Origin of the sequence: Bradyrhizobium sp. BR 10261, from assembly GCF_019455395.1 — a bacterium.
GTDB lineage: Bacteria > Pseudomonadota > Alphaproteobacteria > Rhizobiales > Xanthobacteraceae > Bradyrhizobium > Bradyrhizobium manausense.
In genome coordinates, this window is the sequence record NZ_JACOFQ010000048.1 from 1 (window position 1) to 44,091 (window position 44,091).

The window sequence follows — 44,091 nt, forward strand, 5'->3', positions numbered from 1 at the left end:
GACCGCCTCCCAAGCCAGCCGCGCGACGCGCGCCTTCAAATAGCGCCGTAGCTAGTGCGGCTGGCTTGGGAGGCCTCCGTGCCCGTTACCCCATCTACGAAGCAGAGCCGATCCACCTCGCCAGCTCCTGCCACGGCTCCAGCGTCCAATGCCCCGAGGCAGCACCAGACGGCGATGGCAGCACAAAAATCTCCGGCCAGCTCGCATCGCGCGGCTGCCGCCCCAGCGCAATCGCAGCTGACGGCCGGCCGTAAAACAGGCTCGCCGCCCTCTTGCTCGTGAATGCAATCGTCCGCGGCCGATATTTTTCCATCTTCGCCCTGAAGCCCGGCACGTCGATCATCTCCGCCGCGATCTGGTGATCCATCCCCGCGCCCGACTTGGAGAGATCGGTGAAGCCGATCCCGAGCTCGATCAGCGATGCAAACTCGCCCGGCTGATAGCGCCGCGGCGTGATGCCGGCCTCATGGATCGCACGCCAAAACCGGTTGCCGGGATGGGCGTAGTAGTGCCCGAGCTCGGCCGAGCGCGTCGAGGCGGCGGTGCCGACGAAGACGAGGCGGAGGTTTTCGCGGAGCTGGTCGGGGAGACGGTGGGTTTCAATCAAGTCAATTGTCCGTCGCGTCGTAGCCGGCATGAAGCGAAGCGCAATGCGGGAGCTGGATCGGCGGATAAGGTGGCCCCGGATTGCGCTTCGCTCCCTCCGGGCTACGGATCATCCGATCCTGCGCGCCGCAGGCCGCGGCAGCTCCTTCGCCGATCCCCAGGGTGACGCCGATCCCGAATTCGCAGGCGGTCTCGTAGGGTGGGTCAGCCGCCCGCGAATGCGCTCTCTCCGAGAAAGCTGGCGCAAGGCGTAACCCACCTCGTCTGTAGCTGCGCGAACAGAAGCGGTGGGTTACGCCTTCCGGACTGCGCTTCGCGCATCCGCAAGGCTAACCCACCCTACGAGCTGAATGCTGCTTGATGGAGCGGAGAGCCCCTCACAGCACCCGATTACTCTCCTTCACCTTTTCCGCATCCAGATAAACGCTGCTGCCCATCTCCTTGAACTTCGCGCTCATCCTGGCCATGCCGTCTTCGGCCGTGCCCTGCATCGACATGCCCACGCTGTTCGGATCGTTCAGCGTCGCCGCATAGTCCCGCACGTCCTGGGTGATCTTCATCGAGCAGAATTTTGGGCCGCACATCGAGCAGAAATGGGCGACCTTGTGGGCTTCCTTCGGCAGGGTCTCGTCGTGGAAGCTCTTCGCCGTATCCGGATCGAGGCCGAGGTTGAACTGGTCGGTCCAGCGGAATTCGAACCGCGCACGGGAGAGGGCGTCGTCGCGCAGTTGCGCTGCGGGGTGGCCCTTGGCGAGGTCGGCGGCGTGGGCGGCGATCTTGTAGGTGATGACGCCGGTCTTGACGTCGTTCCGATCCGGCAGGCCGAGATGCTCCTTCGGCGTGACGTAGCAGAGCATGGCGCAGCCGAACCAGCCGATCATGGCCGCGCCAATGCCCGAGGTGATGTGGTCATAGCCCGGCGCGATGTCGGTGGTCAGCGGTCCAAGCGTGTAGAACGGCGCTTCGCCGCACTCCTTGAGCTGCTTGTCCATGTTGATCTTGATCTTGTGCATCGGCACGTGGCCGGGGCCTTCGATCATGACCTGGCAGCCCTTGTCCCACGCGATCTTGGTCAGCTCGCCGAGCGTTTCGAGCTCGGCGAATTGCGCGCGGTCGTTGGCATCGGCGATCGAGCCGGGGCGCAGGCCGTCGCCGAGCGAGAACGAGACGTCATATTTGCGCATGAGATCGCAGATCTCGTCGAAATGGGTGTAGAGGAAGCTTTCCTTGTGATGCGCGAGGCACCACTTCGCCATGATCGAGCCGCCGCGGCTGACAATGCCGGTAACGCGGTTGGCGGTGAGGTGGATGTATTGCAGGCGCACGCCGGCGTGGATGGTGAAATAGTCGACGCCCTGCTCGCATTGCTCGATCAGCGTGTCCTTGTAGAGCTCCCAGGTCAGCTTCACCGGATCGCCGTTGCACTTCTCCAGCGCCTGATAGATGGGAACGGTGCCGATCGGCACCGGCGCGTTGCGCAGGATCCACTCACGCGTGGTGTGGATGTTGCGGCCGGTGGAGAGGTCCATCACGGTGTCGGCACCCCAGCGGATCGCCCACACCATCTTCTCGACCTCCTCCTCAACCGATGAGGTCACCGCCGAGTTGCCGATATTGGCGTTGATCTTGGTGAGGAAGTTGCGGCCGATGATCATCGGCTCGAGCTCGGAGTGGTTGATGTTGGAGGGAATGATGGCGCGGCCGCGCGCGATTTCGCTGCGCACGAACTCCGGGGTGATGAAGGCGGGGACGGAGGCGCCGAAGCTTTCGCCATCGGCGAGGGCGGCTTCGGCGCGCTCGAGCTGTGCCTTTCGGCCGAGATTTTCGCGCGCCGCGACGTAGATCATCTCCTTGGTGATGATGCCGGCGCGGGCAAACTCGAGCTGGGTAATCTTGTGGCCGTCGAGGCCGCGCAAGGGTTTGTGATAGGCCGAGAAGGCGCGCGCGGCCTTGTCGGTGGAGACGCTGCCATTGTCCTCGGGCTTGATCTGCCGGCCCTCATATTCCTCGACGCCGCCTCGCTCCAGCACCCATTGCTTGCGGTTGCGGGGAAGGCCGGCGTTGACGTCGATGGTCACGGACGGATCGGTGTAGGGGCCCGAGGTGTCGTACACCGGCAGGTTCGGCTCGCCGGCGCCTTCGGACAGGATGATCTCGCGCAAGGGCACGCGCAGATCGGGTGCGGCGTCTGGCGAGGCGAAGATCTTTCGCGAGGAGGGCAGCGGGCCGGTGGTGACGGCGGGGACGGTTTTTTCAGGGTTGGAGCGAATGTTCATGGGGTCCTCCGGTTAATTCGTTGATGTCGCTGCGCGAGAGGCAATTACCGCTGTCATCCCCGCGAAAGCGGGGATCCAGTACTCCGCGGCGGTTCGGCTGGAACCGAGAGGCCGCGGAGTACTGGATCGCCCGGTCAAGCCGGGCGATGACAGTGGTGTGTGGGGTAAGAGCGGGACATGCATCATGCCGCCTCCTTCGACTGGCCCAGCCATTGACGCACGCGCGCGTCCGGGTCGGCGTTCTGGGTGACGTCGCTGACGACGGCAATGGAATCCGCACCCGCGGCAAAGATCTCCGCGGCGTGCTCGAACTTGATGCCGCCGATCGCGACCAGCGGGATGGTGCCGATGCGCTTTTTCCATTCCGTGATTTTCGGAATGCCCTGCGGTTCGAAGCGCATCGATTTGAGTGTGGTGAAGAAAATCGGGCCGAGCGCGACGTAGTCGGGTTTTGCCTCGAGCGCGGTCGCGAGCTCGTCGTCGTCATGGGTGGAGATACCGAGCGAGAGGCCCGCTTCGCGGATCGCCTTGAGGTCGGCCTCCGCCAGATCCTCCTGGCCGAGATGCAGATATTTGGCGCCGGCGACGATCGCCGCGCGCCAATAGTCGTTCACGACCAGCTTGGCTTGCGTGCCTTTCGTGATCGCGAGCGCGTCGGTGACGATCTGCAAGGCCTGCGCGTCGTCGAGATTTTTCGCGCGCAGCTGAATGGTGCCGACGCCGAGCCTGGTCAGGCGTTCGACCCAGTCGAGGCTGTCGACGACGGGATAGAAACGATCAGGATACGCGTTGCGATCAGGATACGGCATGCCAGAACGGGGTCCCAACGACAGGGGTGGAAGGAGAGGCGAAGTCGCGGGCGTTCATCAGCCCGGCCTCATAAGCAGTGCGGCCGGCCTCGATGCCGAGGCGGAAGGCGCCCGCCATCGCGATGGGATCGGCGGCCTTGGCGATCGCGGTGTTGAGCAGCACGGCGTCATAGCCGAGCTCGAGCGCTTCAGCCGCATGGCTCGGCGCGCCGATGCCGGCGTCGACCACCAGCGTGATGTCGGGCAGCCGCTCGCGCAGCAGCTTGAGCGCGTCGCGGTTGATGATGCCCTTCGCGCTGCCGATCGGCGCGGCCCAGGGCATCACCACCTTGCACCCCGCTTCGACCAGGCGATTGGCGACCGAGAGATCCTCGGTGCAATAGGGGAACACCTCAAAGCCGTCCTTGATCAGGATGGTGGCGGCTTCGACCAGGCCAACGACGTCGGGCTGCAGCGTGTCGTTGTCGGCGATGACTTCCAGCTTGATCCAGCTGGTGTCGAACAATTCGCGGGCGAGCTTTGCGGTGGTCACGGCCTCGCGCACGGTGCGGCAGCCCGCGGTGTTCGGCAGCACTGATACGTCGAGCTCGCGGATCAGCTTCCAGAATGCATCGCCAGTCTTGCCGCCCGCGGATTCGCGCCGCAGCGACACCGTGACGATGTTGGAGCCGGAGGCGCGGATGGCATCCTGCATGATGGCAGGTGAGGGATAGAGCGCGCTGCCGATGAGGAGGCGGGAGGCGAAGGTCTTGCCGTAGAAGGTCACCATGTCGGTGTCTCCTCAATTGACGCTGTCGGCCCAGATGTAGCTGTCATCCCCGCGAAGGCGGGGATCCAGTATTCCAGAGGCCGTGCCGTGATGCGGAGAAGCCGCGGCGTACTTGATCGCCCGATCAAGTCGGGCGATGACAGCGGAATGTGTGGCGGGCACTTCATCTCCCTCATCCTCCCTGCCGCGGCGTGATGATCTCGATCTCGTCGCCGGCTTTGAGCGCGGTCTCGGCCCAGCGGCTCTTCGGCACCACGTCGTAGTTCAGCGCGATGGCGAAATGGGTGCCCTCATAGTCGAGCTCGGACAGCAGCGCATCGACGCTGGCTGAATTGATCTCGCGCTGTTCGCCGTTGACGATCACGCGCATTGCATCACCTCATTGTCGATTTGGCCGCGCTCGACGAAAGCCAGCGTCAGCTCGGCGAGGGCGGGGGCGATCAGGAAGCCGTGGCGGTAGAGCCCGTTGACGCTGATCTTGCCGCCGTGCACGCCGATGCGCGGTAAATTGTCGGGAAAGGCGGGGCGAAGGCCGGAGCCGAATTCGACGATGCGGGCCTCGCCGAACGCCGGATGCACGGCATAGGCGGCGCCCAAGAGCTCCAGCGCCGAGCGGACGCTGACGCCGGTGTCTTCGGCCTCGATCGAGGTCGCGCCCAGCATGAACAGATTGGCCTCGCGCGGGATGACGTAGAGCGGCCAGCGCGGATGGATCAGCCGCACCGGGCGCGACAGCTGCACCTCGCGGGTCTCGATCAGGATCATCTCGCCCTTGACGCCGCGCAAGCCGGGATGTTCCTCGCGCGCGGCAAGGCCGCGGCAGTCGATCACGAGGCCTTCGGGATCAAGATTTGCGAGCTCGGCGGCCGTGACGTCGCTGCCGAACTTGATGGTGCCGCCGGCGGCGACGATGCGCTCGTGCAGCTTCGGCAGCACGCGGCGTGGCTCGACATGGCCCTCGGTCGGGAAGAACAGCGCCTCGCGAAAACGGCCTTCCAGCGACGGTTCGAGCGCGGCGAGGCCCGCGGCATCGAGCCGGCGATGGCCCTCGGTCATCCGGGCAAAGCGCTCGAAATCGTTGCGCTCGCGCGGATGGGCGACGACCAGCGAGCCGTTGAAGGGGGTGTCGGGCAGCTCGCGGCGCCAGATATCGAGCGAGCGAAGCCCCAGGCGGCTGATGATGGGCTCGGCGACCTCCGCCTCGCAATAGGGCGCAAGCATGCCGCCGGCCCAATGGCTGGTGGCATCGGTCATGTCAGCGTCACTGCGCTCGTGCAGGGTCACGGCGTGGCCGGCTTGCGCGAACAGCAGCGCCTGCCAAGCTCCGGCTATGCCTGCGCCGATGATGGATACCGGGGAATCCGGTCGCTTGGTCGTTTGCAACATCCCTGTCCCTTCGCCGGCATGACCCGGATCAGGTTCAAAGGGTCACCGCGGTCCTGGGCGTGCTTGCCGAAGTGCAGGCTTGCCCATTTAGCGGTATCTCAGCTCCTCCTCGGAGCACCCCTCGGAACGGCTCTAATGTAGGCCAGTGGGGCAGGGTGGTCAACGCTCGCGCTCGTCATGCCCGGGCTCGTCCCGGGCATCCACGTTCTTGGGCGTCGATGCGAAGACGTGGGTGGCCGGGTCAAGCCCGGCCATGACGGCGACTACCGGGCGGGAACCTGCGCCCGCGCGTTGCGGACCTGCTGGGCCAGCTTGCGATGCGGCGCGGGGCCGAACATCGGCTGCGGATTGCCGTTCGGCTCCAGCTGAGGCTCGAAGCTTGCCTCTCGCACCATCTCCTGACGCTGCCGCTTTGCAGCATAGTAATAGCCGCCCGCGAAATAACGCACGGCCCGGTCGTGATCGCCATTGGCGGCGTGATAGGCACCGGCGAGATATTTGACGGCATAGGTGAGATTGGTGTTGGGGTCGCGCAGGCCGCTCGCATCGCCGGTGTAGCCGAGGCCGCGGGCGGTCGCGAGCTTGATCTGCATCAGCCCGATGGTGCCGCCATGGCCGACCAGGCCCGGCTGATAGCGGCTCTCGCGCGTGATGACGCGATGCACCAGCGCCTCCGGCACGCCGTTGGCGCGCGCATGCATCGCGACCATCTCTGCATAGTCGGCCTGGCCTGCGATTGCGGCCTGCGGCAATATCAGCCCGACTGCCGCGAGAACGGCGATGCGCAAAATTTTCATTGAAATGTTCCCCGGCAGAACTGACCTGGACCGTGCGCGTTAGGCCTGCCGAACACGGCGATGATGTGGCGAAACGCCGCCACCGGCGATTTTCGCCGAGCCGTCGTTTTTACGACTCAAACATGGGTTAGGTTCAGAGCCGGCGGAGTGCCTTACGCGACAGCAGGTCTGTCCATTGGTGCATACGCCCAATAACCGCACCACCAGCATTCGGGAGGACGTCCGTGACCCGAGCAGACATCGGCGACATCCCCACGCAGAATCCGTGTGCACAATGCGGGACACCGATCCCGTTCCCGGACTGGATCGAGCCGGGCGAGGGACGCATTTCCTATCTCTGGAAATGCCAGGCTTGTGGCTATCACTTCGAGGCGATCGCGATCTTCGATGAGCCCGTGACCGTCCCGCTCGCGGCCTGAGGCGAAGGCCTTAGGCGGCCAGCCGCGGCTGCCGCCATATCGGCAATTGCATTCGGACGATCAGCCCGTGCGGCTGGCAGTGACAGCTCGCCGCCATGGGCGAGCGCGATCCACAGGCGACGATGTCGTCCTCCGGCATACGTCGATGGCGAGCTTGCTGTCGCCGAACTGGTCGGCGATGAGCTGCTGCGTGCCGGCGATATCGACCTGCATCACCGCTTCTATCCTGCGGTCATTGCGCGGCAGCGACAGCGCGCTCTGCAGCATCGAACGCATCTGCTCGAGGTCGATCAGCGCACGCGAACATGCTTCATCCCAAGGCGCATGATTGTCGGCGAGGAACTGTGCCCCCCGCGCGTTCCAGGAACTTTTCCTCGCGCCGCAGTGCCGCAAAGGCGCGACGAAATTGCCGCACCTTGGGAACTGCAGGTGACCGTCGCTGTTTTCCCCGCACGAGTTTTCTGCTGAAGGAGAGGACAAACCATGTTGATGAAATCGATCGCTGCCGGCCTGGCCGGCACTGCCTTGCTTGCGACCGTTGCGTTTGCGCAGAACCCGGCCGCCACCACCGCCGACAAATCGCCCACCGCTTCGACCGCGACGACGACAACCACGAGCGCGTCGGGCGAATGGCGCGCCTCGAAGATGGCAGGCGTGAAGGTTTATAACGAAGCGAACGAGAACATCGGCTCGATCAACGATCTGCTGATGGACAAGAGCGGCGCCGTGAAAATCGCTGTGATTGGCGTCGGCGGCTTCCTCGGCATGGGCGAGCATCTCGTTGCCGTGCCGTATGAGAAGTTGAAGTTCGTCAATGAGGCCGTGGCCTACACCGGCGCCGGGACGAACCCGGGCGCCAAGCCCGCTGCGACCACGACGACGGGTGCTGCGACCGGCACCGACAGGCCTGCTGCGACCACCACCACCACCACGACGTCGTCGAGCTCGAAGTGGTATCCTGACCACGCCGTGTTCAATGCGACCAAGGACGAACTGAAGAACATGCCCGAGTTCAAGTACTCGGAGTAATGGGCTTTTAAAGGTCTAAACGCGGCGCGCCCGGTTTTCGCCGGGCGCGCCGCCGTGTTTTTTCACGGGGAGAAGATCCTCAATTCCCCTTCACCAGCGGGCAGCCGCCCTTGTCGAGCGGACGGAAGGCTTCGTCGCCGGGTACGGTGGCGATCAGCTTGTAGAGGTCCCATTCGCCTTTGGAATCCTCGGGCTTCTTCACCTCGAACAGATACATGTCGTGGACCATGCGGCCGTCGATGCGGATCTTGCCGTTCTTGGCGAAGAAGTCGTTGATTGGCGTCTTGCGCATCTGCTCCATCACCTTCGGCGCTTCGTCGCTCTTGATGGCCTCGATTGCCTTCAGATAATGCATGGTCGCGGAATAGAGGCCGGCCTGGATCATGGTCGGCATGTGCCCGACCTTGTCGTTGAAGCGCTTGGAGAAGGCGCGCGTCTCGTCGTTCATGTCCCAGTAGAACGCGTCCGTGACGATCAGGCCTTGTGTCGCCTTGATGCCGAGTGAATGCGTGTCGGTGATTTCCTGCAGCAGCGCGATCATCTTCTGGCCGCCCTGGACCAGGCCGAACTCGGCGGCCTGCTTCAGCGCATTGGTGGTGTCGCCGCCGGCATTCGCCAGCGCGACCACCTTGGCCTTCGAGGCCTGGGCCTGGAGCAGGAAGGACGAGAAGTCCGACGAGTTGAGCGGATGGCGGACGTCGCCGACCACCTTGCCGCCGCTCTCCTTGACGACGTTGGCGGCGTCGCGCTCGAGCGCCATGCCGAAGGCGTAGTCGGCGGTGACGAAGAACCAGGTGTCCTCGCCGCGCTTCACCATCGCCTTGCCCGCGACGTTCGACAGCGCGTAGGTGTCGTAGGTCCAGTGCACCGTGTTGGGCGAGCAGGCGGTGCCGGTGATGTCGGACGAGCCGCCGCCGGAATTGATGTTGATCTTGTTCTTCTCGCGCGTCAGCGCCGAGATCGGCAGCGCGACCGAGGAGGTCGGCACGTCCATCACGGCGTCCACCTTCTCGTTGTCGTACCAGTTGCGAGCGATGTTGACGCCGACGTCGGGCTTGTTCTGGTGGTCGGCGGACACGACCTGGATCGGCACGCCCGCGACCTTGCCGCCGTAGTCGGCGACGGCCATCTCGACCGCGGCGAGCGAGCCCTTGCCGGTCGCGTCGGCGTAGAGGCTCGACATGTCCGTGAGCACGCCGAGCTTGACGACGTTGTCGGAAATCTGCGCCTGGGCCGCGCCCGATGTGGCGGCGACAGCGAGGCCGGCTGCGACCGCGGCGATGAGTTTATGCATCTTTTTCTCCCTTAGCGTTGTTGTTTGGGCGTTGTTGCGGGGACTGTTCTAGCGGCTATCGGCGATCGCAGCTAAGCGCTCAGCGCCATAGCAGAATGCAAAATCGGAGGGGACGGGCTCGGTTCCTTCGCCTCTCCCCGCTTGCGGGAAGAGGCCGGAATGCATCGAAGATGCACTATATGCGATTGCCCTGCCGCAAAGGGGGAGCGGGGGAAGATAGACCGCCTCTCAGCCGCCGCCCTTGAGCCGCTCGTTGCGCCGGCGCAGGCCCTCCAGCGTCGCGAGCAGGATCACCGACACCGTCGTCAGGATCACCGCGGCTGCCGTGATAGTCGGGCTGATATTCTCGCGGATGCCGCTGAACATTTCGCGCGGCAAAGTGCGCTGCTCGGGCCCTGCCATGAACAGCACGATCACCACCTCGTCAAAGCTGGTCGCGAAGGCGAACAGTGCACCCGATGCGAGTCCCGGCAGGATCAGCGGCAGGATCACCCGGCGGAACGCCAGAAGCGGCGAGGCGCCGAGCGAGGCGGCGGCGCGGGCAAGGTTGGTGTCGAAGCTTTGCAGCGTCGCGCCGACCGTGATCACCACGAACGGCGTTGCCAGCGCGGTGTGAGCCAGGATCAGGCCGAGATAGCTGCCGGTGAGGCCAATCGGCGCGAAGAAGAAATAGAGACCGACCGCGGTGATGACGCCGGGCACAACCACCGGCGACAGCACGAAGGCCAGCACCAGCGGCTTGAACCGGCTCTTCCACTGCGCCAGTCCAAGGGCTGCCAGCGTGCCAAGAACCATCGACAACAGCGTCGAGGCCACGCCGATGATCATGCTGTTCTTCAGCGAGTTCATCCAGCGCGGTGAGCTGATGAAGTCGTCGTACCAGCGCAAGGAGAGGCCCGGCAGCGGATAAGTGAGATACGAACCCGAGCTGAAGGACAGCGGCATGATCGCCAGGATCGGCGCGATCAGGAAGATGAAGACCAGCGTCGAGATGACGATGGTTGCGGTCCAGGCGATGCGCTGGCTGGGTGTGCGCAAGGAGGAAGCGTCGCTCAATTCTTCATCCCTCCCGTCACCTGCTGGCCCTGCACCAGCTTGCCATACACGAGCGCGAGCAAAACCGTGGCGAGCAGCAGCACCGCGCCCAGCGCCGAGGCCAGGCCCCAATTGGCGGTTTCGGTGGTGTAGAGCGCGATGAAGTAGCTGATCATCTGGTCGGCGGCGCCGCCGACGAGGGCCGGCGTGATGTAGTAGCCGAGCGCCAGGATGAAGACGAGCAGGCTGCCCGCGCCGATGCCGGGCAGGGTTTGCGGCATATAGATCCGCAGGAAAGCGGTGATGGGCGATGCACCGAGCGAGGCGGCGGCACGCATATAGGCCGGCGAGATCGCCTTCATGCTGCTGTACAGCGGCAGGATCATGAACGGCAGCAGCACGTGGGTCATGGCCACGCAGACGCCGAAGCGGTTGTAGATCAGGCGCAGCGGCTCATCGATGATGCCGAGCCAGTGCAGGCTGTCATTGACGACGCCCTTGCTTTGCAACAGCACGATCCAGGCGCAGGTTCGAACGAGAAGCGAGGTCCAGAACGGCAGCAGCACGAAGATCATCAGGAGGTTCGAGCGGCCCGGCGGCAGCGTCGCCAGCAAATAGGCGACCGGAAAGCCGAGGACCAGGCAGAGCACCGTGACACCGAGGCTGATCAGGAAAGTGCGGCCGAAGACATCGCGGTAGATGGCCTGATCCGGCGGAGCCGCGACGATGGCGCCGTCCGCGTTCCTGACAAGGTCGAGCGCTCCCAGCAGGTAGAAGCTGGTGACCGGACCACTGGCGCCCTTGATCGTCGTCCAGGTGGCGCGGTCGCGCCAGGCCGGGTTGATCTTGCCCAGCGTCTCCTTGGCTGTGCCCGGCTCCGGCATCGCTTTCAGATTGCGTGCAGTGCTGGTGAGGATCGTGCGGAAACCGTTTTGGGCATAGTTGAGCCGCTTGGCGGCGATCGCGACGGTGCCAGCGGCGCGCGCCGCCTGAATGTCGCTTGCCAGGGCGGCATAGGCCTTTTCGTCCGGCAGATCCTTGCCGTCCCAACTGGCGAGAGCCGCGACCGTCTGCGGCAGAACCTGGCGCACCTCGTGGTCATCGACCGCGTGCCACAGCATGCCGGCGATGGGCCCGGCGAAGGTGAACAGCAGAAACAGCAGCAACGGCAGAACCAGCGCCAGCGCCTTGATCTGGCGCGCGCGCTCCGCCCGCTTCAGGCGGCGCTTGAGCGACACGCTGGTCTTCACATCGGCGTCGGTGAGGGAGGCGGCTGTCATCGGTTGAGCCTCTTTTTGGAGAGGTCTGAGCAAGCGCCTCGTGCTTCGAGACGACCGCGGAGCCTGTCATCGGCCCGCGCTTTGCGCGGACCCGGTGGCGGTCTCCTCAGGATGAGGCTCCTCGGCATCGGCGCTTGTAAAGTCGCTACCACAAACTCTGACCTCATCCTGAGGGCCCGCCGCAGGCGGGCGTCTCGAAGGATGCGCCGCGGGCAAGCTATCCGACTCGCCCACGGCGCATGCCGGTGCGGCCGCGCTACTTCGCGGCCCATTTGTTGAAGCGCTCGGTCAGCTTGTCGATGTTCTCGAGCCAGAAGGCGACGTTGATCTCGACCGCGTTCTTGATGTTGTCAGGCGCCGTCGGCAGATCCTTCAGGACGGCCGGCGGGATCAGGGCGGCGGCATCCTTGTTCGAGGTGCCGTAGGCAATGTTCTGCGACAGCTTGGACTGGTTCTCCGCCTTGCCGACGAAGTCCAGGAATTTGTAGGCCGCGTCCTTGTTCGGGCTGCCCTTCAGGATGACCCAGCTGTCGAGCGTGAACAGCGCGCCGTCCCACACCATGCCAAAGTTCTTCTTCTCGTTCTTGTTCGCGGTGTCGATGCGGCCGTTGTAGACCGAGGTCATCGCCACCTCGCCGGAGGCGAGCAATTGCGGCGGCTGGGCGCCGGCCTTCCACCAGACGAGGTCGCCCTTGATGGTGTCGAGCTTCTTGAACGCGCGATCGACGCCTTCGTCGGTCGCCAGCACCTTGTAGACGTCCTTCGGCGGGACGCCGTCGGCCATGAGGGCGATCTCGAGCGTGGTCTTCGGGCCCTGGCGCAAGGCGCGCTTGCCGGGGATCTTCTTGGTGTCGAAGAAGTCGGCCCAGCCATTGGGCGCTTCCTTCAGCTTGTCCTTGTCGTAGCCGAGCACGAAATCATAGAGGATGGCGCCGACGCCGCAGGGATTGACCGACGGCTGGATATAGGCGGCCTCGCCGCCGATCTTGGAATAGTCCAGCTTCTCGTAGAGGCCTTCCTCGCAGCCGACCGCGAGCTCGTCGCTCTCGACCTGCACCACATCCCAGGTGGCGGCGCCACCCTGCACCTTGGCGCGCAACACGCCGACGCCGCCGTCCCAGGATTCGTCGTTCATGGCAATGCCTGACGCCTTCTTGAACGGCTCGAAATAGACCTTCTTCTGCGCGTCCTGATAGGCGCCGCCCCACGACACCACCGTGAGGTCACGCGCCTGCGCAACCGTCGCCAGCGCCGCGCTGGCGGTGAACGCCGCGATGAAACCCAGTGCAATCTTGCCACTCATCTTGCTGGTCTTGCGCTTCAGCATGGTCCTTGTCCTTCTTCAGGTCAGTTGGGTTGAGGTTGATCGGTCAATCAAACTGGGTCGAGCGCGAGGCAGTCCTCGGGGCGAAAGCTGATGAAGACGCTTTCACCTGATCTCAGCCTGTCATGCGCGCCCGGCTGGAGCTTGACCATGAACTCTGCATTGCCGGCGACATCGAGCACGGCCAGCGCGTGGTCGCCGAGATAGATGGTGTTCTGCACCTTGGCCGGCAGCCGGTTCGCACCGTCGCTGGAGGCCCCGTCGGCAACAATGGCGACCCGCTCCGGCCGCACCGACAGCGAGGTCGCAGCTCCCGCGCCCGAGATGTTGACCGCACGGGCCATGACGGTGCCGCCGGCGGCAAGCGAGACGCGGCAATAATCCTTGTCTGTTGTCTCGACGGTGCCTGACAGCACGTTGTTCTCGCCGACGAAATTGGCGACGAAGCTGTTCACCGGCCGCTCGTACAGCGCATCGGGCCTGTCGATCTGCTGCACGATGCCGTCGTTGAACACGGCGATGCGGTCCGACATGGTGAGCGCTTCGCTCTGGTCGTGGGTGACGTAGACGACGGTGATGCCCATGGTCTCGTGCAGCTGCTTGATCTCCAGCTGCATCTGCTCGCGCAGGCGCTTGTCGAGCGCGCCCAGCGGCTCGTCCATCAGCACCAGCTGCGGGTTGAACACCAGCGCGCGCGCCAGCGCCACGCGCTGCTGCTGGCCGCCGGAAAGCTGCCCGGGCCGCCGCTGCGCCAGCGTTTCCATCTTGATCATGCGCAGCGCAGCCTTGACGCGCTCCTGCGTTTCCGCCTTGCTCGTCTTGCGCACGGAGAGCGGGAAGGCGACGTTCTCCTCGATCGTCAGGTGCGGAAACAGCGCATAGTTCTGGAACACCATGCCGATGTCGCGCTTGTGCGGCGGCATGTTCTTGATCGGGCGGTCGGCGAGGTAGATCTCGCCCTGGGTCGGCACCTCGAAGCCGGCCAGCATCATCAGCGTGGTGGTCTTGCCCGAGCCCGAGGGGCCGAGCAGCGTGATGAACTCGCCCTTTTTGATGTCGAGATCGAGGTGCTTCACCACGAGGTGCTCGCCATCATAGGTCTTCTGAATGCCGGAAAAGCGCACCAGCGCGGGCATGGCCATGCCGCCTTGAATGGCGTCCTCTCGTGCTGCCGGCATATCCTGAGCGGTCGCCATCATCGATCAGAACTTCCGGAAGGTGCGCGCGTGTCGGCCTTGGTTATCGAAAAGTCGTGGCCGCTCGTCATGACTATCAATGTCTCCGGATACGGTTGTCGAGACGGGAGCGTCGTCCAATTCTGTCTGAGGCAAAGGAGCCTGGACTGGCCGGGAATGCCACTGCCTTGTTTCCGTTCATGGTCACGCAATGGTGGATGTGGGCATGAATTGCACGAGCCAAACGCCTCGACCAAGAGCAACGTAGCCATCGCCCGCCTCGGATTTCAAGCCCGAACTGCAAGACATGCGTATTTCAGTTCAGTAAATTCGAGAATCCCATGGTGCGATCCTTCGCGGGAGTTGCCGCTCTCTTTCACTCCGCCGAAGGGAGCGAGCTCGGTTGAAATCAGGCCCGTGTTGATCCCGACGATTCCGAAGTCGAGTCTCTCGAGGACGCGAAAGATGCGGCTGACGTCGCGGGAGTAGAGGTAGGCGGCGAGCCCCGATGTCGTGCTGTTTGCCGCCGCGACGACCTCGTCCTCGCCCCTGAAGCGAAAGATGGGGGCAATCGGACCGAACGTTTCTTCCTGGCTCAGAAGCATCTCGTCGGTCGCGCCTTGAAGTACGGTCGGCTCAAAAAAAGTGCCACCAAGGGGGTGGCGCTGACCGCCAATGACGATGGAGGCGCCCTTGGACACGGCATCGTCAAGATGCGCCTCGACCTTGGCCAATGCCCGTTCGTTGATGAGAGGCCCCTGCTCGACATTGTCATCGAGTCCATCGCCCACGCGCAGCGTGGCGACCTTGGCAGCCAGTTTCTTCACGTAAGCGTCGTGAACACCATCTTGAACGTAGATCCGGTTGGTGCAGACGCATGTTTGTCCCATGTTTCTGTATTTTGAAACGAGTGTACCTTCGACGGCACCATCAAGATCGGCGTCGTCGAAAACAATGAACGGCGCATTGCCACCGAGTTCAAGAGCAACTCTTTTCACGGTCGCCGCCGCCTGAGCCATCAACACCTTCCCAACAGCCGTGGAGCCCGTAAAACCCACGAGGCGCACCGCCGGATGCGTCGTAAGAACCGAGCCGATCTCCTTGGCATCTCCGGTGATCACATTCAGCGTTCCGGCAGGAAACCCGGCGCGGTGGGCGAGTTCGGCGAGAGCGAGCGCCGTGAGCGGCGTTTCCGGCGCGGGCTTCACCACGGCGGTACAGCCGGCCGCGAGCGCCGGAGCGATCTTGCGAGTGATCATGGCAGCTGGAAAATTCCAGGGCGTGATGGCCGCCACGACTCCAATCGGACGCCGCTGCACTAAAATGCGCGCGTCTGCACGATGCGAGGAAAGGAGCTCCCCAGCAACCCGCTTTGCTTCTTCTGCGTAGAATTCGATGTAGGCCGCCGCGTAGTCGATCTCTCCTCTTGCCTCGGCGAGTGGCTTCCCCTGCTCACTGGTGAGAATGATCGCGAGATCCTCGCGCGCGGCAACTACGAGATCGAACCAGCGGCGAAGGATTGCGCTCCGCTCCTTGCAGGTTCGTGCCGCCCAGGGCCCAAAGGCAGCGGCAGCAGCCTCGACTGCAGTCGTCGTTTCCTGAGCGCCGACACCGGACACAGCTGCAATCACTTGTCCATTCGCAGGATTCTTGACGGTAGTGTTTGCGACACCGACAAATTGACCGTTGATGTAAGCCTGCAACCTCAGAAGCGAACGGTCGGCAAGCCGTTCGACAAGCGGCATCGATTTCAGCATGGGCTTGTACTCAGCGCGCGTTGGCGAGGGCGTTTTGAAGCTTGGCAAGCCCCTCGATCAGGAGGGTGTCCGATATCGTGAGTGGCATCAGCAATCGGATGGTATTGGCATGTGCGCCACAGGCCAGGAGAATCAGCCCCTGCTTCAAGGCCTCCTGAAGCACCCGTTTTGTCCCGTCGGGATCGGGCTCCGCGCCCCCGCCCGACTTCAATACATCAAATGCGACCATCGCTCCTGGGCCGCGAACGAACCCAATTGGAATCGTATCGTTGCGCCGAGCGATGTGCTGAAGCTCGTCCCGCACCAGGGCGCCAAGCCTGTTGGCTCGGTCGAGCAGTTTTTCCTCGGCAATGACATCGAGAACCGCAAGCGCTGCTGCGCACGCTATCGGGTTACCGGCATACGTGCCGCCCAGACCACCGGGCTCTGGCGCCTCCATGATGGCCGATCTCCCGATGACGCCGGAAAGCGGAAATCCGCCGGCGAGGGATTTCGCAATCGTGACGAGATCGGGTTCGATGCCGGAATGCTCGATGCCAAACATCTTTCCGGTGCGCCCGAATCCGGTCTGCACCTCATCGGCGATCAGGACGATACCTTCGGCGTCGCAGATGCGTCGTAACGCGGCAAGCAGTTCGGCCGGAGCCGGGTGAAACCCACCCTCGCCCTGAACCGGCTCGATGATGACCGCCGCAACGTTCGCCGGTTCGACGTCCGCACGAAACAGATGGTCGATCGCGTTCAAAGTGTCGGCGACCGACGTTCCATACTGCGGCACCGGGAAGGGGACGTGCCAGACTCCGGCCGGCATCGGACCGAACTTTTTCTTGTAGGGCGCAATCTTTCCCGTCAGCGCACTCGTCATGAGAGTACGGCCATGAAAACCGCCGGAAAACGCGATCACGTCCGTGCGGCGCGTGTGGGCGCGCGCGATCTTCACGGCGTTCTCGACCGCCTCCGCGCCGGTCGAGAACAAGATGCTCTTGGCATCGCCCTTGAAGGGCGCAAGTTTACTGAGTCGTTCGCACAGGGCCACATAGGGCTCGTATGGGATGACCTGGAACGCGGTATGAGTGTAGGCGGCCAATTGAGCCTGAACCGCCTTCAGAACCGCGGGATGTCTGTGCCCGGTGTTCAGGACTGCTATTCCGCCGGCGAAATCGATAAAGCGATTGCCGTCCGCGTCCCATAGCTGGGAATTGTCCGCGCGAGTGGCAAAAACGGGAAACGCGGAAGCGAGCCCACGTGGAATTGCAGCGGCACGACGGGACTGGAGCAGAGCGTTATCGGACACGAGCTACTTTCCTCCTGAATTCGGAAAAGGCTACCTTCCTTCACGGCGTGGCCGGTATCGTTTTGATTGCGACGCAGTGGTTCATGAGACGCACCACCATTGATTCCGGAGGCGGTGGTGCATTACAGTTTCCACTGAAGAGCAGGGGCGAGACGATGAAGTCACTTACGAGGCCTATGCCGAAAGCCAACGGTGCAGAGGATCTCCCTCTCGAATCGCCCAGAATGCCACCACTGATCATGGTCCGGGCATTCGAGGCGGCGGCGAGAGCCGGAAGCATGCGGAAGGCTGCCGACGATATTGGCGTAAGCCACACCGTCATCAGTCGTCACGTTCGAAACCTAGAGGTTTGGTCTGGTCGAAAGCTGCTCGATACCGGGCCACGGGGTACCCTGCTGACACAGGAAGGCGCGATTTTTTACCGAGCCGTATCCGAGGCATTTCAAATCATCGCCGCTGCGGCGGTCGAGTTGCGCCCCCGCACGCGCAGGGGCATGTTGCGCATCTGGGCAATGCCGGGCCTTGCAACGCGCTGGCTCGCTCCACGCTTGTCTGAGATCGAACGAACGCTGGCTGGTGCAGATATTGTCCTCAGGGCGATCGATCGGTTGCCGGACTTCTCGAAGTCGGAAGCAGACGTGATGATCGGTTTCGGTTCAAAAGCCGACCTGCCCGCGGGCGCAACGTGGCTGATCAGTCCGAGAGCGTTCCCGGTTGCGAGCAAGGTCTGGATCGAGAAAAACGGGCAGCCGGAGAACTTGGCAGAGCTCTCGAGACTCCCGTTGATCCACGAGGAGAGCCGCCAACAGTGGACGAATTGGTTCAAAGGCGCCGGCTACAAGCTAAGAACCGCTCTGAAAGGGCCCCTGCTCTGGGACGCCAACATGGCAATAGACGCCGCCTTGGCGGGCCAAGGCATCGTCTTGGCTTCCCGCCTTACCGTTGCTCGAGAGATCGATGGCGGAAACCTCGTCGAGCTTCTAGGCACCAACGTTAGGCTCAATGGATATTATCTTCACATTAGGCCGGAGCGCTCTCACGCCCCTCTTATAGAGGGGTTTCGTTTATGGCTCGAGGACGGCCTGCGAAAGGAAGAGCAAAGCAGGCAAGATCTCAAGCATGTGTCGGTGCACCACGCACGTTCCTGATCAGTTCGGCGCTGACATCTGCATTCGCAATCCGCGAAGTTCGGGGGGAGGGCTCCGCCTTACGTCATGGCCGATGACGGCCGTCGGGACGCGTGCGGACCCGCCGAGACGCGCGCTACGGCAGCTTCGTCAGCGAGACGTTCAGCGTCCCGCCAGCTTCCGCAACCACGCGCAGCGTCCTGGAATCGAAGGCGATGTCGGTCAGCGTGAGGCTGTCGATCTTGGCGTCGATCCTGAGGCCGTCCTCGCTCTTCTGGTAGTCGGCGATGGCGGCAGCGATCCTCTCGCGCGCATTGGCGGCGATCGGCTTCAGGTCGAGCGTCGCTTTCTGCACCAGCGCCTGCTGCATCTGCGGCACCACCGCGCGAGCGGCGGCGCCGAGCAGGCCGAAGGCGGCCTCGGATTCCACCGCAAGCTGGATGTCGGCAAGCCGCAGCGTCTGCTGCGCCTGGTCGAGCATCGGCCGGCCCCAGATGTGCACGGTCGCCTCGGCACCCAGGCCGAGCCAGCTCTTCTTCTCCTTGGCGCGCACCAGCAGCGAGATCAAAAGGCGATCGCCCGAGGGGATCACGTTGACGCTCTTCACGGTGACCTCGACCGGACCGGAGCCGTCCTCGGGATAGGTGTGGCCGACCATTTGCGCCGCGATCAGCTTGTTGATCTCGGTGAAGGGCACGTCGATGGGAACGCCGATGTTCACGCCGGTGCCGGTCGGCGGCACGATCGAGATCTTGTCGGGGAACGGGCAGTCCGGCTTGGTCTGCGTCGAGGTCACGCGCGTCTCGGCCTCGAGGCCGAGCAGCAGGGTCACGGCCTGCGCGTCGACGCGCGGCTGCGCCGCAATGGCGCGGGTCGGCTTCATCTCGAGCCAGAGCGGCGGCAGTGCCGCCGAGGAGCCGGTGCCCTGCAGCGGGATCGAGCGGCAGGCCTTGGCCCATTGCACCCTGGCATTGTCGCGCAAGGCAGGATCGTTGCGGATGCGCTCGGCGACGACGTTGAGCTGCTCGCCGACGGTCTTGTCGATCAGCGGCTTGACCTGGGCCGGCACGTTGACCCTGGCGCCGGCGACGTTGACGTTGGTGTCGCCGAGATTGACCTGCGCGCCGAGATTGGGCTCGAGGTGCCAGGCGGCCGCGAGCTTGGGGCGCGAGGTGACGACCACGCTGCCCCTGATCTCGGCGCTGGCATTCAAATTCTTGATGTTGACCGCGCCGATCCGTTTCGCCGCGTCGCCGCCGAGCACGCTGCCCAGGGCATCGCCGAGCGCGCCGGTGGCCTTTGCCGACAGCGACCCTGTTACGTTCAGCTTGCCGGTGATCGGTGTCGACAGCGTCAGCACGTCCTTGTCGCCGGTCGCCGACATCGGCCCGCGGGCGGCGGTCCAGCCGATATCGGCGTTCTCCAGGATCTGCGAGATCGGGTTCTCGGCCTTGCCGGCGAAATTGCGCGGCGAGGCCTTCTCGGCCTGGTCGCGGATCGCCGACAGCGCGATCGCGACGGGTGCCACCACGATCGAGCTCTTCGCGGCCGGCGGCAGCGGCGGCAATTGTGCGATCGGCGGCGCCGAATTGACCGCGCGCGGCGAAACCCAGTCCATCGCCTTCAGGCTGATGAAAAACGACGCCGCCAGCACCGCAACAGCGATCAGCACGGTCTTCAAATTCAACGTCAGACGCATCAATCCCCCAGGCCGCCCAACGGGGATTTTACAGGGCGGGCGAGGAGGGCGCTAGAGCGCACCGGTGGGGTGGAATTGCGGCAAACGGGCTAACGGAGGCGGCGGCGTTGCTCGCTTTGTCGTCCGCTAGCTGCGCTCCTTTAGCTGCGCCGGGGGCGCCGCACCGCTCTCACCTTGCCGCTGTCGCCGCCGCCGCAGAACAGCTGGTCGCCGCCGTCGGATTCCAGCCCCGAGACCATCGTCCCCTCCGGCATATCGAGCTGCTCGAGCACCTTGCCGGTGTCAGGATCGATCCGCCTGAGGTCGCTGTCATCGCCTTCCCAGGTGCCATGCCAGAGCTCGCCATCGACCCAGGTCACGCCGGTGACGAAGCGCTTGCTCTCGATGGTGCGGAGGATCTTGCCCGTTTCAGGATCGACCTGATGGATCTTGCGCTCGCGATATTGCCCGACCCAGAGCGAGCCTTCAGCCCAGGCCAGCCCGGAATCGCCGCCAGCGCCCGGTGCGGGAATCGTGCTGACGATCGCGCCGCTCGCCGCGTCGATCTTCTGGATGCGATCCTCCGCGATCTGGAACAGGTGACGGCCATCGAACGCCGTGCCCGCATGTGCGGCGACATCGATCGAGCGCGAGATCTTGCCGTTCGCGGGATCGAGGGCGTTCACCTTGTCGCCGGACGCGAACCAGACCTGGCTGCCGTCATAGGTGACGCCATGCACGGACTTGACGTCCGGAAAGGGTCCATACTCGCGGATGATCTCGGCGGGTGATCGTTTCATGGTGTGGTCCCTGTGCGGCGATCAATGAATCCTACGCTTTCAAGAGCGGCGAGGGGAGTAACAAGCCTGTCGGGAAACCCGGGACCGGCGGGGTCATCCAGCGCCGCGCCCTGCCATGGCCGAACGACTGCACCTTGTTCGATCGCGCCAGCTCCTCGAGCGCCCGCTGCACGGTGCGTGCGCTCATGCCGAGCGCGAGCGCGAGCGCCGAGCTCGACCATGGCTCGCCATCGGCAAGAATGGCAAGGACGGCGGCGTGCTTCTCCTCGACCGGGCGCGCCAGCACGATGACGTCGCGGGTTTTCCGCGGCGCCAGCTCGAAGCCCTGTCTGGTGGCGCTGATCTCGGCCAGCGGCTTGAGCTGGGTGCGGAGCCGCCCGATCTCGACGCGCAAGCGCACGCGGTGCGACTCGTCGGCGTGCCTCGCCTGGAACGCGCCTGAGATCAGCGCCTCGCGCGAGACATCTTCGGGCCATGCCTGCGCCAGCAGACGGGCGAGCGCGAACAGTACGGGCCGCGTTCCCAACGGCACGGCAATGCCCTGCCTGCGCACGACATGATGAAAGGTGTCGACGACGAGCGCGGTCGAGGTCGCGAGGCGCTCGACCTCGCCGAGCAGCAGCGGGTGCTCGCGGCCGCGTGCGATCAGGCGCGCGGCCGGCGTCTTCAGAATGAGGCTTGCGCTGTCGACCTCGGCCACCAGCGCCGGGATGTTGGCCTGTCGCGCGGCGCAGGCCGCCAGGTCAAGCGCCGCGCGCGCCTCGTTTGATTTGAGCCGCCTGATGGCGATGCCGGCGACCACGAGCTCGCGCACGACCTGGGACGCAGGCGGCAGCGGGCAGGCGCGGATCTCGGCCAGCGTCCGCTCGGCCTCATCGATCCTCCCGAGCAGGAGCAGGCGACGCGCCTCGATATGGCCGGCATGGGCGGCATTGGCGAGATCGCCGTGGCTTGCCAGCGTCGCCCGCGCCGCTGCGAGCGCCTTCGCGGGCCAGTTCAGGTCGCGCGAGACCAGCGCGATCTCGGCCTCCGCGACCAGGCATCTGGCCCGCGCGACCGCCTCTCGCGGCCCGAAGGCGCGGGCGGCGCTCCGCAGCAGCGCCTTGGCCTTGGCGAGATCGCCGAGCTGCGCCATCGCGATGCCGCGCAGCGCCAGCGAGGGCGCATCATTGCGCAGTGCGACGCGGTTCAGCGCGCCGAGCGGATCGCCGGCCTCCAGCGCACGTGCGGCGGCGGTGATCAGCGACTCCATGAAAATCCCGCCACACTTGTTACTCCCACCGTGCGCTCGTCCGGTGCGAGAACTCTCCCACGGCCGACGATGTGCGGCGAGCGAGAGATTTGGAGAGCCATGATGACATCAGCCAACAAAGCAGCGACCAACGGAAAGCCCGCCATGCTAACACCGCCGGTGGTCTCGCCGGAGGAGTGGGAAGCGGCCCGTCAGGTGCTGCTGGTGAAAGAGAAGGCACATACCCGCGCCCGCGACGCACTCGCCGCCGAACGCCGGCGCATGCCGTGGATGGAAGTGACCAAAACCTACGCATTCGAGACGCCATCCGGCAAGGCCAGTCTGCTCGATCTGTTCCAGGGCCGGCGCCAGCTGATCCTGTACCGGGCCTTCTTCGAGCCTGATGTGTTCGGCTGGCCCGACCATGCCTGCCGCGGCTGCTCCATGGTGGCCGACCAAGTCGCCCATGTGGCGCATCTGAACGCCCGCGACACCACGCTGGTGTTCGCCTCAAGGGCTCCGCAGCCGGATATCGCGCGGCTGAAGGCGCGGATGGGCTGGAACATTCCCTGGGTCACCATCACCGACAGCTTCGATGCCGATTTCGGCGTCGGCGAGTGGCACGGCACCAACGTGTTCTACCGCGACGGCACGCGCATCTTCCGCACCTATCTGATCAAGAGCCGCGGCGACGAGCAGATGGGCGGCACCTGGAACTATCTCGACATCACCCCGCTCGGCCGCCAGGAGGTGTGGGAGGATTCACCGGCGGGCTATCCGCAGACGCCGACCTACAAATGGTGGAACTGGCACGACAGCTACGAGGCGGGTGCAGAGCCCGACAAGAAGTGGGTCGAGGTCTCCGACGCCGGCGAGATCGCGCTCCGCACGCCGGGTGCCCAATGAGCGACGTCCATCCCGCCAGCGCCAGGCGTGACGGCAGCGAGGCCGCATCCCAGCTCGGCCGATGGCTGGGCCTTGCGGCCACGCCCACCTTCGCGGCCATGGCGGTGCTGACGGCCGCCTTCAGCGGCGGCCCGGCGGACATGCTCTGCTCCGCCGGGCACGGGCTGTCGCTGGGCGGGATGGTGCCGATGTATCTCTTGATGAGCGCGTTCCATTCGGCGGCGTGGCTGCGGTTGCTCTCGGAGTGGCGGGCGCGGGAGTAAGCGGCGCCTCGTGCCCGCCTCGCCCTTCGAGACGCCGCCGACGCGGCTCCTTCAGGGTGAGGCCAACTGGCATCTGTCGCTGCTGCAGCATCGAGTTGCACACTTCGGCCTCATCCTGAGGAGCCCGCCTTAGTGCGCGTCTCGAAAAATGGCCGCAGGCACGAGCTCCAAACGAAAACGGCCCCGGTCTTGCCGGGGCCGCTTGCATTTCAAATCTCGTTCGTTGCTTACCTGAGCTCCGCGCGCCGCTCGGTCATCGGCAGCACGATCACCTTGGTGCCGACGTTGACGCGGGCGTAGAGGTCGGAGACGTCGTCATTGGTCAGGCGGATGCAGCCGGAGGAGACGTGCTTGCCGATTGTGTCGGGGGCGTTGGTGCCGTGGATGCGGTAGACGGTGCCGCCGAGATACATGGCGCGGGCGCCGAGCGGGTTGCCGGGGCCGCCGGCCATGTGGCGCGGCAGATAAGGCTGGCGCTGGATCATCTCCGGCGGCGGGGTCCAGTCCGGCCACTCCGCCTTCTTGGTCACCGACTGCGTGCCGGACCAGGTGAAGCCGTCACGGCCGACGCCAATGCCGTAGCGGATCGCCTGGCCGTTACCGAGCACATAATAGAGATAGGTGTTGGGCGTATCGATGACGATGGTGCCTGGCGCTTCGCGCGTCGCATACGAAACGGTCTGGCGGCGGAAGCGGGCCGGCGTCTCGACGGCGTCCTGGTTCTCCGACGGCGCGGCCTGGTAGGTCGGCGCAGAATAGGGCTGGTAAGGCTGAAGCGGCTGCGGCGCAGTCATCGTCGGCGGCGGCTGGAAGAACGGGAAGAGCTGCACGGGCGCGGCTTTGGCCGGGCCGGCACATGCGATTGCAGCAACGGCCACTGCACTGACGGCAACGGCCCGCGAATACGTCCTGAACGTGTCCAGATTGAACATTGGTCGCCCCTGTTTGCGTGGTGTTTCTTGGTCACCCCGGCACCGTTGCGGTGCTCCGTTGCTCAAGTTCCTAATGGAAACAAGTTTCGGGACGTTTGCGCGGAAAATCGAAAACGGTTTCATCGCGGCAAGGATTGTTTCATGACAGTTTCGTGGCTGCCTGGGTTCATTAACGAACAAAACAGTGGGCCGACACTTCTGTGACGTCACACGCCTGAAATATCCGTGGTTGATGGTCGATGCCTGAGAATCATCAAACTCTCGGGATTTCCCCATGCGGGTATTAATCGCGACCGACGCCTGGCATCCGCAGGTCAACGGTGTGGTCCGGACATTGACCTCGCTGGCTGCCGCCGCCAAGGCGCTCGATGTCGAGATCGACTTCCTGACCCCTGACGGCTTCAGGTCCTGGCCGCTGCCGACCTATCCGGGCATTCGCATTGCGTTGCCGAGCGGGAAAGAGATCGCGCGCCGGATCGAGAGGTGCGCGCCCGAAGCCCTGCACATCGCCACCGAAGGCCCGATCGGCTGGGCCGCGCGGGCCTATTGCCGCCGCAACGGCCTCGCTTTCACGACGTCCTACACCACGCGCTTTCCGGAATATGTCTCGGTGCGAACAGGCATCCCCGATGCCGTCGGCTACGCCGTGTTGCGCCACTTCCACGATGCCGCCGCCATGACCATGGTGGCGACGCCCTCGCTGCGGCACGAGCTTTCGGCGCGCGGCTTCAAGCGGCTCGGCTTCTGGGGGCGCGGCGTCAATACCGAACTGTTCCATCCCGATTCTCCGGCCAAGCTCGATCTGCCGCGCCCGATCTTCATGACTATGGGCCGCGTTGCGGTCGAGAAGAATCTCGAAGCCTTCCTCTCGCTCGATCTGGCCGGCACCAAGGTGGTCGTCGGCGACGGACCGCAGAAGGCCGCGCTGGAGAAGAAATATCCTGATGTGGCCTTCCTCGGCGAGAAGAAGGGCGCCGATCTCACCGCGCATCTCGCCGCCGCTGACGTGTTCGTGTTCCCGAGCCTCACCGATACGTTCGGCGTGGTGCAGCTCGAGGCGCTCGCCTGCGGCACGCCCGTTGCAGCGTTTCCGGTAACGGGACCGAAAGACGTCATCGCCGATCATCCGATCGGCGCGATCGACCATGATCTGCGCGCCGCTTGCCTGCGCGCGCTCACCATGTCGCGCGAGGCGTGCCGCAACTTCGCGCTGGAGCGCTCCTGGGAAAACAGCGCGCGCCAGTTCGTCGGCAATCTCACCTCACTTCAGCCCAGCCGTGCCTTGCGCGCGGCGCCCATCATGGCGCGGCGGCCGGTGCGCGGTTGATTCATACTTTGACGCAGAGCGAGAACTCATCGATGGCTAAGATCATGAACCTTGACGGCACCCAGCAGCTCGACCTCACCCGTGGCTCGGTCGAACAGGCCTATGACCGCTGGGCGCCCGTCTACGATCTCGTGTTCGGCGGCGTGTTCGCCAAGGGCCGCCAGGCCGCGATCGCGGCCACCAACAAGATCGGCGGCCGCGTGCTCGAGGTCGGCGTCGGCACCGGCATCTCGCTGCCACTCTATGCCCCGCATCTGCGAATCTTCGGCACCGACATCTCGGACGCGATGCTCGACAAGGCCCGCCGCCGCGTTCGCGAAGGCAAGCTCAAGAACGTCGAGGGCCTCGCGGTGATGGACGCCGAGAAGCTCGAATTCCCCGACAATTCCTTCGACGTCGTGATGGCACAATATGTCGTCACCGCGGTGCCGAATCCGGAGAAGGCGCTCGACGAATTCGCCCGCGTGCTGCGTCCCGGCGGCGAGCTGATCATCCTGACCCGCGTCAGCGCCGACACCGGCATGCGCCGTTTCATCGAGCAGAAGCTGCAGCCGGTGGTGCGTCCGCTCGGCTTCCGCACCGCCGAGTTCGCCTGGTCGCGCTACGCCAAATGGCTTGCCGGCGCCAAGGGCATGGAGCTCGCCGAGCGCCGCCTGATTCCGCCGCTCGGCCATTTCTCGCTGGTGCGCTTCCGCAAGGTCGACATCGCCAAGGCAGCTTGAGCAAGGCAGCGTGAGCGGGCTGCACCGCTCGCGCGTTCTTTGCGTCATCGCGGCGCTGCACATCGTCATATGACAAAATGATGATGTCACACGCCGTACATCGAATCCCTGTAAATCCTGAACCCGAAAGCATTTTGGGGGAGAGCATGATCAAGAACTACCTCGAGCAGCTGCGGATCCAGCGCTGGGACGACCATCGCTACTATCACCACAGCCGCATCAATCAGAGCCTGCACTTCGTCAGCGCGCTGAGCTTCCTCTTTGCCTATGTCTGGCTGTTCGTCGATCCCATGATCTCGGCGCTGGTCGGCTGGCTGGTCTCGATGACCTCGCGCCAGGCCGGCCACTTCTTCTTCGAGCCGCACACCTACGACCACATCAACCAGGCGACGCACGAGTACAAGGAGGAGATCAAGGTCGGCTACAACCTTCAGCGCAAGGTGGTGCTGATGGCGATCTGGGCGGCATCGCCGCTGGTGCTGGTCGTCGATCCCACGCTGTTCGGCCTGTTCACGCCCTGGGCGAATGCGAGCGATTTCGTCCGCCAGGTCGCCAAGATCTGGCTGGCAGTCGGCGGCGGCGGTCTTCTGTTCCGTACCGTGCATCTGTTCTTCATCCGCGATGTCGAGACCGGCCTCGTCTGGATGACCAAGATCCTGACCGATCCGTTCCATGATCTGATGCTGTATCGCAGCGCTCCGCTCGCCCTGATGCGCGGCGAGCTGATGGATCCCGGCCTGCACCTCAACCCGGAGCACACGCTGGGCCTCGTCTCCGAGCCCGTGCTCGAAGAGCAGCACGCCTGATACAGCCGTCGCCCAGAACACGAATGTCCATGGTTTACGTCATGCCCGGGCTTGTCCCGGGCATCCCGTCTTGGAGCCGTTGCGCGGAAACACGTGGATGGCCGGACATAGGCGAGCGGAAGCGACGCCGCCCTTCGGACGGCTGTGCCCGGCCATGACGAGGATGGATGATCCTACCTCAGCGCCCGAAGCGCTTGGCCAGCATCTCTTTCAAAATCTGCCGCTTGATGGTCTTGTTGGTGAGTGCGCCGTCGTGCCACCAAAAGCCGTCCGCCTTCATCTTCTCGGCGGCGCGGACGAAGCGATCGGCGACTTCAGCGAAGTCGGCGTCGGTGTAGTTGAGGCTGAAGATCAGCCGGCCGGTGCCGACCCAGCTCAGCGCCAGGCCTTCGGCGCGCAGGTAATATTGCAGCATCCAATTGTAGCGGGACGGCGTGGTGTATTTCACTGTCCAGATCGAGGAGAAGCTAGCGAAGCGCACCGGCAGGTCGGCATCCTGCATCATCTGGTTGAGCTTGGTCACGCGCCCGTTCCAGGTCTCCTCCAGCCCGTCATAGACCGCGCGAAAATTCGGGCTGGCGAGTCGGCTCAGGAACTCGTCCATCGCCGTCATAACGTAGGGATGCGAGTTGAAAGTGCCGCGGGCAAAGCAGATGTCGGCGGGACGATCGTCGCGGAAGCGGCGCATCAGGTCGCGTCTGCCGCAGACCACGCCGACCGGCAGGCCGCCGGCGAGGCTCTTGCCGTAGGTCACCATGTCGGCCTTGACGCCGAAATATTCCTGGGCGCCGCCGGCGGCGAGCCGGAAGCCGACGAAGACCTCGTCGAAGATCAGCACGATGCCGCGCTGGTCGCAGACCTCGCGCAGCGTCTTCAGCCATTCGGTGTAGGCCGTGCGGTCAAAGTTTCCACCCCGCGAGGAATCGACCAGCGAGGAATCGCCGGGGGCGTTGCTGTTCGGATGCAGGCCCTGCAGCGGATTGACCAGCACGCAGGCGATGTCCTTGCGCGTCCTCAGCACGTGCAGCGTCTTCTCCGACATTTCGGACAGGGTGTAGGTCTCGTGCGTGGGAAGCGGATTGCCGACGCCGGGCTGCACGTCGCCCCACCAGCCGTGATAGGCACCGGCGAAACGAACCAGATGCGTGCGCTTGGTGTGGTAGCGCGCAAGGCGCACCGCCTGCATCACGGCTTCGGTGCCCGACATGTGGAACGAGACCTCGTCGAGGCCCGAGATCTGGCGGAGCCGCTGTACGTTGTCGAGGATGACAGGATGGTAGGGGCCGAGCACCGGGCCGAGCGCATGCGCGCGCTTCTCGGAACCCTCGATGCACTCCTTGTAGAAGTCGTTGCCGAAGATGTTGACGCCGTAGGACCCGGTGAGGTCGTAGAAGGTGTTGCCGTCGACATCGGTGACGGTGACGCCGCTCGAGGACTCCATGAACGCCGAGGTGCCCAGATGCTCGCGGACGAGGCGCGAGAACTGGAACGGCACGCGGTAGCTTTCGGTGAAATTGAGGTCGGAGATCATCTCGGCCGCCGCCTTCGTCATCGCGCGGCCCCTGGGGTAGCGATCGGCGTAGATGCGCGCCAGACGGAAGAAGGCGTCCTTGCGCTGCATCATCACATTGGCGGGCGCGCCGTCGCAGCCGAAATATTTGTCACCCTCGAACTCGTAGAACGGCAGCAGCTTGGCCACCCGGCGCGACATCTTGGAGTGTCCGGCGAGCGAGCGGTGCTTGGCGCGGGACAACTCGACCCGCGCCTTGATCTTCGGGAGGACGGCGGCAGCAGACGCTGCGGCGGCCGCGGACATCGAGAGAATCGGGAGTGTCGTTTCCATGACAACAAGCGCTAAACCTGTGAGCTGACAGATTCATGACAGTCAAAGCCCTGATCGCCTCTTTCACCCAGCAGGAAGACCTCAACTTCCTGCTGACCAACCGCATTCCCCGCGCAGCCCTGACTCGCTTCATGGGCTGGTTCTCCAAGATCAGGAATCCGCTGGTGCGGGATTTTTCCATCGCGCTCTGGAAGCTGTTCTCCGACCTCGATCTGTCGGAAGCGCGCCAGACCCATTTCACCAGCCTGCACGACTGCTTTACGCGCGAGCTGAAGCCGGGGCTGCGCCCGTTCGATCCGGATCCCTCGGTGGTCGCCAGCCCCTCCGACGGCATCGTGGGCGCCCACGGGAAGATCGCCGACACCGAACTGTTCCAGGTCAAGGGCGCGCCCTATTCGCTGCTCGACCTGCTCGGCGATCCTGCAATGGTCGAGCAGCACCGCAACGGCAGCTTCGTCACGCTGCGGCTGACCTCGAGCATGTATCACCGTTTCCATGCGCCTTACGACGCGCATATCGAGCGCGTCACGCTGATCCATGGCGACGTCTGGAACGTCAACCCGATCGCCTTGAAGCGCGTCGAGCGGCTGTTCTGCAAGAACGAGCGCGCGGTGATCCGTACGCATTTGTCAACCGGTGAGGCGGTGACGCTGGTGCCGGTGGCGGCCATCCTGGTTGCGAGCATCCGCTTGCACTTCCTCGACATGGTGCTGAACGCGCAGACCAGGGGACCGGTCAATTTTCCTTGCGACGTCAACGTCACCAAGGGCGAGGAGCTTGGCTGGTTCGAGCACGGCTCGACCATCATCATCCTCGCGCCGGGTGATTTTTCGTTCTGCGAGGGAATTGCGGAAGGGACGCGCATTCGTGCAGGTCAAGCGCTGCTGCGCCGGAACTAGTCTTCATTCCGCCGCGTCCGGCGTCTATATCGTCCACGGGGACGAATAGACGATATGACAGGATTGGTGATGGCGCGGGCGCCGGTGATGGCGGCGGGTGGTATTGTGTTGCGGCGTGGCGACGCGCCGCTGATCGCGATCGTGCGTCAACGCAAGCGCAATGAATGGGTCTTGCCCAAGGGCAAGCTCGACGACGGCGAAACGCCGAAGCAGGCCGCGCACCGCGAGGTGATGGAGGAGACCGGCCACGACGTCGTCATGCACGAATTCCTGGGCACGCTCGTGTATCAGTCGGGAGGGCGCTCGAAAGCGGTGCATTTCTGGCGGATGGAGGCCGAGGGCGGCCAGGTCCGGAAGTTGATGAACGACATCAAGGCAGTCGATTGGTTGCCGCTGGACGACGCGCTCGCGCGCCTCTCACGCGAATATGAGCGCGCCTTTCTCACCCAGGTCGGGCCGATCGCGATCGCCGCGGCCGGCCCTGCACCGTCACCCGCGCCCGAGCCGACGCCGGCGCCGGCTGCCGCCGACATCGACGCCGCCTTGCAGACGCTGACACCAGCCGAGGCTGCTTCGGTTGACGAGTTGCGGCATGGCCTGTTGCAGAAGGTGCGCGCCTGGCTGCGCGGCGAGGCGTGAGTCTTTTCGTTCGTTTCTCTCCACACCGTCATTGCGAGCGCAGCGAAGCAATCCAGGACCTTTCCGCGGAGGGACTCTGGATTGCTTCGCTGCGCTCGAATGACGGGGAGGGAGCGGAGCCCTCCGACCTACCGTTTCTTCTTTTCCTTCGGCGGCGGGGCCTGCGCGGGTCGGCGCGGCGCGGCGGGGCGTTGTGCGCCGGGCAGACGCTGCTGGAAGCCGGGCTGGCGTGGCGCGGCGCCTTGTTGCGGCTCGACGGTCGGTGGCGCTCCGGGCTGCAATCCGGTGTGCGGCGGCGTCAGCGGTGTGGTGCCGTTCGGCTGCGCGGGCGTGACCGCTCCTGGCCGCTGCGGACGTTGTCCGCCGCGCTGTGGCTGTGCCGGCGTCGCGGTCCCGGGTTGCGCGCCTTGTCCCGGACGCGGCTGGCCGGCCGGTCGACCCGTGCCCTGCTGGCCCGGTTGCTGCTGACCCTGGCCTGCGCGCGGCGTACCCGGCTGTGTCGCTCCGCCTTGTCCCTGCCCTTGGCGCTGCGGTTGCTGCGTGCCCTGACGGTTCGGTGCTCCGGGCTGCGGCTGCTGACCCGGACGGTTGTTCTGGCCGGGCTGGCCGTTCGGCTGCTGCGGGGTCGGCGTCGGGTTCGGACGCAATTGCTGTTGCTGCGGCACCTGCGCCGGCCGCGGAATGCGGCTCAACGCAGTCGGGTTGGCGCGGCGGAAATCGCGCTGCTCGGTGACGATCTGGCGTCCCGTGGTTTGCGCGGCGTGGACCTGGCTGACGATGCCGCGGTCGCGCGCGATCTGCTGTGGAGGAATCGTGATCGGGACCGCGGCGAAGCGCATGCCACCGGGGCCGGTCGCGCCGGGCCGGATCGCAAAGCCACTCGAGGCTTGCGTCAGCGCGCCGAGCCGCGTGCCGCTGGCGCGATCGTTGACGTCGATATGGCCGACCCGGCCGTCGGCGTCGGGATAGAGCTTGATGTTGACGTTGTTGGCGCTGCTCGCCGCCGCGTTCGCGGGCACGTCGACGACGCCGGTGGTGCCGCGGATGCCGAGCGTTGCCGTCGGCGTTGCGATCTTCATGTCGCCGGTCTTTGCCACCGCGGCCGCGACGAAGGCGACCGTGCCCTTGCCGATGTCGAAGATCGCCGAGTTCTGCTTGCCGCCGTCCTCATAGACGTAGTTGTCAATGGTGATCTTGGCGCTGGCGGAGAGATTGAACGTGGTGGCGTCGTTGAAGGTGATGCCGAGCGAGGAGTTCGAGGACGTCTGCACGACATCGTTGAGATAGATGTCGTCGCGCACCTTGAGCGGATAGGAGTTCTTGTCGCGGATCACGGTCGCAATTCCTGTGACGGTCGCGACGTTGCCGATCGGCTCCACGGCGGCAGGTTGCGCGTCCGCTGATGGCGCCGGCGAGGGGGAGGCCGTGGGCGTCGGCTGCGCTTGTGGCTGCGCCTGCGCGAGTTCGGTTGCGTCGGAGGCGCGCGCATTGTCCGCGCCTGCGAATGGCAGCGCCAGCAGCGACAAAGCAAACATGACGCGGCGCCAAGCCACCATCAAAGCCACGAATGAGGTCCCGGTGAGAACACAAGGCGAGATCGGCCGATATCAGCCGGAGATTGCTGAACGGCGGATGAACATCTGTTGCATGGGACGGGCGAACGTTCAAACGGCGTGTCCCTGAGGCGCACCGATATTTCCACATCGTCATGGCCGGGCATAGCCGTTTGAAGAACGGCGTCGCTTACGCTCGCCTATGTCCCGGCCATCCCCGTCTTGCTTTGCTGCACCAAGAATGTGGATGCCCGGGACAAGCCCGGGCATGACGAAGAGTTTGTGTGTGCCGTTGCGACCGCGCCGGTGTCAGCTCATGCGCTTCCAGGTCTGGCCGCCGCAGAACATTCCGCCGAAAGCGCAGCCCTGCACGCGCAGCGCGTTCGGGCCCTTCATGGCGATCGTCGAGTCGTAATTGCGGCCGGAATCGGGATCGTGGATGCGGCCGCTCCACTTGGCGCCGTCCGGCTTCATGTTGATCAGGATGCGCTCATTGGTCTTCTCGGCATAGCCGCAGAGATTGGGGCCGCACTGTTCGACGCGAACATTGCCCTTGTTCTCTTCGGTCGCCCACACGCCGATCGGCGTGTTCGCGGCCTGCACCGGCGCAACAGGAGCCGGCGCCGGCGGTGCTGTGTAAGCGGGCGCAGCAGCAACCGGCGCAGGCGCAACGACCGGAGCGGGAGCTGCAACGGGCGCAGGCTGCGTGGTCGTGTCGACGGACGGTGCGGCGGCAACGGCCGGGGCGGCGGGCGCGACAGCGGGCGCGGTCGCCTGCACCGGCGCTGGCGTCACGGGCTGCTGCTGCACTGGAGCCGGCGCGGGCTGCGCCGTCGTCGCGGGCGGTGTGCTGTCGCCATCGTCCTTGGAGGAGCCAAGGCCGTTGAGGTTGATGTTGTTGAGCCTGATCGGCTTGTTCGACAGGCCGGGCGCCACGATGGTGACGCAATCGAGCGAGGCGCAATTCCGCGGCGTCTCGATGCGGATGTTCTGGCCTTCGATCTGGAACGAGATCGAACTGCCGGCATGCGCGACGGCGGTCGAGGCGAGGAAGAGTGCCGCGGCGGCGATGGTGAGCTTGTTCATGACAACCTCCGAAATGGCTTGGGTCTCGAAAGGGCTTGGGTGCCGAGATGGATTGAAGTCGCCCCTGGGCCCGATGTGGTTCGACCCTAGGCCTGACTGCTGCGGCCTTCTGTGACGGACCTCACAACGGCAGCCGGGGCCAGCCAACGTCGCCTCGCTGCCGTCTGCACCTGCCGTGCGCGGCCGGCATGGTTAAGGAAGCTTGAAATCAACACGTTGAAGAGTCTTTAAGTAAATTCACCGAACCTGCCGCGCATGACGCGCGGAGTTCGTTTGTATCTCGTCGGCTCCATCGTCCTCGTTTCGCTCGCGGGTTGCGGACGCGGCTTTTTCCAGGCCGAACGCGAACCGTGGCGAGCCGAGGCCGAAGCGGCGTGCCTGAAATCGGGCGCCGTGAAAGAGAGCGCGGACATCGTCCGGATCGATCCGATCTCCGGCCCCGGCATGTGCGGCGCCGAGTTCCCGCTGAAGGTCGCCGCCATCGGTGAACCCGCCGGCAGCTATGGTTTCGCCGACGAGGAGCTGCGACCGCCCGGCAATATCGGCAACCAGCCGCGTTGGCCGGTGAGCCGGCCGCAACAGAACTATCCAGCCTCCGGCTATCCGCAGCGCTCGAACTATCCCGAAAGCGCGGTGCGCCAGCCCGCCGGCTATGGCGCGTCCTCTGGCCCGGTGTCGCTCAGCGCGCCTGGCGTCGCACCGCAGGAAGACGAGATCGATCTGCCGCCCGACGGAACGGACGCCGCGGGTGCCGCGCGCTATATGAATGCGCCGAGCTATCCGGCGCGGCAGCCCGCTCCAGCGCCGTATTCACAGGCGCCGGCGCAACAGCCTTTGCCGCGTCTTGGCCCTGCGCAGGGCGATCCCGTCACTGCCGTCGGTCCCGTCGCGGTGAAGCCGACGGCGACGCTCGCCTGTCCGATCGTGTCGGAGCTCGATCGCTGGTTTGCCGACAGCGTGCAGCCGTCGGCGATGCGCTGGTTCGGCGCCCGCGTGGTCGAGATCAAGCAGATCTCCGCCTATTCCTGCCGCGGCATGAACGGCAACCCGCACGCCCATATCTCCGAGCACGCCTTCGGCAACGCGCTCGATATCGCCGCCTTCACGCTTGCCGACGGCCGCCGCATCACCGTGAAGGACGGCTGGCACGGCATGCCGGAAGAGCAGGGGTTCCTGCGCGACGTCCAGTCGGGCGCGTGCGCACATTTCACCACGGTGCTGGCACCGGGCTCCAACGTCTATCATTACGATCACATCCACGTCGATTTGATGCGCCGTGCCAGCCGTCGCCTGATCTGCCAGCCGGCCGCAGTCTCCGGCGAAGAGGTCGCCGCGCGCGCGGGCAAGCACAATCCTTATGCGAACAGTCGCGATCCCTACGTGACCGGCTCGCTTGGCGGGCGCAAGAGCGGCAAGCACGAGAGGATCAACGAGGAAGACGAGTTCTCGGACGACTAGCCAGACGCGAGCCGCTCGCACGCTGAGGACAGTCTGTTCAGCCTGCGTTGCGTCTTCGGCAAAGCGGACCTGGGGCGCAAAAATTTGCGCGGTCAGGATTTCGGTCCAAATCATTGAACTGCAATCACTAATCACGTCCTGACGGGTATTTCGGGTGGTTGGCACAGTCGCTGCAATGAAGGTGCTGCAACGAAGCGGCGCGGCCGGCGCCGTGAGCCATCGGAACCGTCATGCAGATGCCTGTCACCCCGCCTTATTCCGAACTCGAGCAGCGCGTGCTGTCGCGCATCACGGAGCAGCGCTGGCTTGAACTGGCATCGGAGTTGATCCGCACCGGCCAGCCCCGCTCCGGCAATCCACTCGATCCCGACCTGCCGCCGGCCGAGGAAGAGGCAATCTCGATGCTGGTCGCGGGCAAGCTCGAAGCCCTCGGCATGGAGGTCAGCAAGCACAGCGCGCAGCCGCACCGGCCGAACGTGCTCGGCGTGTTGAAGGGACGCGAGGGAGCGCCGTCGCTGATCCTCAACGATCACCTCGATACCTATCCGGTGGTCGAGCCGGAGAAATGGCACATGACGGATTTCGATCCGTTCAAGGCCACGCGTCACGGTGACCTGCTCTATGCCCGCGGCACATCCGACACGCGCGGCAATCTCGCCGCATCGCTGCTGGCGGTGCAGGCGCTGATCGAGGAGGGTGTGAAGTTCGATGGCACATTGATGTGCTGCTACACCGTCGACGAGGAGCGCAACGGTACCGAGGGCTCCATCTATATGTTGAGCAAGGTCGGCCTGACCGCCGACTACGAGATCACTGCGGAGCCGACGGCCTGGGGCGACGTCTCCGGCGATTGGGGCATGAACCTCTCGGTCGCCAATTCAGGTCATTGCCTGGTCGAGGTGACGGTCCAGGGCATCAAGTCGCACATCTGGCGGCCCGACATCAGCGTCAACGCCATCATGGAGGCGGCCAAGCTGCTGCCGAAGCTGAAGGAGATGGCGTTCACGCATGTCCCCAGCAAGTTCATGGGCCACACGCCACCTTGTTGCTCGGTGGTGCGCATTCGCGGTGGCCTGCCCGGCGAGATGCAGTTCTCTCCGGATGCCTGCACCATCACGCTTGCGGTGGTCGGCGTCGTGCCCGGCATGACGCTGGACAGCGTCCTGTCCGACATCGAGCGCCTCGGCAAGGAAACGTTTGCGGGCGTCAACGACGTCAAGGTCGCGGTGCGCCAGGTACCGGGCTCTCTGTTCGTCAACGCAACCGAGCCGGTGCCGGTGGAGGAGGAGCCTTGCCGCTCCTTGCGCGCGGTGTACCGGCGCCTGATGGGCCGCGAGCCCGGCGTCAATCGCAAGAACGCCTTCAACGACACCATCCGCTTCCGCGAGGCCGGCATCAACGCGGTGACCTTCGGTCCCGGCGAGGACGGCTGGGCCGTCGACAACGAGAACATCTCGATCACCAAGTCGGTGATGGCGACGCGGATCTATGCGCTGACCATCATGCAGATCCTGGGAGTCCGAACATGAGCGTCGAGGCTAGCCCCATGGCCATTCCGATCTCGGCTGATCGCACGCGGCGCGGCAGCCTGAGGCTCCCGAAGGTCTCGCGGTCCGTTCTGCTCTCGACGCTCACCGTCGCCGTGCTGCTGGCGACATGGGCCGTCGTTACCGAGATGGGCTGGGCCAACGAGCTTTTTCTGCCGAAGCCGCAGGCGGTGTGGGCTGCCTTCATCAAGACCATGACCAAGGGCTACCAGGGCGCAACGCTGCTTCAGCATCTCGGTGCCAGTCTTTATCGCATTCTCGTCGCTTTCGCCTTGGCCTGCCTGATCGGCATTCCGCTGGGAATCCTGATGGGTGTCTCGCGCAATGCGCGCGCGCTGCTCAATCCGCTGATCGAGTTTTACCGGCCGCTGCCGCCGCTCGGGCTCTACACGCTGCTGGTGATGTGGCTCGGCATCGGCGAAAGCTCGAAACTGTCGTTGCTGTTTCTCGCCGGCCTGCCGGGCATCGTCATCTCGACGATCCAGGCGGTCACAAGCGTCGATCCGGTCTATGTGCGTGCCGCGCAATCGCTCGGTGCGACCCGGCGCGACCTGCTGTTTCACGTCTATTTGCCCGCAGCCGGTCCGCTGATCCTTGCCGGCATGCGGATCTCGCTTGGCTTCACCTACACCGTTCTTGTCGCCGCCGAGATCGTTGCGGCATCCGCCGGTATCGGCTGGATGATCTGGGACGCCGCAAAGTTCCTGCTGTCCGACGTCGTGATCATGGGCCTGATCGTGCTCGGCCTCACCGGCGTCGTGCTCGACCTGATGATGCGCGGCATCGCGAAACTGTTGATGCCATGGGCTTGAATCCAATCCGAGGGAGATCAGTATGATGAAGAGACTTGTTGCCGCGCTCGCTCTTGCTACGCTCGCACTCACGTCCACCGCTCGCGCCGAGGACAAGCCGGCCAAGATCACGGTCGGCTATCTCAACCTGGTGAACGCGCAGCTCGTGACAAAACACCTCGGCCTGCTCGCCAAGGAGATGCCTGACGTCGAGATCAAATACGTCAAGGTCGGAGGTGGTGGCGACATGCTGCGCGCGATCGCCGGCAACGACGTCGATTTCGGCGGCCTCGGCAATCCGCCGACAGCGATCGGGGTCACGCGTGCCTTGCCGATCAAGGGTATCCTCGTCATCAACATGCTCGACTATGTCGAGTCGATGGTGGTCCGCACCGACAAGAACATCACCTCGTTCAAGGACCTCAAGGGCAAGACGGTCGCCGCGCCGTTCGGCTCGACCACGCATTATCTTCTGCTCCAGGCGTTGAAGGACGAGGGCGTCGATCCCGCTTCCATGAAGATCCTGGATCTCGCGCCGTCGGATATCGCAGCGGCCTGGCTTCGCGGTGACATCGATGCCGCCTGGTTCTGGGAACCGAACCTCGACAAGGCCGTGAAGAACGGCGGCAAGATCCTCATCACCTCGGGAGAGATGGCCAAGCGCGGTTACCCGACCTGGGACATCGGCGTCGTCATGAATGCGTTCGCGGACAAATATCCTTCCTACGTCGAGAAGTTCGTCAAGGCCGAGTGCGAGGGGATCGATTTCTGGCTGAAGAATCCGGAGAAGACGGCCGAGATCATCGCGGAGGAACTGTCGCTGCCGCTCGAGGATGCAACGCGCATGATGAAGGGCACCGGCATGGTCCCCTGCGACAAGCAGCTCACCGGAGAATATCTCGGCACGTCCGCAAAGAAAGGCAAGTTCGTCGATACGCTGGTGTCGACCGCCGACTTTCTGGTCAAGCAGGAGCGACTGCCGAAACTGCTGCCTCGCACCGACTTCGAAACCTTCGTCCAGCCGGCCTATCTCGAGAAAGTCATCGGCCACTGAGGGCAGTGCCGGCGGGCTCGTCTCGCCGGCATAGTCCCGTTGCTGCAGGTACATGAACGACATGGATATCGCGCCCCGCCATCTGCGCGCCGCCTATCGCAGCGGCGCGCTCAAGCCATCCGATGTCGCCACGCATGTGCTGTCGCGCCTTGGGGATGCCGACCAAAGCGGCGTCTGGATATCGAAAGCCAAACCCGAGAATGTCATGGCCTCCGCGCGTGCGCTCGATGCGCGCGCCCATGAAATCGACAAGCTGCCGCTCTACGGGCTGATCGTCTCGGTGAAGGACTGTATCGATGTCGCCGGCGAGCAGACCACTTCGGCCTGTCCGGAATTCGCTTATGTCGCGAAAGCCACGAGCCCGGTTGTCGCCGACGCCATCGCCGCGGGAGCGATCTATATCGGCAAGACGAACATGGATCAGTTTGCCACCGGCCTCGTCGGTGTGCGCTCGCCCTATGGCATCGCGCGCAACCCGCATCATCCGGACTACATTCCCGGCGGCTCCAGCTCGGGCGCCGCGGTGTCGGTCGCGTCAGGCACATCGTCTTTTGCCTTCGGCACTGATACTGGCGGATCGGGCAGGGTGCCGGCGTCCTATTGCGGTGTCACAGGCTTCAAGCCGGCACCGGGTGCGTTCAGCCAGCGGGGCATGGTCTATGCTTGCCGGAGTTTTGATACCATCTCGCTCTACACGCGGGAGCCGGGCGACGGCTATGACGTCTATCGGGCGCTGGCGCGACGCGATCCCGAGGATTGCTTTTCACCAGTCGATTTTGCCGGCTGGACGGAGCAGATGCCTCCGACGCGGCCATTCCGGATCGCGACACCTCGACCGGACCAGCTCAGGTTCTTCGGCAACGAAGAGACGGAGAGGCTGTTCGGCGGCGGGCTTCGCAAGTTGCGGCGGCTCGACATGTCGGTCGCTTCCACCGATTTTTCGCCGTTCACCTCGATCAACGATCTGATGTTCTTCGGGCCGTTCCTCGCCGAGCGGGATGTTTCGGTCGGCGCGTTCCTCGATGCCAATCCGGATGCCGGCCTCGGGATCGTGCGCGATCTCGTCGTCGGCAGCCGGAAGTTCACCGCGGCGGACGCCTATCGCGCGCTCTACAAGGTCAAGGAGGTGCAGCGTTCGCCGCGTGACTTCTGGCCAACTCACGACGCGTTGGTCGTGCCGACGGTCGGAACCGTCCTCACGATTGACGACGTCGCGCGCGATCCGCTGACGGCAAATTTCAACAATGGCTACTACACGAACTACGCCAATCCGCTGGGGCTCGCCGCAATCGCGGTGCCGAATGCGATGACCAGGGCGGGCGTGCCCTATGGCGTCACCTTTCTGGCGCCGGCGGGGCGGGAGCGCCTGCTCACCGACCTCGCCTGCGCATTCACGGAGGCGGAAGCCCAGGCTTGAGCATTTCCCCCGCGTTGCAATCCGACCGGAGACCTCCTAGCCTTCGAGCCGTCGCTCGAAGGGAGACCGATTGTGGGGCGCAGTCATGCGCATGAGGAGGCAGATCCGGGTCAGCCTTCAAGTGGGCCTTGCGCCGAGGTGCAAAGGGCCGGGACCGGACGTTTTGTGCTGAAGGCGCTCGACAAGGCCGATCTCGACCTGGTGATGCGGACCGGCAGGCTCGCGGCCTACCAGAACCGCGAATATCTGCTGCGGGAGGGAGAGCCCGCGAACGGCATCCACATCATCCTGAACGGGATCGTGGAAAGTACCCATGCCGGCACACAGGGACGCGAGCTGATGCTGGCGACCTGGGAGGCCGGCGACTTCGTCGGTGCGCCCTACATTCTCGGCGATCATCGCCATAGCTGGTCGGCCCGGGCGCTTGGCCGGGTCGAGGCGCTGCATCTCGACCAGGACGCGATCCGAACGTTGATCGCACGATCGCCGTCGTTTGCGGTGGCACTGATCGAGTGCCTCGGCTTCAAGGGCGAGACCTATTCGATGCTGGCGCAGACGCTGGCGGGGCAGAAGGCGGCGGAGCGGCTGGTGCTGCTGCTGGTGAAGCTGTGCGAGAACGCTGCTCAGGACGAGAATGGCCCGATTTCGCTCGGCCGCATCACGCAGGCCAACCTGGCGCGCATGATCGGTGCGACACGGCAGTCGATCAGCCTGATCCTCGGCCGGCTGCAAGATGACGGCATCATCTCGACCGGTGCGACCAAAATGGTCGTCAACGATCTCGCGGCGTTGAGGAAGCAGGTGACCGATTAGCGCTCGACGCCGCGCACAATCATTTCGAAGCCGGCTTCGACGGCGGCGGGGCCAGCCCCATGCAGAGCTGCACCTCGGCCGGGACGTCGTAGGTCCGCATAATATGGCGGCTGTCGCGCAGGCCCGTGGCTTCGCGCTGGACCACGAACATCCAGAGCGCCTGACCGGCCTCCATCACCAGCTTGCGCCTGGCAGGCTGCATCGCGGCTGGCGTCTCCGAGGACGAGTCCGAGGTTTCATGGGCGGCGTCGAATTCGCGCAGGCGCGCGAGCGCCTGCTCGAGCGTGCGGCCCATCCGTCCAAGCGCCGAGGCTTGTTCCTGGACGATCTCATAATGGAGGATATCGACCGGCGGGCGAAGGTCACGGGACATGGCGCTCAATATAAAGCGGCACGAACCGCAGGCGCAACGCGTCGCCGGCTTCCGCTCACTTCGCCTTGTACGCGGCCAGGAACATCCGCGTCGCGCTGTCGATCACTTCCGTCATGCGCTCTTCCGAGGGCGGCGGTGCGGCCTGGAAGATGAGCGGCAGGAAGAGTGAGGCCTTGCTCAGTTCCATGAACTGCGAGGCCGCAAGGTCGCAATCGTCGATGGCGAGATCGCCGGAGGCGACATGGGCCTTCAGATATTCGGACAGCCGGTTGATGGTCTTGTCCAGCACGCGCAGATAATAGCGGCGGCCGACGTCGGGCATGCGCTCGGCAATCGCCATCACGGTGCGAATCGCCGATCCGCCGCCGGGCCGGCAGAGCAGATGCAGATAGGCCTGGCCGAAATCCTTCAGCGTGGTCTCGGCATCGCGCGCAGGGTCGAAATTGAACACGACCTGGCCGTGAAACAGCGCTTCCTCCTCGAGGATGGCTTCGAACAGCGCGCTCTTGTCGGCGAAGTAGACGTAGAGCGTCCCCTTGGAGACGCCGGCCGCGCGCGCGATCTCACCCATGCTGGCGCCGTCAAAACCCAGATCCATGAACACCTTGCGGGCGCCGGCCAGGATCTGGCGGCGCTTGGAGCTGTCCTCGTCCGGGAGGGCGTGCAGATGTTCACGGCTTGCTGCAACCATTGGTTCAGGGTCTCCAAAGGTTTTGGCGCGGTCTTGGCGCGGTCTTGGGGTGATTGAACCCAAATAAAGGATTCGGGCCAGTAGGGTCCGCCCGGGAATATTTAGTATATTGACCGAACCGTTCGGTCAATGGTATTTGAGATGAGTGAGCGGGATTGCGGCCGTGCCACGGCTGCCCCCGATCGCGTTTTTATTGGGGAGGCCTTTATGGCCACATCGAGAGACCAGGCTGCGCGCGTCCTTCGCCAGGAAGCGGTGGAGACGACGACGGCGAACGGCGAAGCTGCGACCGGGACGTCCGCAGCCCTCGCCGAGCAGTTGCGGTCTCATGTGGTCGAAGAAAGCAAGCGCCGCACCGGCGAGGCGACGCCGGAGAAGCCTGTGACCAATCAGCCGGCTCCGACCGCCCCCGCCGCTGCGGTGCCGAAACCCGGCAAGCGCAAATTCGTCATGATGGGCGTTGGCCTGGTGCTGGCGCTCGCAGCCGCGGGCTATGCCGGTTACTACACGCTGGTCGGCCGCTTCTATGTCTCGACCGACGACGCCTATGTCCGTGCCAACAATACCATGCTGGGCGCGCGCGTGGCCGGCCATATCTCCTCGATCCTGGCCAGAGACAACACGCCGGTGCATGCCGGCGAGATCGTCATGCGTATCGACGACGGCGACTACAAGATCGCTGTCGACGCCGCCGCGACCAAGATCGCGACCCAGCAGGCCACCATCGACCGCATCGGCCGCCAGGTCGCGGCGCTCGACAGCCAGGTCGCGCAGGCCAAGGCACAGCTCGTTTCGGCCGAGGCCGGGCTCAAGCGCGCCGATCTCGACTATGAGCGCCAGCAGGCACTGAGCAGCAAGGGCTTTGCCTCGCGCGCGACCTTCGAGAGTTCGGAAGCCGGCCGCGACCAGGGCGCAGCGGCGGTCAAGGCCGCGCAGGCCGCCTACGATGTTGCGGTGAGCAATGTCGATGTCGCCAAGGCCCAGCAGGCCGAAGCCCAGGCGCAGCTCGCCGAGCTCAAGACCGCGCTCGCCAAGGCCGAGCGCGATCTCGGCTTTGCGGCGGTGCGCGCACCGGTCGACGGCATCTTCTCCAACCGGCTCGTCAACGCCGGCGATTTCGTTGCCGTCGGCCAGCGCCTCGGCAATGTCGTGCCGCTCGACGAGGTCTATATCGACGCCAATTTCAAGGAGACGCAGCTCAAGCGGATTCGTCCCGGCCAGCCGGTGACGATCAAGGTCGACGCCTACGGCATGCGCAAGTTCTCCGGCGTCGTCGACAGCATTGCGGCGGGCGCGGGCTCGGTGTTCACGCTGCTGCCGCCCGACAACGCCACCGGCAACTTCACCAAGATCGTGCAGCGCGTCCCGGTCCGCATCCGCGTGCCGAAGTCGGTCGCCAAGCAGAACCTGCTCCGCGCCGGCATGTCGGTCTACGCCACCGTCGACACCAACCAGGGCGCCGCCGACGCCGACAGCGAGATCGATCTCGACGATCCCACCATGATCCATCCGCAGTAGGCGCGCGATCGGCGCTGCGAGGTCAGACCATGGCGAACGCCACGACTGCTACCCCTGCCATGCTGGCGGATCCCGCTTCGGAGCGCATCGCGCCGAAGCGGCTGTTCGCCTTCATCATCATGGTGTTCGGGATGTTCATGTCGATCCTGGACATCCAGATCGTCTCGGCGTCCTTGAGCGAAATCCAGGCCGGCCTGTCGGCAAGCTCCAGCGAAGTCTCCTGGGTCCAGACCGCTTATCTGATCGCCGAAGTGATCGCGATTCCGCTATCGGGGTTTTTGTCGCGCGCCTTCGGCACAAGGCTCCTGTTCGCGATCTCCGCGGCCGGCTTCACGATTTCGAGCCTGCTCTGCGGCTTCGCCACCACGATCGAGGAGATGATCCTGTGGCGCGCGCTCCAGGGCTTCCTCGGCGCCGGCATGATTCCGACGGTGTTCGCCTCGGCCTACACCGTGTTCCCGCGGTCGAAATTCCACATCGTCGGTCCCATCATCGGGCTTGTTGCGACGCTGGCTCCCACTGTCGGGCCGACGGTCGGCGGCTACATCACCGATTTGATGTCCTGGAACTGGCTGTTCTTCATCAACGTCGTGCCGGGCATCGGCATCACCCTCGGCGTCTGGGCGCTGGTCGATTTCGACGAGCCGCATTTCGAATTGCTCGACCGCTTCGACTGGTGGGGCCTGCTGTTCATGGCCGGCTTCCTCGGCACGCTGGAATATGTGCTGGAGGAGGGGCCGCAATATGAATGGCTGCAGGACACGTCGGTGGCGATCTGCGCCGCGATCTGCGCCGTCTCGGCGATCGCCTTCTTCGTGCGTGTCTTCACGGCAGCCGAGCCGATCGTCAACCTGCGCACTTTCTCCGACCGGAATTTCGCCGTCGGCTGCACGCTGCAATTCTGCATCGGCATCGGCCTGTACGGCCTGACCTACATCTATCCGCGCTATCTCGCCGAAGTGCGCGGCTACAGCGCGCTGATGATCGGCGAGACCATGTTCGTCTCGGGCATCACCATGTTCCTGGTCGCGCCGCTGGTCGGCCGGCTCATGGCCAAGCTCGACATGCGCTACATGATCGCGTTCGGCCTGATCGTGTTCGCGATCGGCTCCTACCAGATGACCTGGATTACGCGCGACTACGATTTCTACGAGCTGCTGATGCCGCAGATCCTGCGCGGCGTCGGCATGATGTTCGCGATGGTGCCGACCAACAACGTCGCGCTCGGCACGCTTGCGCCCGAGAAAGTGAAGAACGCGAGCGGCCTGTTCAACCTGATGCGCAATCTCGGTGGTGCCGTCGGGCTCGCCGTCATCAACACCGTGCTCAATAATCGCACCGACCTGCACATCACGCGCCTTCAGGAG

Annotated in this window: 42 protein-coding genes and 1 riboswitch; of the genes, 18 read left to right on the top strand and 24 right to left on the bottom strand. The window is 64.6% G+C overall.

The window, feature by feature from the left end; genetic code table 11:
• Positions 1 to 94 precede the first annotated feature (94 nt).
• The 7 genes from HYH07_RS34225 to HYH07_RS34255 form a co-directional block, all read right to left on the bottom strand.
• Positions 95 to 637: a mismatch-specific DNA-glycosylase gene (locus tag HYH07_RS34225; protein WP_220006596.1), complete on the bottom strand. Its 543-nt coding sequence runs from the start codon at positions 635 to 637 to the stop codon at positions 95 to 97.
• A gap of 346 nt (positions 638 to 983) precedes the next feature.
• The gene (gene thiC / locus HYH07_RS34230) at positions 984 to 2,882 is read right to left on the bottom strand and encodes a phosphomethylpyrimidine synthase ThiC (protein WP_220006597.1); all 1,899 of its coding nucleotides are present in this window, start codon (positions 2,880 to 2,882) and stop codon (positions 984 to 986) included.
• A 182-nt stretch (positions 2,883 to 3,064) separates the two neighbouring features.
• Positions 3,065 to 3,691 (bottom strand): thiamine phosphate synthase, encoded by a 627-nt coding sequence (locus HYH07_RS34235; RefSeq protein WP_220006598.1) that lies wholly within the window; start codon positions 3,689 to 3,691, stop codon positions 3,065 to 3,067.
• Positions 3,678 to 4,460: a thiazole synthase gene (locus HYH07_RS34240; protein ID WP_220006599.1), complete on the bottom strand. Its 783-nt coding sequence runs from the start codon at positions 4,458 to 4,460 to the stop codon at positions 3,678 to 3,680. Before HYH07_RS34240 ends, HYH07_RS34235 begins: the two co-directional genes overlap by 14 nt.
• A gap of 172 nt (positions 4,461 to 4,632) precedes the next feature.
• Entirely contained in the window at positions 4,633 to 4,830 is a 198-nt protein-coding gene (thiS, locus tag HYH07_RS34245) for a sulfur carrier protein ThiS (RefSeq protein ID WP_007600772.1), read from the bottom strand.
• Entirely contained in the window at positions 4,821 to 5,846 is a 1,026-nt protein-coding gene (locus HYH07_RS34250) for an FAD-dependent oxidoreductase (protein WP_220006600.1), read from the bottom strand. The genes thiS and HYH07_RS34250 overlap by 10 nt, the downstream gene beginning before the upstream one ends.
• Positions 5,834 to 5,978, bottom strand: a riboswitch (TPP riboswitch). Its footprint overlaps the gene before it by 13 nt.
• Before the next feature lie 131 nt (positions 5,979 to 6,109).
• Positions 6,110 to 6,643 carry a lytic transglycosylase domain-containing protein gene (locus HYH07_RS34255; protein WP_220006601.1) on the bottom strand — a complete coding sequence of 178 codons (534 nt, stop codon included), beginning with the start codon at positions 6,641 to 6,643 and terminating at the stop codon, positions 6,110 to 6,112.
• Between the two features lie 224 nt (positions 6,644 to 6,867).
• Here HYH07_RS34255 and HYH07_RS34260 point away from each other — a divergent pair, with 224 nt between their 5' ends.
• Positions 6,868 to 7,062, top strand: coding sequence for a hypothetical protein (locus HYH07_RS34260; RefSeq protein ID WP_220006602.1), 195 nt, complete (start codon positions 6,868 to 6,870; stop codon positions 7,060 to 7,062).
• Between the two features lie 60 nt (positions 7,063 to 7,122).
• On the opposite strand, the gene HYH07_RS34265 is transcribed toward HYH07_RS34260, so the two are convergent.
• Positions 7,123 to 7,329, bottom strand: a complete 207-nt coding sequence (locus HYH07_RS34265; protein WP_228749960.1) for a hypothetical protein — start codon at positions 7,327 to 7,329, stop codon at positions 7,123 to 7,125.
• A gap of 216 nt (positions 7,330 to 7,545) precedes the next feature.
• On the opposite strand from HYH07_RS34265, the gene HYH07_RS34270 reads away from it, so the two are divergent.
• Entirely contained in the window at positions 7,546 to 8,091 is a 546-nt protein-coding gene (locus HYH07_RS34270; RefSeq protein WP_220006603.1) for a PRC-barrel domain-containing protein, read from the top strand.
• A 79-nt stretch (positions 8,092 to 8,170) separates the two neighbouring features.
• Here the strand turns inward: HYH07_RS34270 and HYH07_RS34275 are convergent, their stop codons facing one another.
• From HYH07_RS34275 to gabT, 7 genes are all read right to left on the bottom strand, one after another.
• A complete protein-coding gene (locus HYH07_RS34275; RefSeq protein ID WP_220006604.1) occupies positions 8,171 to 9,385 on the bottom strand; it encodes an ABC transporter substrate-binding protein in 1,215 nt (404 codons plus the stop codon).
• Between the two features lie 228 nt (positions 9,386 to 9,613).
• Positions 9,614 to 10,441, bottom strand: a complete 828-nt coding sequence (locus HYH07_RS34280) for an ABC transporter permease (protein WP_057754278.1) — start codon at positions 10,439 to 10,441, stop codon at positions 9,614 to 9,616.
• A complete protein-coding gene (locus HYH07_RS34285; protein WP_220006605.1) occupies positions 10,438 to 11,700 on the bottom strand; it encodes an ABC transporter permease in 1,263 nt (420 codons plus the stop codon). Before HYH07_RS34285 ends, HYH07_RS34280 begins: the two co-directional genes overlap by 4 nt.
• A gap of 256 nt (positions 11,701 to 11,956) precedes the next feature.
• A complete protein-coding gene (locus HYH07_RS34290; protein WP_220006606.1) occupies positions 11,957 to 13,027 on the bottom strand; it encodes an ABC transporter substrate-binding protein in 1,071 nt (356 codons plus the stop codon).
• 47 nt (positions 13,028 to 13,074) lie between these two features.
• Entirely contained in the window at positions 13,075 to 14,166 is a 1,092-nt protein-coding gene (locus HYH07_RS34295) for an ABC transporter ATP-binding protein (RefSeq protein WP_220006632.1), read from the bottom strand.
• Between the two features lie 320 nt (positions 14,167 to 14,486).
• Positions 14,487 to 15,956, bottom strand: coding sequence for an NAD-dependent succinate-semialdehyde dehydrogenase (locus HYH07_RS34300; RefSeq protein WP_220006607.1), 1,470 nt, complete (start codon positions 15,954 to 15,956; stop codon positions 14,487 to 14,489).
• Positions 15,957 to 15,966: 10 nt separating this feature from the next.
• Positions 15,967 to 17,250 carry a 4-aminobutyrate--2-oxoglutarate transaminase gene (gene gabT / locus HYH07_RS34305; RefSeq protein WP_220006608.1) on the bottom strand — a complete coding sequence of 428 codons (1,284 nt, stop codon included), beginning with the start codon at positions 17,248 to 17,250 and terminating at the stop codon, positions 15,967 to 15,969.
• A 176-nt stretch (positions 17,251 to 17,426) separates the two neighbouring features.
• Here gabT and HYH07_RS34310 point away from each other — a divergent pair, with 176 nt between their 5' ends.
• Positions 17,427 to 18,398, top strand: a complete 972-nt coding sequence (locus tag HYH07_RS34310; protein ID WP_220006609.1) for a LysR substrate-binding domain-containing protein — start codon at positions 17,427 to 17,429, stop codon at positions 18,396 to 18,398.
• Between the two features lie 115 nt (positions 18,399 to 18,513).
• On the opposite strand, the gene HYH07_RS34315 is transcribed toward HYH07_RS34310, so the two are convergent.
• The 3 genes from HYH07_RS34315 to HYH07_RS34325 all read right to left on the bottom strand — a co-directional run bounded on the left by HYH07_RS34315 (position 18,514) and on the right by HYH07_RS34325 (position 22,107).
• The gene (locus HYH07_RS34315; protein WP_220006610.1) at positions 18,514 to 20,076 is read right to left on the bottom strand and encodes a DUF4403 family protein; all 1,563 of its coding nucleotides are present in this window, start codon (positions 20,074 to 20,076) and stop codon (positions 18,514 to 18,516) included.
• Positions 20,077 to 20,216: 140 nt separating this feature from the next.
• The gene (locus HYH07_RS34320; RefSeq protein ID WP_220006611.1) at positions 20,217 to 20,855 is read right to left on the bottom strand and encodes a DUF5074 domain-containing protein; all 639 of its coding nucleotides are present in this window, start codon (positions 20,853 to 20,855) and stop codon (positions 20,217 to 20,219) included.
• A 31-nt stretch (positions 20,856 to 20,886) separates the two neighbouring features.
• Positions 20,887 to 22,107 carry a helix-turn-helix domain-containing protein gene (locus HYH07_RS34325; protein ID WP_220006612.1) on the bottom strand — a complete coding sequence of 407 codons (1,221 nt, stop codon included), beginning with the start codon at positions 22,105 to 22,107 and terminating at the stop codon, positions 20,887 to 20,889.
• A gap of 99 nt (positions 22,108 to 22,206) precedes the next feature.
• Here HYH07_RS34325 and HYH07_RS34330 point away from each other — a divergent pair, with 99 nt between their 5' ends.
• Together HYH07_RS34330 and HYH07_RS34335 are read left to right on the top strand one after the other, a co-directional pair.
• Positions 22,207 to 22,992 (top strand): thioredoxin family protein, encoded by a 786-nt coding sequence (locus HYH07_RS34330; RefSeq protein WP_220006613.1) that lies wholly within the window; start codon positions 22,207 to 22,209, stop codon positions 22,990 to 22,992.
• The gene (locus HYH07_RS34335; protein WP_220006614.1) at positions 22,989 to 23,255 is read left to right on the top strand and encodes a hypothetical protein; all 267 of its coding nucleotides are present in this window, start codon (positions 22,989 to 22,991) and stop codon (positions 23,253 to 23,255) included. The genes HYH07_RS34330 and HYH07_RS34335 overlap by 4 nt, the downstream gene beginning before the upstream one ends.
• Before the next feature lie 227 nt (positions 23,256 to 23,482).
• Here the strand turns inward: HYH07_RS34335 and HYH07_RS34340 are convergent, their stop codons facing one another.
• On the bottom strand, positions 23,483 to 24,187 hold the full coding sequence (locus tag HYH07_RS34340) for a L,D-transpeptidase (protein ID WP_220006615.1): 705 nt from the start codon (positions 24,185 to 24,187) through the stop codon (positions 23,483 to 23,485).
• Between the two features lie 274 nt (positions 24,188 to 24,461).
• Between HYH07_RS34340 and HYH07_RS34345 the strand changes: the two genes are divergently transcribed.
• From HYH07_RS34345 to HYH07_RS34355, 3 genes are all read left to right on the top strand, one after another.
• Positions 24,462 to 25,514: a glycosyltransferase family 1 protein gene (locus tag HYH07_RS34345; protein WP_220006616.1), complete on the top strand. Its 1,053-nt coding sequence runs from the start codon at positions 24,462 to 24,464 to the stop codon at positions 25,512 to 25,514.
• A 32-nt stretch (positions 25,515 to 25,546) separates the two neighbouring features.
• Positions 25,547 to 26,236, top strand: a complete 690-nt coding sequence (locus tag HYH07_RS34350) for a methyltransferase domain-containing protein (RefSeq protein ID WP_220006617.1) — start codon at positions 25,547 to 25,549, stop codon at positions 26,234 to 26,236.
• Positions 26,237 to 26,382: 146 nt separating this feature from the next.
• On the top strand, positions 26,383 to 27,042 hold the full coding sequence (locus HYH07_RS34355; RefSeq protein WP_220006618.1) for a hypothetical protein: 660 nt from the start codon (positions 26,383 to 26,385) through the stop codon (positions 27,040 to 27,042).
• Positions 27,043 to 27,220: 178 nt separating this feature from the next.
• On the opposite strand, the gene HYH07_RS34360 is transcribed toward HYH07_RS34355, so the two are convergent.
• Positions 27,221 to 28,885 carry an aminotransferase class III-fold pyridoxal phosphate-dependent enzyme gene (locus HYH07_RS34360; RefSeq protein WP_220006619.1) on the bottom strand — a complete coding sequence of 555 codons (1,665 nt, stop codon included), beginning with the start codon at positions 28,883 to 28,885 and terminating at the stop codon, positions 27,221 to 27,223.
• 35 nt (positions 28,886 to 28,920) lie between these two features.
• On the opposite strand from HYH07_RS34360, the gene asd reads away from it, so the two are divergent.
• Positions 28,921 to 29,784 (top strand): archaetidylserine decarboxylase, encoded by an 864-nt coding sequence (gene asd / locus HYH07_RS34365; RefSeq protein ID WP_220006620.1) that lies wholly within the window; start codon positions 28,921 to 28,923, stop codon positions 29,782 to 29,784.
• Between the two features lie 69 nt (positions 29,785 to 29,853).
• Complete coding sequence (locus HYH07_RS34370; protein ID WP_220006621.1) at positions 29,854 to 30,423, top strand: NUDIX hydrolase; 570 nt, start codon at positions 29,854 to 29,856, stop codon at positions 30,421 to 30,423.
• A 128-nt stretch (positions 30,424 to 30,551) separates the two neighbouring features.
• Here HYH07_RS34370 and HYH07_RS34375 read toward each other — a convergent pair whose 3' ends face one another.
• Both HYH07_RS34375 and HYH07_RS34380 read right to left on the bottom strand, forming a co-directional pair.
• Positions 30,552 to 31,979 carry a FecR domain-containing protein gene (locus HYH07_RS34375; protein WP_220006633.1) on the bottom strand — a complete coding sequence of 476 codons (1,428 nt, stop codon included), beginning with the start codon at positions 31,977 to 31,979 and terminating at the stop codon, positions 30,552 to 30,554.
• A 306-nt stretch (positions 31,980 to 32,285) separates the two neighbouring features.
• On the bottom strand, positions 32,286 to 33,062 hold the full coding sequence (locus tag HYH07_RS34380; protein ID WP_220006622.1) for a DUF2147 domain-containing protein: 777 nt from the start codon (positions 33,060 to 33,062) through the stop codon (positions 32,286 to 32,288).
• Between the two features lie 255 nt (positions 33,063 to 33,317).
• Between HYH07_RS34380 and HYH07_RS34385 the strand changes: the two genes are divergently transcribed.
• From HYH07_RS34385 to HYH07_RS34410, 6 genes are all read left to right on the top strand, one after another.
• Positions 33,318 to 34,520 (top strand): extensin family protein, encoded by a 1,203-nt coding sequence (locus HYH07_RS34385; RefSeq protein WP_220006623.1) that lies wholly within the window; start codon positions 33,318 to 33,320, stop codon positions 34,518 to 34,520.
• 230 nt (positions 34,521 to 34,750) lie between these two features.
• Positions 34,751 to 36,049, top strand: a complete 1,299-nt coding sequence (locus tag HYH07_RS34390; RefSeq protein WP_220006624.1) for a M20 family metallopeptidase — start codon at positions 34,751 to 34,753, stop codon at positions 36,047 to 36,049.
• Entirely contained in the window at positions 36,046 to 36,879 is an 834-nt protein-coding gene (locus tag HYH07_RS34395; RefSeq protein ID WP_220006625.1) for an ABC transporter permease, read from the top strand. Before HYH07_RS34390 ends, HYH07_RS34395 begins: the two co-directional genes overlap by 4 nt.
• 22 nt (positions 36,880 to 36,901) lie before the next feature.
• Complete coding sequence (locus tag HYH07_RS34400; protein WP_220006626.1) at positions 36,902 to 37,912, top strand: ABC transporter substrate-binding protein; 1,011 nt, start codon at positions 36,902 to 36,904, stop codon at positions 37,910 to 37,912.
• Positions 37,913 to 37,964: 52 nt separating this feature from the next.
• On the top strand, positions 37,965 to 39,329 hold the full coding sequence (locus HYH07_RS34405; RefSeq protein ID WP_228749962.1) for an amidase family protein: 1,365 nt from the start codon (positions 37,965 to 37,967) through the stop codon (positions 39,327 to 39,329).
• 165 nt (positions 39,330 to 39,494) lie between these two features.
• Positions 39,495 to 40,142: a Crp/Fnr family transcriptional regulator gene (locus HYH07_RS34410; protein ID WP_312016715.1), complete on the top strand. Its 648-nt coding sequence runs from the start codon at positions 39,495 to 39,497 to the stop codon at positions 40,140 to 40,142.
• Positions 40,143 to 40,161: 19 nt separating this feature from the next.
• Here the strand turns inward: HYH07_RS34410 and HYH07_RS34415 are convergent, their stop codons facing one another.
• Together HYH07_RS34415 and HYH07_RS34420 are read right to left on the bottom strand one after the other, a co-directional pair.
• Positions 40,162 to 40,515, bottom strand: coding sequence for a DUF6665 family protein (locus HYH07_RS34415; protein WP_220006628.1), 354 nt, complete (start codon positions 40,513 to 40,515; stop codon positions 40,162 to 40,164).
• Between the two features lie 55 nt (positions 40,516 to 40,570).
• Complete coding sequence (locus tag HYH07_RS34420) at positions 40,571 to 41,206, bottom strand: TetR/AcrR family transcriptional regulator (protein WP_220006629.1); 636 nt, start codon at positions 41,204 to 41,206, stop codon at positions 40,571 to 40,573.
• Between the two features lie 207 nt (positions 41,207 to 41,413).
• Between HYH07_RS34420 and HYH07_RS34425 the strand changes: the two genes are divergently transcribed.
• Positions 41,414 to 42,724 carry an HlyD family secretion protein gene (locus tag HYH07_RS34425; protein ID WP_220006630.1) on the top strand — a complete coding sequence of 437 codons (1,311 nt, stop codon included), beginning with the start codon at positions 41,414 to 41,416 and terminating at the stop codon, positions 42,722 to 42,724.
• A gap of 29 nt (positions 42,725 to 42,753) precedes the next feature.
• The coding region (locus HYH07_RS34430) for a DHA2 family efflux MFS transporter permease subunit (RefSeq protein WP_220006631.1) at positions 42,754 to 44,091 on the top strand (1,338 nt) is incomplete at its 3' end.

What these genes read in the sequence shown, in the direction of transcription:
- HYH07_RS34225 (WP_220006596.1), bottom strand. Translation starts at nt 637, where the DNA reads ATGCCGGCTACGACGCGACGGACAATTGACTTGATTGAAACCCACCGT.
- thiC (WP_220006597.1), bottom strand. Translation starts at nt 2,882, where the DNA reads ATGAACATTCGCTCCAACCCTGAAAAAACCGTCCCCGCCGTCACCACC.
- HYH07_RS34235 (WP_220006598.1), bottom strand. Translation starts at nt 3,691, where the DNA reads ATGCCGTATCCTGATCGCAACGCGTATCCTGATCGTTTCTATCCCGTC.
- HYH07_RS34240 (WP_220006599.1), bottom strand. Translation starts at nt 4,460, where the DNA reads ATGGTGACCTTCTACGGCAAGACCTTCGCCTCCCGCCTCCTCATCGGC.
- thiS (WP_007600772.1), bottom strand. Translation starts at nt 4,830, where the DNA reads ATGCGCGTGATCGTCAACGGCGAACAGCGCGAGATCAATTCAGCCAGC.
- HYH07_RS34250 (WP_220006600.1), bottom strand. Translation starts at nt 5,846, where the DNA reads ATGTTGCAAACGACCAAGCGACCGGATTCCCCGGTATCCATCATCGGC.
- HYH07_RS34255 (WP_220006601.1), bottom strand. Translation starts at nt 6,643, where the DNA reads ATGAAAATTTTGCGCATCGCCGTTCTCGCGGCAGTCGGGCTGATATTG.
- HYH07_RS34265 (WP_228749960.1), bottom strand. Translation starts at nt 7,329, where the DNA reads ATGCTGCAGAGCGCGCTGTCGCTGCCGCGCAATGACCGCAGGATAGAA.
- HYH07_RS34270 (WP_220006603.1), top strand. Translation starts at nt 7,546, where the DNA reads ATGTTGATGAAATCGATCGCTGCCGGCCTGGCCGGCACTGCCTTGCTT.
- HYH07_RS34275 (WP_220006604.1), bottom strand. Translation starts at nt 9,385, where the DNA reads ATGCATAAACTCATCGCCGCGGTCGCAGCCGGCCTCGCTGTCGCCGCC.
- HYH07_RS34285 (WP_220006605.1), bottom strand. Translation starts at nt 11,700, where the DNA reads ATGACAGCCGCCTCCCTCACCGACGCCGATGTGAAGACCAGCGTGTCG.
- HYH07_RS34290 (WP_220006606.1), bottom strand. Translation starts at nt 13,027, where the DNA reads ATGCTGAAGCGCAAGACCAGCAAGATGAGTGGCAAGATTGCACTGGGT.
- HYH07_RS34295 (WP_220006632.1), bottom strand. Translation starts at nt 14,166, where the DNA reads ATGGCCATGCCCGCGCTGGTGCGCTTTTCCGGCATTCAGAAGACCTAT.
- HYH07_RS34300 (WP_220006607.1), bottom strand. Translation starts at nt 15,956, where the DNA reads ATGCTGAAATCGATGCCGCTTGTCGAACGGCTTGCCGACCGTTCGCTT.
- HYH07_RS34310 (WP_220006609.1), top strand. Translation starts at nt 17,427, where the DNA reads ATGCCGAAAGCCAACGGTGCAGAGGATCTCCCTCTCGAATCGCCCAGA.
- HYH07_RS34315 (WP_220006610.1), bottom strand. Translation starts at nt 20,076, where the DNA reads ATGCGTCTGACGTTGAATTTGAAGACCGTGCTGATCGCTGTTGCGGTG.
- HYH07_RS34320 (WP_220006611.1), bottom strand. Translation starts at nt 20,855, where the DNA reads ATGAAACGATCACCCGCCGAGATCATCCGCGAGTATGGACCCTTTCCG.
- HYH07_RS34325 (WP_220006612.1), bottom strand. Translation starts at nt 22,107, where the DNA reads ATGGAGTCGCTGATCACCGCCGCCGCACGTGCGCTGGAGGCCGGCGAT.
- HYH07_RS34330 (WP_220006613.1), top strand. Translation starts at nt 22,207, where the DNA reads ATGATGACATCAGCCAACAAAGCAGCGACCAACGGAAAGCCCGCCATG.
- HYH07_RS34335 (WP_220006614.1), top strand. Translation starts at nt 22,989, where the DNA reads ATGAGCGACGTCCATCCCGCCAGCGCCAGGCGTGACGGCAGCGAGGCC.
- HYH07_RS34340 (WP_220006615.1), bottom strand. Translation starts at nt 24,187, where the DNA reads ATGTTCAATCTGGACACGTTCAGGACGTATTCGCGGGCCGTTGCCGTC.
- HYH07_RS34345 (WP_220006616.1), top strand. Translation starts at nt 24,462, where the DNA reads ATGCGGGTATTAATCGCGACCGACGCCTGGCATCCGCAGGTCAACGGT.
- HYH07_RS34350 (WP_220006617.1), top strand. Translation starts at nt 25,547, where the DNA reads ATGGCTAAGATCATGAACCTTGACGGCACCCAGCAGCTCGACCTCACC.
- HYH07_RS34355 (WP_220006618.1), top strand. Translation starts at nt 26,383, where the DNA reads ATGATCAAGAACTACCTCGAGCAGCTGCGGATCCAGCGCTGGGACGAC.
- HYH07_RS34360 (WP_220006619.1), bottom strand. Translation starts at nt 28,885, where the DNA reads ATGGAAACGACACTCCCGATTCTCTCGATGTCCGCGGCCGCCGCAGCG.
- asd (WP_220006620.1), top strand. Translation starts at nt 28,921, where the DNA reads ATGACAGTCAAAGCCCTGATCGCCTCTTTCACCCAGCAGGAAGACCTC.
- HYH07_RS34370 (WP_220006621.1), top strand. Translation starts at nt 29,854, where the DNA reads ATGGCGCGGGCGCCGGTGATGGCGGCGGGTGGTATTGTGTTGCGGCGT.
- HYH07_RS34375 (WP_220006633.1), bottom strand. Translation starts at nt 31,979, where the DNA reads ATGGTGGCTTGGCGCCGCGTCATGTTTGCTTTGTCGCTGCTGGCGCTG.
- HYH07_RS34380 (WP_220006622.1), bottom strand. Translation starts at nt 33,062, where the DNA reads ATGAACAAGCTCACCATCGCCGCCGCGGCACTCTTCCTCGCCTCGACC.
- HYH07_RS34385 (WP_220006623.1), top strand. Translation starts at nt 33,318, where the DNA reads ATGACGCGCGGAGTTCGTTTGTATCTCGTCGGCTCCATCGTCCTCGTT.
- HYH07_RS34390 (WP_220006624.1), top strand. Translation starts at nt 34,751, where the DNA reads ATGCAGATGCCTGTCACCCCGCCTTATTCCGAACTCGAGCAGCGCGTG.
- HYH07_RS34395 (WP_220006625.1), top strand. Translation starts at nt 36,046, where the DNA reads ATGAGCGTCGAGGCTAGCCCCATGGCCATTCCGATCTCGGCTGATCGC.
- HYH07_RS34400 (WP_220006626.1), top strand. Translation starts at nt 36,902, where the DNA reads ATGATGAAGAGACTTGTTGCCGCGCTCGCTCTTGCTACGCTCGCACTC.
- HYH07_RS34405 (WP_228749962.1), top strand. Translation starts at nt 37,965, where the DNA reads ATGAACGACATGGATATCGCGCCCCGCCATCTGCGCGCCGCCTATCGC.
- HYH07_RS34415 (WP_220006628.1), bottom strand. Translation starts at nt 40,515, where the DNA reads ATGTCCCGTGACCTTCGCCCGCCGGTCGATATCCTCCATTATGAGATC.
- HYH07_RS34420 (WP_220006629.1), bottom strand. Translation starts at nt 41,206, where the DNA reads ATGGTTGCAGCAAGCCGTGAACATCTGCACGCCCTCCCGGACGAGGAC.
- HYH07_RS34425 (WP_220006630.1), top strand. Translation starts at nt 41,414, where the DNA reads ATGGCCACATCGAGAGACCAGGCTGCGCGCGTCCTTCGCCAGGAAGCG.